We start from the raw sequence: 57103 nt of genomic DNA on the forward strand, positions 1-57103 counted from the left end.
GCTGTTCCTTTGTGCTGGGTGCACGACTGGTGGCGGGCCTGGGGGGGCCGGGTCGCCGGGCGGGTGGGCGCCGGCGCCGACGCGCCGGCCCCCGGGCAGAACGACCTGGTCACTGATCCGGCGGCGGTCCGCCCTCACGCCAGCAGCGACGCGCCGACCGCACCGACCACGAGGGTGAGGATCACGAACCAGGCACTCAGGGGCAGGCGCACCACGCGCCACGCCCGCCGCCCACCCATCCTCTCCGAAAAGCCCACCTCGCCCACTTCGCCCACTTCGCCCGCCAGCTCGGCGGCTGCTCGGAGGGTGGCCGCCACCGGCGCCCCCCGGTACCACTGCTGGGCCAGCGCCTCCCACAGGATCCACTCCTCGTCCTCCGAGCCAGGCTCGTGACCCAGCTGTTTGAGCAGGTCACCCCGGTAGACGTCGAAGGTCACCTTGACCTGCTCGCCGTACAGCCGGGCCGGTCCGAGCGCGCACGCGTAGCCGATCAGCGCCACGGCCGCGCCTCCGGCGTAGCAGAGCAGGAACAGGCCGGCCGGCGCGCCGGTGACGAGCAGGAACAGGCCCGAGGCCGTGGAGAAGAGGCCGGCCAGGAAGGAGACCGTGAGGAAGAACTCCAGGTCGGCACGGATGGCGGCGAGCGTGGCCCGATGGTCGGCGGGCAGCAGCGGGTACAGGCGCGGCCAGACGAGCGCGGCGTCGATCCCGTACCGCCCCTCAGGGTGGAGGACGGCGTTCTTGAGGATGTTGCCGAGCCGCGTCGGCATGACCTCGGCGAGGTCCGGCGGGTAGCCGGAGTAGAGGCGCTGGTAGTCGGGGAGCCGCTCAGGCCGCAGCCGGGCGTGGACGCGCGAGTGCCAGCGGCGGCCCACGCCGGCCGGCAGACGCCAGGGACGGCGGCTCCAGTCCCCCTCGTACCAGCGCAGCAGCAGCGCGTTCAGACCGGACAGCCAGGTCGCGACCAGCACCACGGCCGCCACGAAGGCGACCGAGTACAGCGCCTTGAGCAGCGTGTCCTGCCGGTTCCACGCGGCGAGCCCCGCCTTCGGCCCGACCGTCGAGCCGACCGCGACCGCGCCGCACAACCCGACGAGGACGAGCGCGGGCAGCAGGGCGTTGAGCAGGAACCGGCGTTCGAACAGCCCGGTCGTCTCCTTGAGCGCGGCGCCGAGCACTCAGACCCCGATCCGCAGCGTGTGCGCGGGCACGTCGCGGTTGACGCACGCGGGCAGCCGCCGCCGGTTGAACGACGGCAGCTCGTTGACCCGCCCGCAGCCTGGCTCCGCGCACACCACGTGGGCGAGGCCCGTCCTCGGCCGTCCCAGCCCGCCGCCGGCGCCGCCGCCGTGCGGTGTCATGACGTTGGACGGCGGCGTGTACGACTCCGACGCGAAGTACGCCCCCACCGCCCCGACCGGCAGCACCGCGGTCACCTCCTCGCCGTCGAGCAGCACCAGGGCCCGCGCCCCCACGTCGAGCAGCGTCACCGCCGGGGACGCCCCGTACTCGTGGAAGGTCACGTCCTCGTCGGCCACGATCGCCGGCGGCAAGGACGCCGTGCCGAGCAGCGCGTAGCCGTCGAGCCCCGCGAGGTCGGCCTCGGTCACCGTGGACACGACCCGCCCAGCGGCGTTCCTGACCACGCCGATCAGCCCGCCGGCCAGCGCCGCCCGTGCCTCGGCCACCGGCGAACCCGGCGACAGCACGGCGAAGGCGTCGTCGGCCTGCGCGAACAGCGTGTCGGTCATCGTCTCGGGCACCCTGCCGGCCCCCGCGTCGGACATCGCATTGGATATCGCGTCGGACATCATCATCTCCAGTCGCCCACCAGGATGAAGGGGGCCCAATGGTAGGGATCCTCGTAGATCTTCCGCTCGTAGTCGGCGGGCTCCCCGGCGGCTGTCGCGGCCCACCGGGAGCGGGTCTCGCCCATCTCCAGTCGCAGCGGCCAGGGCCCGTCCTGCGGGACGCGCGGCAGCAGCCGCTCGTAGGCCGCCTGTGCGCCGGCGTAGTCGCGAGCCCTGAACCGCACGTCCGCGATGCTCTCCTCCAGCAGCAGCCGTGCATCGAGCCCGTCCTCGCCGGCGGCGGACGCGGCCCGCTCGCACAGGCCGACGACCTCGGCGGCCGTCATGTCCCGCAGCCGCCGTTGCGCGCGGCGCAGCGCCTCGGCCTTGTCGGTCCCGGACAGCAGCTCGCGGTAGAAGTGCTGCATGAGCAGGCTGGTCGAGACCTCGTCCACGGCCCACAGGCTGACCAGCACCGAGGCCGCCCCCGCGTAGATCAGCGCGCGGGTGAGGCCGATCAGCTCGTCGCCGGGGTGGCGGGCGTTCGCGCCGCTCTCGCAGGCGCTGATCGTCACAAGGTCGGCGGGCAGCGACATCGTCAGGATGCGCTCGGCCGACAGCTCGCCGTCGTCGACACCGTCAGGGGCCAGGAGGACGCCCGACCGCAGCGGCCGTTCCGGGTCGTAGCGGCCGTGGCAGGCCAGGTGGACGACGCGGAACCCGTCCGCGGCGTCCGCGGCGTCCTTCTCCAGCGCCGTCACGGCAGCCTGCGCGCCCATGCGCAGCGTCGCCTCGCCACCGAACAGGCGGGCGATGGCGGCGGCCTGCTCGCGCGCGTGCACGAGCGGCATGTCGGCGCGCGGATCGGCGTAGACCAGGACCCGGCGGCTGTCGGGACGGCGTTTGGCCTGGCAGTAGCGCATGACCGAGGCGCTCGGCGTGTAGCAGACGGGGTTGCGGTCGATCAGCCGGCCGTCGCCCAGACGCAGCGCGTGCAGCGGCAGGTAGTGCAGTACGTTGTGGGGCACGAACCAGATCGTGTCGTCCGGTTGGCAGTGCCGGTCCAGCGGCGCGACCAGCGCGTCCAGCGCGGCGGGCGGGGAGGCGGCGGCCGGGCCGCGGGCCACCAGGTCGCCCACCTGGGCACGGGTGATGTCGATCTGCTCGACGTGCGGCTGCTCCTCGTCGTGGCGGACCACGAACAGCAGGGTGGTCTGGTCGGTGACCAGGTATTCGGCCAGGATCGTGGTCATGGGCGGCCGTCCGGGGCGAGCATCGGCCTGATGTCGTCGAAGGACACGGGATCTCCCCTTCTGAGCTGGGCGTACTCGGCGCCGTGCCGGCCGGTCGCGGCGATCTCGTCCCACACGGCGGTCAGCCTCTTCCGGGCGGCGAGGACGGCCGTGAGCGCGGCCTGCGGGTCGACGGTTCCGGCCGGCAGCGCGCGGCTCCTGACGTCGTCGGCGAGCCGGACGGCCTGCTCGGTGATCGTGTGGACCAGCGCGAGGTCCGGCCGCGCGCCCGTCCGGTCCGCCAGCCAGTGCAGGCGCGCCAGAGGGACAGGGACCAGCGTGCCGTCGAGGAAGCGGTGGGCGTCGAGATCGCGCAGGTGCCACAGGGGCAGCCTCGCGGTCCTCGCCATCCTCCAGTGGTGCCCGGCCGAGACCGCCACGAGCCAGCACGCCAGCGTGAGCAGCGCGGGATCGGGCCGGAGGAAGCCGCCGAGCGCGAAGAGCAGGAAGCCCTTGTCGGTCACCAGCCGGGTGTAGCCGGGAGGGGTGTACCTGCCGCGGGTCACCAGCGGGAGCACCTCCAGCAGGCCGCGCAGCGCGCCGAGCACCGCTTGCCCCGCGGGCGTCAGCGCGACCAGCAGGTATCCGGCGCGGGCCAGGCCGAGCGGTACCGGCCGCCGGGGTGGGGTCGCGGAGGCGGGCGCGGTCACAGGGGCTCCAGCATGCGGCGGATCTCGTCGTACGAGCGCGGCGCGCCCCGGCGTAACTGGGCGTACTCGGCGCCCCGCTCGCCGGTCGCCGCCAGGCTGTCCAGCACGTCACGCAACTCGGCGCGCGCCGTCCTGAGCCGGATGACGGCCTCCTCGCCGGGCGCGCCCGTCCCGACCGCGGTCCGGCAGTCGGCCAGCCTGTGCCGGGCCGCCTCCTCGGCGCGGATCAGCTCGGCGTGCTCGGGGCCGACGTGGACCGGCAGGTTCTCCCCGAGCAGCTCCAGCATGGACCTGGAACGTCCCCGCTCGACCAGCTCGAAGGCCGCGGCCACCCGGCCCGGCGGCCACCCGTCGGCTCCGGCGTCGGCTCCGGCGTCGGCTCCGGGGCCGTCGCCGACCAGCAGGCGCACGATGGCGGCGTACAGGCCCTCGGCCGAGCCGCCCGCCGTCATGCGCAGCCGCGCGTCCAGGACCTGGTCGCGCAGCAGTTCCCGCAGGTCGAGCGCGTCGGTCAGGCTGCGGTAGGCGCGGGCCGGCGCGGGCGCGTACTGGGCCCTGCCGAGTTGCAGCATCACCCAGTACGCGAAGGTCGTCTGCCCGGTGCTCCGCAGCAGTCCGGCGGCCTCGCGCAGGGCGGCCTCGGCGGCGTCGGGACGGCCGGCGCGCCAGAGGCGCATGCCCGTGACGATCAGCTCCTTGGCCCGGCTCTCCGGCCAGAAGCGGGTCCCGAGGAAGAGCAGCTGGGTCGGGCCGTAGGCGTCGTGGATGATCACCGTGCTGGTGGCGAGCATCATTGCGAGGTCCCACTGCCGCTGCGCGTGCATCGCCGTGGGACGTGTGCCCGCCGCCGCGCTCTGCCGGATGTGGGTACGCATGTCGGCACGGCGTACCCGGATGCGGCGGCCGGCGGCGGCCAGCTCGGCGGCCCTGTCCGGCCGGTCCAGTTCGGCGTGGCGGGCCGACGAGGCGAGCATGGCGTGGCGGCGGCTCAGCGGCGTGAGCTCCGGGGCGTCGATCAGGCGTTCGAGCTCGGTGATCGCGTCCTCGGGGCTCATGACCTGCATCGACTGTCCGTCGCTCCGGCCGCCGGTCAGGGTGATGAGGTGATGGGCGCGCAGGTCGTGCAGCCCGTGGCGGGCCCACAGCTGGAACGTCCTGCGCCAGGACGCGAGGGCCTCCTCCCGCCGTCCCAGCACGAAGCGGATCTCCGCCCTGGCCTGCGCCGCGTGCGCCTCGGCCAGGTCGAGCGCCCGCCCGGCAGCGGGCCGCGCGCCGTCCGGGCCGAGTGCCCGCCGCGCCTCCTCCAGCAACCCGGCGGCCGCGTCGATCCACTCCAGCGCGGTCTCCCCCGGCCGGGACGCGGTGGCGTCGAGGCCCATCAGCCGCAGGACGACGTTCTCGGTGCGGACGACCGACTGCTGCGCCTGGTCCAGCAGGGTGTGCACGAACGACAGGTCGGGCCCGCCGCGGCGCAGCACCGAGTCCGACAGCCACGCGCCCACGATCCGCTCACGGTGCTCCCGGGGGGCGTCGATGAGGACGTGAGCGTCGTTGACCCGGGCCGCCCAGTGCGGCGCGGCCGACTCGCGGGCCATCATCCACGACAGCGGCAGTTGCAGCAGGGCCAGCCAGCCGGCCAGCCGGAGCAGCCCGGCGTCGGGATGGAGCAGCCCCGCGGTCCAGAACAGGAAGTAGCCCTTGTCGGCCAGCAGCCGTACCGGCCCGGCCAGCAGGGACACCACGAGCCCGAGTTGCTTGGCGTACGCGAGGGGCGAGACGACCTGGAGCAGGACGACGATCGCGAGTGCTTGCCAGAACTCCCCGCCCGCCAGCCCTGGATGGTCCCGCCACGCCTCGACCAGCCACCCGCCCGCCACCGCCGCGGCGGCGATGCCCAGACCGGTGATGACCAGCTCCCACAGCAGCCGGCTCAGGGCGAGATAGCGGTTGAGCACCCGGTATGCGCGGTACTGCAGCAGGTAGGAGCAGGAGATGACGGCGGCGACCCCGTAGAGCAGCACCGGCTGCCCCGCGCCTGACACCGCCGCGACGGCCGCCGCCGGCAACGGCGCCAGCGAGGTGACCAGGTAACCCAGCCGGACCAGCCGCACCCGCGGCTCAACGGGGATCACCGGTGGACCTCCGCCCGAGGCGGGCCGCCCGGGAGGGGGGATCGCTCCTGCGCGCGGGCCATCAGCGTGGCCAGCCCCATGCACTGCCGCAGGTCGGGTTCCGGCAGGCCGTCGTCGCCGCGCAGGGCCGCGCGCACGGCACGGGCGTCCACGGGACGATCGCCGGCCACGACCCGACCGCCCTCGGCGGCTGCGGCGGCGAGGCCAGCCAGTCTCTGTACGGCGAGCGGCGGGGCGTCCGGCAGCCGGACCCGCGCGTGCTCCCGGCGCGCGTCGGCGGGCCTGCCGAGCGAGACGGCGAGCAGCCGGACCGCCATCAGCCGGGCGACGAGCTCGTGAACCGCCGCGCCGATGCGCCGGTAGCGCAGCGCCGCCGCGCGCCACTGGCCGAGCGCCTCGCCCGGCTCCCCCGCCAGCTCCAGGACGGCCGCCCTCGCCGAGCACAGTTCGGCCCGCGCCACCGCGAGCCCCCGTCGCAGCGCCGGCAGGTGCTGGGGCGGGTAGCGCGGCACGACCTCGATCTCGACCAGATCGAGCGCGTGCGCGGCGAAGTCGGTCCACCGGGTCGCGGCCATCCCGGTCAGGGGCCGCCTCAGCTCAGGGGCGGCGCCCATCGCGGGCGCCTGCCCAGGCACCGTCCATCCCTGTACGGACAGCACCGCCAGCCCGCCCAACGTGCGCGGCAGCGAGAAATCCGGACGGCCCGGACGGCTCAGAAAGGCGTCGTGCAGCCATCCGCCGAGCAGCGTCGCCCGGTCGTTGTCGAACCACAGGAAAGACGCGGCGTGCCGGACCTGCTGGTGGTCCAGGAACGTACGGCTCCGTCCCCCGCACAGGACGACGAACTCGGCGGCGGCCAGCACGGCGGCAGCCGGGGCGAGCCCGGGCGACGGGTGCAGCAGGGCCAGGCAGACGGCCGCGAGGCCCTCGCGAAACGGCGCCCGCGCCAAGCTCACCACGACGGCCCATCGCGGCAGCCCGCGCATCGGGTCACGGTCCTTCACGGACTCCAGCACCACCATCAGCCCGACCGCGACCACGGCCGGCAGCGCCCCGCCGGCGAACCCGGTCAGGAACGGGATGCCCGCCCAGCGTCCGGCGAGCCAGGCGCCGGCCGGGCTCGCCGCGATGGCGACGAAGGACACCGTCCCGAGCGCGTCGCCGCCCCGGGCGGCCAGGCGCAGCCGCCGGTTCGGCAGGGTCCGCATGCGCCGGGCGCCGACGGCGAGCTGGGCCCCTGTCAGCAGCGCGCCGGACCAGCGGGCGGCCACGTCGGCGAAGCCCAGACCGGGGGCGGGCAGCAGCGCCGCACCGGCCAGCGGCGCGAGCGCCACGACCGCCTGGATCCCGTGCCAGAACCACTCGGCGGGCGTGCTCCCCCGGATGACGGCCCCCTGCCTGTCGAGCAGGAGGAGCAGCGAGGTGTACCCCCGCCAGTACTGCGGCCCGATGTGCACCAGCCGGAGCAGGTAGCCCGCGAGGACCGGCAGCGCCACGACCATCGTCACGTGCGAGCCGGGCAGCCACAACGCCTGGCACAGCGCCACCCCGAGCGCGATCTGCGGCATCCCCGCGGCGCCCAGCGCCAACCCGGCGCAGACCACCGCCAGGGTGCCCGCGGCGCCCGTGCCCGACAGGAGGTCGACCGGTTCGTGGATCAGGAAGGTGAGCGGGGTCCACAGCAGGACGGCCGCCGCCACGCGATGCAGCCGCAGCGCGGCCAGGGGCGGCAGCGCGATCTCCAGCAGGACGTTCTGCGGCGAGGCACGCCTGGCGTGCTCCCGCGTCCGGATCACAGAGAGCACGAGGGCGACGCCCACGAGCACGGCCGACAACCAGGGAACGGGCACGGCGGACTCCTAGGTCTCACCCATTCTCAGGAACGATCCAGCGTAATCACGCCGGACCGGCCGCGGCAATCGAACCGGGCGCTCGGCGTGACGGGGCCGGTGTCGAGGGTGACGATCTCGGTACGGGCGCCGTGCTCGCCCAGCACACCCCTGCGAGCCCCCGTTGCGTCGATCGAGTCGGCCGGCTCGACATCTTCCGCGACGAGGACCTCAGCTACGCACCACGGCTCGCCCGAGCGGGAGTCGAGGTCGCGTTCCACCTGCACCAGGGCGTTCCGCACGAGTTCGAGTTCATCGCCCACACCACCGACATCGCCCGCCGCGTCACCGCGGACCGCATCCGCGTCCTGGCCTCACTGTGACCGGGCCGGCCGCCCCGGACCGCCTTCGACAGATGACCACCGCCTTCGCCCCCGCCGCCCTGGCCCGCCCGCTGCACCCCGCTTCCCTGCAGGGATGGCGCGGACGGTTGCTCTTGGAGCGCCCATCACAATGATCTCTGTTGTGCCTTGACCTCTCGCTGTGGCCGAGCGAGAGATCACATCACACCAGAGATCTCTTTTGTCAGGCGTTCTCGGACCGCTTCTCGGCAATCCGATCCAGACGTACGCTGCCCACATGAGTAGCCCACGCGTGCAGGGCAGAGGGCCCTGAATCTTGGCTTCACCGTTGCTGCAATAGTCCTAGCTCTGCCAGTGCTGCTGCGCTTGACGCTCGCGGCGTGGGCCTTCCGCATCGCTCTGCGGAACTGCCGCTCCCAAGAGCAACGCCGAGCCATTGCTCAGTCAGCCATCCCCATCTTCCTGAACAGGAAAGATGAACAGTCACCGCTTCCCACAGCGGATGAGTTGCCCTCTGGTGAGACAGAGGGCGGGGCAGAGACCTAGATCGCGGCGCGGGCGGATGGGGTAGGGAGGACTGTGTCCTCGATCGGGCCACATCCGCCTCATCAGCCCCATGACGGCGCAACCGCCCCATCCGAAGACCCTGCTCGGCCGTTGCAGCCCGCATCAACCGCGGCCTGTCCCGGCAGGTCGCCAAGGTGGCCGCCGCGTCGGCCGGGTCTCCCGGACGACGTCTCTCAGGCCGCCCGCGACAAACGTCCCGGCGGCGAAGAACGTGGGTCACCGACGGCGACGAGCCGGATCCGAAGGGCCACGGCCAAAGGCGCTCAACCCGGCCGGCGGCTGGCAGCTCCTGGAAGGCGTGTCGGGCGTCGGCGACCATCCCCGCCACCGTGGTGGGGCTCATCAGGATCGCTCTGCTCCTGGTGAGCACGGCGGGGATGATCCGGGTCGGCCATCGGAGCCGGGATGACGACATCCTGCGCATGCGTCCCCTATGGGAGAAGGGGCGCCCCAAGGGGCAGGCCGAGAGCGTCGCCGCCGGCATGCTGTCGCGCCATGTGTGGTTCATCATCGGCGCAGTCCTGGCCGCACGCGGCTCGATGATGTCCGCGAGGGCCGCGCTCCTGTCTGCGGAAGCGTTCTGCTACGGCTTCGGCGACTGTCGTTGCTGTGCCCGCGGGAGAAGTCTTTGGGTGGTCGTACGATCGCTGCGGCAGCCTTCGCGGGAAGCGGGAGCCGCGGATGAGAGTCGGAATTTCCGGCGCGCACGGGACCGGGAAGACGACGCTGGTCGAGTCACTGTGTGAGAACCTGCCGGGCCACGTGATGGTCGACGAGCCGTATTACCTTCTTGAGGAGGAGGGGTACGAGTTCGGGTTCCCGCCGTCCCTGGAGGACTACCGGGCCATGCTCGCACGCTCGGTGCGGAGCATGACCTCGCCGCTGCCGGCGGCCGGGGTTGTCTTTGACCGGACGCCGCTGGACTACCTCGCGTACCTGGCCGCGATGGGCGCTGATCCGTCGGGCGAGGCCGGAACCGCAGGGCTTCGGGCCGCCTTTGCGGGTCTTGACCTGCTGGTCGTTACGCCGGTCACGGCGGAGACGGAGCGGGCGTTGCCGGCTGCGGAGATGCTTGGGCTTCGCTCGCGGGTGAACGATGCGCTGCTGGACCTGGTCTATGACGACCCGTTGGGCGCCTGGGAGGACACCCCGGTGCTGGAACTCAGCGGGTCTCTGGACGGCCGTCTGGGCGCGGTCCTTTCCACGCTGGGCCAGGCGGTGCCGTAGCCGGGCTTGAAGGCGCGGGTCGGCCGCCGTGCAGGAAGCTCTCACTGTGGTTCAGGCCGTGTTTCACAACCCTGTCGCGCGCGCCGGATTGTCAGTACACGGACCTACGCTCTTCCCCATGCCGATATCCGCCTTCCCCGCGTCCCTGCCCTATGCCGATGCCGATGCCCGCCTGGGCGGCGCGTTGTCCGCCGTGTTCGAGGGTGCGGGAGCGTCGCCCGGCTACGACGAGGTGCTGTTCTTCGACGGCGACCTCACCCTCGACGGGGATTTCCTGCACGCCATCAACGAACTGCACGGCGGCGACGTCGAGTTGATCGTGGTCACCGGCGACCTGAAGGTCAACGGCCCGATCGCGCTCTATGAGGACCGGCCCGGCCTGTACGTCGGCGGTCACACCGAGGCCGAGACCCTGGAGGGCGGCGAAGCGGAGATCTACATCCACGACGGCGCCTTCACCCACCTGGTCTACGGCTGGTACAACCACGGCTCTTTGCGGACCGGGATCGTCGACACCCCTTGGGTGATCGACTACGACCACGCGATGGACGTGTACGCCCCAGGCGGGCGCTGGGTGGACAACTACGACGATGACGACGACGCCGACTTCGCCGTCGGGGACAGCATCGTCGAGGCGTTCGTGCCCGAGGTCGTCGACGCGGAGGACCGCTGCCTGGACGTCGACGAGTTCCTGAACCGGCTGCGGGCCGGGCTGCCGGTCCTGCGGCCCGGAGCCCGGACGGCGGCCGATGGCGTTTCATAAGGATCTTTGAGGCTTGCGGCGTGGCGGTGATCGACAAAGGATGAGGTTTCCGGCAGTTGGTTCAACGACCAAGAAGAGCCAAGTACCGGAGACCTCGTGGCCGGCGTGGTGGTGACGAGGCGGCATGACCTCACTGACGCGCAGTGGGCGGCGCTGGAGCCGCATCTGCCTGCCGCATCAGGCAGGGGGCGTCCGCCGAAGTGGAGCAGGCGGCTGTTGATCGACGGGATCCGGTGTTCGGTGCGGGACTCGGTCCGGCAGGGTCCTGGGACGGGTGCCGGAGATGCGCGCAACCCCGATTCCGCCCAGCACCGTGATGGACTGGGGATTGTCGCCCCGCTGCCCGACGGTCACCACCTCGGCCGGCACTCCGCGGCCCTGCTCAACGCCAGATGTGTTTCCCGGCGGCGTCCCCGCCGCCGTCAGGATCTGGGCCCAGCTCCCCGCGCGTCGCCGTCGGGCGAACGTCGCGGACGGCGGGAACTGGCCGTGGCCCTGCTCGGTGATCAGCGCGCGGCAGCCGGGTCCGGTTCGGCGTGTGCACGCGACGAGCGGGCCGAGACGACGTCGAGCAGGTCGGCGAGCTGACCGAGCTGTTGTGGATCCAGCCGACCGGTCGCCGGTGTCAGGGCACGCCGGATGTCGTCCTTCACGCGTTCGGTGAGTTCGATCCCGGCCGGGGTCATGTACACCTCGACGACCCGGCCGTCATCGGGGTTCTTGCCGCGCGTCAGCAGCCCCCGGCGCTCGGCGCGGGCGATGAGGGTGGACATCGTGGACTTGTCCAGACCGAGGTAGGCGGCCAGGTCGGTGACGCGGAGGCGGCGGTCGCGAAGGATGCCGAGCACCCGCAGCTGGGTGAGCGACAAATCATGCTCGCCACCGATGCGGGTCAGTACGCCGGCCACCTCGAAGGTGGTCCGGACGAGGGCGTCCATGACGTCGTCGGCGACGGTCATGCCGCCATGCTAGTCCGGCATGGTTGGAAATGCCAACCATGCCGAGGTGTGGACGCCTGGCATCGCGGTCGCCCGAGGGCGCCTCGCGGCTCGATCCCGCATCGGGTGATCGACGGATGCGGCGTCGATCACACGGCCCGGTTGACATGGTTTGCATTTCCAACCATCCTGGAGATAGTTGGAAATACCAACCATCTTCAGGAGGCGTCCATGCATGCTGCCGTCATCCCGGAAGCCGGTGCTCCGCCGGTCTATCAGGACCACCCCGACCCCACGGAACGCCACGACGAGCTCGTCGTCGAGGTCCTCGCGGCCGCTCTGCACCATCTGACCAGAGCCAAGGCGAACGGCTCGCACTACTCCGGCAAGGGCATGTACCCGCTCGTCCCAGGCGTCGACGGCGTCGTACGCGACAAGGAGGGCAACCTCCGCTACGTGGTCCTGGACGACACAACTCTGGGAACGTTCGCCGACCGCACCCTCATCGACCCGCGTCGCAGCGTGATCCTGCCCGACGGCGTCGACCCCGTGCGGATCGCCGCCGCGATGAACCCGGCCATGTCGTCCTGGGTCGCGCTGCGCCGGCGCGTCGACTTCCGAGCCGGTCAGCGTGTCCTCGTCCTCGGCGCCACCGGCAACGCCGGACGAATGGCGGTCCAGATCGCCAAGCTGTTCGGCGCCGCCCACGTCATCGCCGCAGGCCGTGACGCCACCCGCTTGAGAGCGCTGACCGCTTTTGGAGCCGATGAGACGATCACCTTCGACGAGATCAGCCGCGCGGCCGATGTCGACGTGGTCATCGACTACGTGTGGGGCGAGCCCGCAGCCGGCGCCTTGATCCCGATGCTCACCGCCCGCGCCGACCGCGCCGTCCCGCTGACCTGGATCCAGATCGGATCGATCGCCGGCCAGAGTGCGCCGATCCCGTCCGCGGCACTGCGCTCGGCCCGCCTGCAGATCGTCGGCAGCGGCATCGGCTCGGTCCCTGCCCGCGACATCCTCGCCGAGCTGCCCGAACTGGCCTCAGCGGTGACCGCCGGCGCGATCGACGTGCGGGCCCGTGCCGTACCTCTCCCCCAGGTCGCGCAGGCGTGGACCGACGGGACCGAGGACCGCATCGTCCTCGTCCCCCAGCCGCCCCATCAGACGAGGCAGCCATGACATCGTCGAGCAGCGGCTCGACGCGCTGATCACCGACCCTCCGTGCCGATGACGCCGCCGCCGAGGGCGGCGGCGGACGCGGCGGCGAGGATGCGAATCCCCGGGGTGCCGGTGCCGTCGGCGGGGACGTCCATACGCCTCAGTAGCTCATCGCACGCACGCTCAGACTGCCGCAGTCGTGATGGGAGCGGTACTGCTGGTGGCGCTCCCGCTCACCGACTTTCTGGCCTGGGCAGAATCCCCGCGAGGGCTGGGGCAGTCAGCCTTTGGGGCGTGGGTGGTGGCGCTCTGGCTGGCTGTCTCCCCGGTCGTGCCGGCTCTCAAGGTCGGGAACTCGCGGCGGCGTGGTGCTCGTTCTTGGCCGCTGGTCATCGCGGCGTGGGTGGTCATCGTCATCGGCGCAGTCGCCCAATGGGAGGCCGGACGCTCGTGGCCGGAGATCCTCCTCAGACCCGTAACGCTGGCCCTCATGCTCGTGATCACCGGTCCGGATGGGCTCCGTTTCTTGGCCAAGGCCATCCGATGGGTGCTGCGGCCGCCCTTGCGGCGTCGCGTTCCCGGTGACGCTGCTCGTCCTTGTGCTGATGGTGTTCTTGCAGTTGGGCCTGTGGGTCCTCGCCCGGTTCGTGGAGCAGGGGCCTGCTACTGGCAGTCGGAACAGCGAGTGGCGGTAGTGAGCCAGGCTTGGTCTCCCGGTTGTCCGGCAACCCGCGGGCCGGCTGCGATGGGGCGTCGTTGCTCAACCCGGGTTCAGGTCAGGGGCCGGAAGAAGGTTCGGAGCTGTTCTGCCAGGTAGTCCGGTTCCTCGTGGGCCATGAAGTGTCCGCCGCGGTCGGGGCGAGCGAAGTGTCGCAGGTTGGGAAAGGCGCGTTCGGCCAGGCTCCGGGGGAAGCCTGCCATCAGGGGTTCGTGGCTCAGGGTGATCGCGGTCGGCACGGTGATCGGTGGGCGGGGTCCGGTGTGCGGATGGTCGTAGTAGGGACGGAAGGAGGAACCGATGCTGCTGGTGGCCCAGTAGAGGGTGGCCACGGTGAGCAAGTCGTCGGCCTCCCACCGAGCCTGGAGGTCGCCCTCGCAGTCGCTCCAGTCGCGGTACTTGTCGGCGATCCAGGCCAGCAGCCCTGCCGGTGAGTCCGTCAGCGCCGCGGCGATCGTGTCCGGGCGGGTTCGCATGATCGCGCTGTAGCCGCCGTCCCGGGCGTCGTAGGCCTGTTCGGCCTCCAGGTAGATCCGCTCGTCCGGGTTCACGGCCGAAGAGTCGATGCCGGCGGTGAGGCTGCCGGAGGTCATGTGGATCCCGACCACGCTGGCCGGGAACAGGGCGCCGAGCCATTGGGTGACGCTACCGCCGATGTCCCCGCCGAACGCGCCGTAGCGCTGGTAGCCGAGGGTCGTGGTCATCAGGTGCTGCCAGGTCTCGGCGACCCGATGCCCGGTGAAAGGCCCGCGGGGTGCTTCGGAGTACCCGAAACCCGGCAGTGAGGGGACGACCACGTCGAAGTCGGCGGCCAGCCGGTCGGCCACGGCCAGCATCTCCACGAAGCAGCTCGGCCACCCATGGGTGAGCACCAACGGCAACGCGCCGCGTCGCGGAGACTTGACGTGCACAAAATGCACCCGCTGGCCATCGATGTCGGTCAGGTACTGCGAGTACTTGTTCAACCTGGCTTCGACCTGGCGCCAGTCGAAGCCGTCCGCCCAGTGCTCCAGCAAGGCACGCAGGTCCGTGGGGTCGGCCCCCGCGTTCCATCGCGTGCGGTCCGAGACTTTGGTGTACCGGGTACGCGACAGGCGTACTCGCAGGTCAGCAAGCACGTGCTCCGGTACGTCGATCCGAAAGGGTGGCATGCTCCGGCAATCGTCAGGTGGTCGGTGAGCTACTTCTGTCGAGCAACATGATTCTGACAGTGCTTCGCGACACGAGCCATCAGCTCACCGGCGGCGACCAGCAGGACCCGTTCACCGAGCCGCCCTGGTGGCGTCACCGCCGGCTCGGAGATGAGGGCTGTCTTCAGGAACTGTTGTGGGGCGACGCTGTCCCGCTCGCCGAGAACCTTCAGCAGACCGTTCCAGGCCACGACGGTGACGGATCAGGTCGCTGACATTTTCGCCGCGATGTCGGTTTCCATCCAGTGAACGCACACGTTTCCGGTCAGCCGAGCCACTCACCGACCTTGAGCCCTAGCAGGTCGGCCGCCTTCGACCCGCTAGACAAGATCGCTAGTGCTGCAACCGGAAACGATCACCAGGTCGGGTGGGCTTCAGTCTGCGGATCGGAGAGGTCGTCCGCCCCAGCGGATGCCCTTCTCGCTACGGATGTCCTTTCGAACCCGGCCTACGACCTGTGGCCGGCGACAAGGTCGCCTCATCGCCGGCCCTGACCGCTGCTTCAGCCCTTGATCCATCTGGTCACGGTGTCGAGACAGCCCGGCGCCGTACTCGTGCCACCGTTCGTCTGGATCCGGTGGTCGGCGCCGCCGAAGATCGCCAGGTGCGGGCAGCGCAGGCGCAGCGTGTCCGGGCGGGCCTCCACCAGGTGCCGGCGAAGGGGCGGGAAGTACGTGCCGTTGCGACGCCCCGGACCCGACGACCATCACCACCCCGAGAGCCTGACGGCCCGCAGTGGGGCCGGCGGGGTGACTGTTCGACGGTGGGTTCCCGTCCACCCTGGTGAGCCTGTCGCCGGGTGCCCGCGGCGCCGGACGCCGTCCGAATGAGTAGGCGTTACTCATGCCGGACGGCGTCCGGCGGCGGAGACTGGTTCTGGAACGACTCCAGAAGATCAACAGCTGTCGGGCAGGAGAATCCATGGACACGCATTGGGGCACGATGCGCCGCCACTACACGCGGGCCGCCGCGCGGGCGCAGGCGATGACCGCGCTGAGCACGGCCGGGTACGAGGTCTGGAGCGACCCGGCCGGCGACGAGTACTTCGTCCTGGGCGGCAACGACCAGGTGAACGTGACGATCGTGATCGTCCCCGAGGGGGACGACGAGTGCTTCCTCGCCGTCATCGCCAACAGCTCCAACGGCACGGCCGAGAGCGCACGCAACAAGGTCCGCAGCCTCATCCCGGACCTGGCGGCTCCCGCACCGATGCCCCACCTGCCGTAGGTCCGGTCGTCCGACAGAAGGGAGCACGGTCATGGTTCAGGTGGCCCCGACATTCGGCCCGTGGTCGAGCAACGCCAACAGCGTCGTCAGCACCTGGGTGCCCAACGGCGACACGCCGCTGGGCTACCGCATCTGGACGAACCCGTTCGACCTGCGGGTCACGATCGACGTCGACCTCGCCGTGTTCACGGCCGATCCCTCGGTCGGCGGGTGGGGTGGCCGGTACACCTGGACGAACCTGCCCAGCGACCGTCAGATGACGTTCATCGTGGCGTGCGTGTACCCGGGAGGAGTGATCGCGGCCAACAGCTTCCAGGCGCGTACCCTGCCCTCGGCGACCGCTCCGGTGGAGCCGCCACCGCCGCCCGCCGGCCATTTCCGCGCGGTCGGGAACATCGGCGGGGCCGTCGAACTGACGTGGGACCGCGTCAACGCGGCGGCCGTGCGGGAGCTGTTCGTGGTCCGGCTGGGGCCGGAAGTGAGGTTGTTCAGCTCGCCTGGGGCCTCGGACCCGGGACGGTTCACCGACCACGTGGGCGGGCCGGGCGACTACACGTACATGCTGCGGACCATCGCCCCGCACGGGGCCTTCACGGACGTACGGGCGACGGCGACGGTCGTCCCGGCGCCGGCTCCGATGCCGCACCTGCCGGGCTGGTCGGAACGGCGCGGGATCGCCATGAGCCACGGTGTCCCGTTACCGGCGATGACCGCCGTCTCATGGGGGCCGAACCGCATCGACGCGGCATGGAGCTCGTTCGCGGACTTCAAGAAGATCGCCAGGGTGGCCTGGACCGGGGCGGCGTTCGAGTCCCAGCCGGGGCCGGCGGGACCGGGCGACGGGAGCGGTGACTCCTCCGCCATCGGCTCGATGGCCCTCAGCTCGCTGGGCCCGGGGCATCTGGACTTCCTTTACGCGCACCCGGGGACGGGCCCCTGGCATCGCTGGTGGAACGGGCAGTCGTGGACGGCGCCCGAGAACCTGGGCTGGGGGACGATCAACGGGCTCTGCGCCGTGGGGTGGCCCGCGTCGGACCAGTTGCACGTGTTCTACACCACCGCGAGCGGAGGCAGCCGCCTCCTGCACCGCCGCTGGAGCGGTGGCGCCTGGTCCGGCGAGGAGGACTGGGGCGGGACCGTGCAGGGGCGGCCCACGGCCGCGTCCTGGGGCGAAGGACGGCTGGACGTCTTCTACCGATCCCCCGCGAACCATCTCATGCACCAGTGGCTGGACGCCGGAGCTCGGGGCGCGGAGGAGGACCTGGGCGACTCTCTCACCTGCGATCCGGCAGCGGTCGCCGACCGGTTCGGGTCGCTCCACGTGTTCTACAACTCCGGAGGGCGCCTGGTCGATCGGCGCTGGAACACCAGCGGCCACGGCTGGGACCGTCCTGCCGAACCGCTGGACCACACCGCCACCGGACCCCTCGACGAGAAGCGCGCTCCAGCCGTCGCGTCCTGGGGGCCGGGCCTGGTCGACGTGTTCTTCGTCCGCTTCGACCAGGGGGCGGTCCCGTACGTCTATCACATGTCCTATCACTGACCGGTGACCCGGAGCACGCGCGTCGGTTGTCAGGGATCGTGCGCGTGCACCGGCTCGCGGGCGGCCAGGATCTGCTGATCACCGGTCAGGTGACGGATCGCGCCACCAAGGCCATGGCCTGCCGCATGGCGTCCCGTACTTCGTCGGGTCCGCCGCCGCGTTGCAGGGCGGTCAGCGCGGCCGCGCCGACCGCGCCCACCATGGCGCCGACCAGCGCGGAGGCCGTGGTCGTGTCGAGGTCGTCGGGGAAGGCCCGCCGCAACGCCGGGGCCAGTTCGGCCTGCGCGGTGAGGTACCGCTGCAGCAGCCGGGCCTGCAGCGACGGCTCCGACGCCGCCAGCCGGGCCCGCAATGCCGCGAGCCCGCTGGGCAGGTCGTGATCCCAGGCGTTGAAGATCATCTGATCCATCGCCCGCACCAGCACCTCAGGCAGCCGCTCACCGGCGCGGCGCTCCGCGATGACCTCCAGCGCCAGGTCGACGCGCACGTCGGCATTGGCCAGGAGCACGTCCTCCTTGGTCTGGAAGTGGAGGAAGAACGTGCGGGGGGACACCTCCGCGGCGTCGGCGATCTCGGCCACGGTCACCTGGTCGTAGCCCCTGTCCTCGAACAGGCGTATCGCCGCTTCGGTCAATGCCTGCCGGGTGCGTTGCTTCTTGCGCTCCCGCAGACCTGCTTTCTCCACCATGTCGGTCATTTTACTTCATCTGCTGTAGCTATGCATACACTGAATCAATACAGTGACTGCACTCAATGGAGGATGACAACATGGGAAGCCTGGACGGACGCGTGGTCCTCATCACCGGAGCAGGGCGCGGCATCGGCCGAGAGGAGGCGTTGTTCTTCGCCGCCGAGGGCGCCAAGGTCGTCGTCAACGACCCGGGCGTCGCCATCGACGGTACGGGCGGCGACGGCGACGTGGCCGCGAAGGTCGTCGAGGAGATCATCGCCGGCGGCGGAGCCGCCGTGGCCAACACCGACAGCGTCGCCGACTGGGACGGCGCCCGCCGCATGGTGGAGACGGCCCTCGACTCGTTCGGGGACCTGCACGTAGTGGTCAACAACGCGACCATCGAACGGAACATGGGCCTGACCGACCTGCCGGAGAAGGACTTCGACGACGTCGTGGCCGTCAAGCTCAAGGGCACCTTCGCAGTGACCCGCTGGGCGGCCCGCCACTGGCGCGACCGGTACGAGGCCGGGGTCCGCGCCGACCGCGCCGTGATCAACACCTCCTCCGGCTCCGGCTTGCTCAACCCTCTGCCCGCGCAAGCGTCTTACGCGGCAGGCAACGCCGGGGTCGCGGCGCTGACCATGGTTGCCGCCCTCGAGCTCGGCCGGTACGGCGTGCGGGTCAACTGCATCTCGCCCTCGATGGCCCGTACCCGCCTCACTCTCGCCGTCCCCGCCATGAACGAGGAGCCACCGGCGGGCCGGTTCGACCCGCTGCACCCGGCCGCCTGCGCGCCTGTCGCCGCCTACCTGGCCGGTGCGGCCTGCCCGTTCACCGGCCAGGTCCTGTCGGTACGAGGCGGAACCGTCGCGGTCAACCACGGCTGGTCCCTCGGCGGCCACATCCACAAGGACGGGCTGTGGAGCGTGCAGGAGCTGACCGACAAGGTGAAGGAGCTCCCGACGGACGACCCCTTCGACAAGCTCGCCCAAGTCCTGACCAGCGCACTCGGCGACATCGGACGCGACCGCCTCCAGGAAATGATCAACACCCTCCTGGACGAAGGGGGCCGGTCCGGTACGGCCACCGCATGACACGACGGCGCACAGCCTGGCCTTCGGCCCCGGCCCACCGCGACCCCGATGTCTGCGGATTCCACGCCTGACACGACGCGGGTGGTCGAGCGCGTGCTCGGGTGACTCATGCTCCGCCGTGGCGGCGGGCCGTTCCGGCCTCGCCCCGCGAGCCGGACCGTGCTGAGCCAGGCCGCGCCGCTCCCGACCACGTGATCGGCGACGGCGGCGTGCCAGACGGCGCTGCTCTCGTGGCCCTCCGTCTCGGCCTCGGGAGCCGCCACGCAGACGACGGGCAGAGGGGTGTCGTTGATCCGCGTCCAGCCGTCGTCGGCGAGACGGCGCGCGAGCAGCTGTCCGAGCCGTACGTCCCGTTCGAGCTGCGCGGCATGAGTGCGCCTGCCCGCGACGGCGAGGGCCAGGAAGACCTTCAGGCCGGCGAAGCGGCGTGACCACTGCACGCTGGTGGTGTAGGGGTCGGGAGCGTCCTCGGTCTCGGCGGGCATGTAGGAGGTCGTCGCGTGGAAGCTCTGCGAGAGGGCTGCCGCGTGCGGCGTGAGGAACATGCCCGCGCCCATGGGCGCCGACAACCATTCGTGCGCGTCCACGGTGACGCTGTCGGCCAGTTCCGCCCCTCCCAGCAGCGGACGCAGCGGGTCGAGCGCGCCTCCGGCCGTCGTGCCCGCCGGCGCCCGCTTCGGGGCCGCGGACGTAGTTGGTGCGCACGTCGTCGAACTCGGCGAACCTCTGACGGAAGCCGCCTCTGGCCAGCTCGGGCGGCAACGGCTCACGGTGCCCGGCAAACGGGTTCCGGTAGCCGGTCACCGGTCTGTCTCCTGACCGGGATCGGTGTGCGCATCGTCCTGCACGGCGAGGACCCCTGCCGCGAAGCTCTTGAACGTGTCGTTGTCGACCAGCGCGATGCCCTGTTTGCGGTCCACGAGCACGAGCAGGGTGTCGCCCGGCTGAAGCGACTTTTCCTACCATACGCACGTGCGGCATCCGCCCCGTCCGCACGCCCGGTGTTCTGCCGGATTCGCGGCGCGATGGTCGTGCCGGAAGGCCGAGCTCAGCCATGCGACCCCGCACCAGAGCCCGACGGGTGCAGTGGGAACTCGGGCGGTGGAGGACCTGCCGGCACACAGCAGAAAGGACATCCCATCAAGCAAGGGCAGAAGGTACTGGCGGGCCACTACGCCCTGATGATCGCGGGTGAGCTCGGGCTGAGCATCCAGGCGCCCGCCGGAGCCCGCCCGGAGCCAACACCACCTGCAAGGGTCCACGCTCGACCATGACCTACGTCAACATCGACCCGCCCCTGCCTCATGACGGGCCCGGGCCGACGAACTGCCCACCGCCGTCGGGGCCCGCTACGCAGCGTGCCTGGCCACCGCGGCGGCGCCCGTGCCGGCCAGGACGAAGAGTGCGGCCAGGGCGAGCCAGCCCGCCGTACGGTGTTCGACGGCGGTGGTGACGAGGATCGGCGAGACCATGGCGGCCAGCGCGTAGCCGGTCTGGCTGAGCCCCTGGTAGGCGCCCGCGCTGCGCGGGTCGGCCAGTTCGAAGGCCATGCCCCAGCCGCCCGCCTCGCCCAGGATCTCCCCCATGGTGTGGGCGAAGGCGGCCAGCACGAACAGGACGCAGGCGACGATCACGTTCCCGAAGGCGGCCAGGGCGTACAGGCCGCAGGCGAGAGCGAGCAGCCACGAGGCGCGCCTGACCGTGAGCCCGGCCTGGCGCACGTCGTCGGTGCCACGTGAGGCGCGCACCTGGAGCGCGGCGACGACCACGGTGTTGAGGACGAGCAGTACGGAGACGATGGCGGTGGGCGCGTCGGTGGTGGCGACCCAGAGCGGCACGCCGACGGTCAGCAGGCCGAACTGCATGGCCACCACGGCGTTGCACACCACGCTCGCGACATACGTACGGTCCCTGAGCGGCGAAGGCCCGCCGGACGCGGCGCGCTGCCTGACGGCGGTCATCCTGGCGGCCAGCTCCGGCACCTGACGCCCGAGCCCGGCCAGCGGCACGGTCGCCGCCAGCAGCAGGACCCCGGCGGCGACCATCGCCACCCGGTAGGCCACCGCGGTGCCGATCAGCAGCGCCGCCGCGGCGGCGCCCGTACCCAGGCCGATGAAGACGTTCGTGACCACCCGCATCCGGGCCCGGATCTCGACCCGCTCCGGGCCGGGGTACCACCGGGCCAGCATCGCCTGCTTGGAGGAGGACCCCACCGAACGCATGATCACCGCCATGCAGGCGATCAGGGTGAACACGACGGCGTCGGAGACGAACGTGTAGGCGAGCAGCGCGACCCCATTGAGCCCCGTCGCCACCGTCTGGACGCGGTGCGCGCCGAACCGGTCGGCCAGCCACCCTCCCGCGTACGAGGCCAGCACCCCGGTGCCGCCCGCGATACCCAGCCCGAGACCCACCGTCTGCACGCCGAGCCCGATGACGAGCGTGAAGTACAGCGTGCTGACGGTGTAGAAGACACCGCTGGAGAGCGCGAACGCCATCGTGCTGAGGGTCAGCGAGCGGGCGACGCGGTCGCTGGGGAAGAACGTCTGGATCACGGGGGCCTTTATCCCGCGATAGGGCCTTTGTCGCCAATTGATGTAGCGTATGGCTTCATGGCGGGGCTGATCGAATACGAGCTCGCGGGGATGGACGTCGCCGACGTCCGCTTCGCCATCTCGCCGCTCAACGAGCTCACGCTGTCGTTGCGCACGTTCCGCGACCCCGGCCGCTACCCGGTGCACCTGCCCTGGCTGCGCCGCACCGAGCAGGTCCGCTCCACGCTGGACGTGCCCCTGCTGCATGCGCTCACCAACGACGACATGTGGACGCCGGACTACCTGTCGCCCCGCCCCCACGCGCCGCTCACCCGCATCGACGACGAGTTCGCCGCCCTGGCCCGCGTGCCCGCCGGCCGCGTGCTCGACGACCTGCGCTCCGTCCACCCCCGGCTCCCCGAGCCGTTGCGCGGCGACCCGTCGGCCCGCATCCTGGACGCGCTGCGCGACTACTGGCGCACCTGCTTCGCGCCGTGGTGGCCCAGGATGCGGGCGGTCCTGCAGGCCGACGTGGTCCACCGGGGCCAGGTCATCTCGGCCCACGGCCTGGCAGCGATGTTCGCCGACCTCAACGAACGCGTCCAGCTGAAGGACGGGGTCGTACGCATGCGGCTGATCAGCGACGCCCGCTACCGGCGCTCGACCAGCGGCGAGGGCCTCACCCTGGTCCCGACCCTCTTCAGCCGGGCCCCCACGACCCCCATCTCGCCGTCGGAGCCCCCGTTGGTCATGTACGGCACCCGGGGCGCCGGCACGCTCTGGCAGTCCGAGCCCCGTCCCTCCCCGGCGGTGCTCACCGACCTTCTGGGCGCCACCCGGGCAGGGCTGCTCACCACGCTCGAAGCCCCCGCCTCCTCGACCGAGCTCGCCGGCCGCCTGGGCGTCACCCCCTCGGCCGTCAACCAGCACCTTCGCACCCTCCGGGCCGCCGGCCTGCTCGCCAGCGCCCGCCACGGCCGCTCGGTCCTCTACCTGCGCTCCGAACTGGGCGACGCCCTGGTCACCGGCTCGGGACTCTCCCGTGAAGGGGAATGAGCAGGGCGTACTCAGGCGCCTCCGTCATCCTGCGGAGGGCCGAGCTCGCTCCGGCTCTGCACCAGGGACTCGAAGAGGCCGCCACGCTCCGGGCCCGTAACGGCCAGGGTAGCAAGTTACAAGTTTTGACATCTGTTACCAACCCCGCTTAGCGTTCCTCGCATGGAGCAGAGAACCTTGGGCGCCGACGTCCGTGTGGGTGCGGTCGGGCTCGGTTGTGCAGGCATGTCCGGCGCGTACGGACGCAGCGCCGACGAGCAGAGCATCGCGACGCTTCGCAACGCGCTCGACGCCGGGATCACGTTCATCGACACGGCCGACCACTACGGGATGGGGCACAACGAGACGCTCATCGGGCAGGCGCTGCGACCCGCCGATCGCGACCGCGCCGTGGTGAGCGTGAAGTTCGGCGCGTTGTTCGGTGTGGACGGCAGCGTGCGCGGCATCAACGGCCGACCGGACGCGATCCCGAACTTCCTGGGCTACTCGCTGCAGCGGCTGGGCACCGACCACGTGGACATCTATCGCCCGGCCAGGCTGGACCCCGCTGTCCCGATCGAGGAGACCGTCGGCGCCGTCGCCGAGATGGTGCAGAAGGGCTACGTGCGCGGCATCGGGCTGTCCGAGGTCGGCGCCGAGACGATCCGCCGCGCCCACGCCGTGCACCCGATCACCGACGTCCAGATCGAGTACTCACTGTTCAGTCGCGGCGTCGAAGATGAGATCCTGCCCACCTGCCGCGAGCTGGGCATCGGCGTCACCGCCTACGGGGTGCTCGCCCAAGGAATGCTGACCGGGACGTGGCGGCCGTCGGCCGGCGACGCACGGCATCGCGGGCACCTGCCCCGCTTCGCCGCCGGCAACATCGAGACCAACCTCGCGTTGGTCGAGCGGCTGCGGGAGATCGCCACCTCCCGCAGCGTCACGGTCGCACAGCTCGCGATCGCGTGGGTGCTGGCGCAGGGGCGCGTGCACCAGGACATCGTCGCGCTGGTCGGGGCCGGCCGACCGCACCGCATCACCGAGGCGGTGGGCGCCGCCGGGCTGCGGCTGACCGAGGACGACCTGGACGCGATCGAGCAGGCCGTCCCCCGAGGGGCGGCCGCGGGAGAACGCTACGCCCCCGCCCTGCTCGCGCTGCTGGACAGCGAGCGAACGGGCGGCGGACGCTGATGCCTGCCCGAACCCCGCTGGACGCGAACGCCATCCTGGCGGCCACCGAGGAGATCCTGCGCCGCCACGGACCGGACAAGGCAACGGTCGTCGACGTCGCCCGGGCACTCGGGGTCAGCCACGCCGCCGTCTACAAGCACTTCGCCTCCAAGCAGGCGCTGCGCGAGGCCGTGACCCGGCGCTGGCTCGACCGCAACCGCGACGCCCTCGCCGTCATCGCCGCCGACCGCGCGGTCCCGCCGGTGCGGCGACTGCGTACCTGGCTGCACGCCGTCCTGGCCGTGAAGCAGGCCAAGATTCGCGAGGACCCGGAGCTGTTCGCCGCCTATGGAATCCTCGCGGCCGCGCACAGCAGCGTCGCCACCGACCACGTCGCCGACCTCTTGGGCCAGCTGACGGCCATCATCGCTGACGGCGCCGCCGACGGCAGCCTCCGCACCGACGACGCGGCGGCCACCGCCCACGTGGTCTTCAACGCCACTGCCAAGTTCAACCACCTCGCCCACGCGGCCGAATGGCAGAACCCCGGCGTCGGCGCCGAACTCGACGAGGTGTGCAGCCTGCTGCTGGAGGGTCTGCACGCCCCCACATCGCCGTAGCCGAACCGGGTCGACCACACGCCGCGACTCGTCAGCGGCGCGGTCGGCCCTGCCCATCGCCACCCAGGCGGCAACGAACAAGGAGTACGAACGACCATGGTTCAAGCAATCGGAGTGACGCGGCCAGGTGGACCGGACGCTCTCGGCGAGTTCGACCTGGCGGCCGAACCGATCGGTCCCGGTCAGGTCAGGATCCGGGTGAGCAGTGCCACGGTGAACCCGGCCGACGCGATGATCCGTTCTCGTCCGCGGCAGGATGAGGCGGACGCGGTGCGGGTGCCGGGCATGGAGGTGGCCGGCGTGATCACCGAGATCGGCCCCGCCGTCGACCGCCCGTTCACGATCGGGGACGCCGTCATGGCCATCGTGGTGCCCTCAGGTGCGCACGGCGGCTACCGGGCAGACCTCGTCATGTCGGCACGCTCGGTCGCGAAGATCCCGGCCGGGCTCTCGGACGTTCAGGCCGCCACCATCCCGATGAACGGGCTCACCGCCCGGCTCGCACTCGACACGCTGGCGCTCCCGGCCGGCGCGACGGTCGCCGTCACCGGCGCAGCCGGCACCGTCGGCGGGTACTTCGTCCAGCTCGCCAAGCAGGCCGGGCTGGTCGTCGTCGCCGACGCCGCCCAGCAGGACGAGACCTTCGTCCGCGAGTGCGGAGCCGACGAAGTTGTGCCGCGGGGGGACGACTTCGCCGCAATGGTCCGGCGCCACCACCCGGGCGGCGTCGACGGGCTCGTCGACGCCGCCGTGCTGGAGGCCGTCGTGCTCCCCGCCGTCAAGGACGGCGGCACCGTCGTCACCGTCCGCGGTTACCAGGGCGACGGGACCGGCCGGGTCCGCGTCGTCCCGATCTTCGTCCGCGACTACGTCGAGGCCACGGCCGAGCTCGACCGGCTCGCCGAACTCGCCGGTGAAGGACGGCTCACCGTCCGCGTGGCCGGCGAACTGCCGGCCTCCCGAGCCGCCGACGCGCATCGCTCGCTCGAACGGCGCGGCGTTCGCGGGCGGTTCGTCCTGCGGTTCGGCTGACCGGGCTCAGAAAGGTGGCCGGCAGGCATGCCGTTCTCGACCAGAAGATCTGTGGGCTGAATCACCGGAACCTCCGAGAGTCACGGGCGCTCCTTCCTGACGACAAAAGGGGAGGTTTCTGATGAACAAGAAACTGCTTGCCGCCGCCGTAGCCGGGCTGCTGGTGTTCGGCGGCGCACCGGAGGCCCACGCCGCAAGGACAGCCGAGCCGTACGTCTCCATCGACGACACGCACGTGCTGAAGGTCGGTGACCCCAACGCCGAGAAGGTGGTGGTGCTGGTCTCGGGCTGGTACGGCGCGGCCAACGGGTTCCGCGAGCTGGCCAGGGACCTGGTGGCCGGTACGCCGGGCACACAGGTGTGGGCGGTCGACCGCAGGGAGGCAGAGCTGGCCGACCTCACCGGATTCCGTACCGAGGACCCCGCCACGTACTACCTTGACCGGGGCTATGCGCGCCCGAGGGAGACCAGGCAGACAGGGCTCCGCCAGACGCTGGACGACCTGCGCGAAGTGGTGCTGAAGGCCTCCGATCACGGCAGACGGCAGGTCGTGCTCGGCGGACACTCGTGGGGCGCGACGACCGCCCTGGCCTACGCCGCGTGGGACTTCCGCGGCAGGCCCGGCTACAAGGACCTGGACGGGCTGGTGCTGATCGACGGCGGGGTGCACGGTGCGTTCACAGGAGAGGGCGGCGAAATACACAACTCGCCGGAGGAGATCAAGGCCCGCCTGGCCGAGCTGGACAAGGGCGAGCCGTTCGAGACCGGCCTGTCACTGGGCACCGGGCTGGGCGCCAAGCCGGAGTCGGCGGCCATCTGGTACCAGCTCGTCGCCTGGTACGCCCACCGCGCCCCGCACGAGCCGTCGGCGCTGGCCGGCAGGCTCCCCGAGAGGTTGCGCCCGCCGCGCCCGGTGACGAACGCGGGCCTGCTCGGCTGGCTGGTCCAGGCGGCCCCGGGCACGTCTCCCGCGCTGGCCGTGGTGTCCGGGAGGCTGGGCGAGGACGGCGACTGGATCGACGACGGGATGACCCCGCTCAACCGGGTCGCCGAGGCGATGGCAGGGCCTAAGCCGGCCACGTTCGAGTGGTACTGGCCCAAGCGGCTCAGCATCGACCTGGACGCCGTCGACCCCTATGCCGACACCGAGTCGGCCAAGCTGCTCGGCCTGCGGCTGTGGCACACCCGCGAGGTGAACGTGCCGCTGTACGCCTTCGAGACCGGGCTCGACAAGGGCACCCAGCTGACCGCGGCCCGCTGGGTGGTCGAGCACTCCCGGATCCCCCGCGCCACCTACGCGGGCGACAGGAGGATGAACCACCTGGACCCGCTGTTCGCCGCGCCCGACCGCAACGAGCTGACCCGGACGCTGGTCCCGTTCCTGCGCGATCTCTGATGGACCACGTGTCAACGGGACAGGACGTCGTCCTCGGATCGGACTGCAAAGATCAGCCGAGCGTGAACGTCCTGGCGCGGATACGGAGCCGGCTGGGAGGGTGGACCTCATGATGGAGGACTTGCGGGACGCCGAGCGCCGGCTCCAGGCCGCGCAGCTCGCCGGAGATGTCGAGGCGCTGGATCGGCTGCTGGATGATCGGCTGATCTTTACCTTCGGTGCGAACGTTGCGACCAAGGCGGACGACCTGGAGCTGCACCGCACTCGGACGCAGGTCGTGACGAGGGTGGCCGAGGAGGAGTTGACCGTCCTCGCCGATGGGCGCACCGGGGTGACGTGGTTTCTCGGCACCGTCGAAGGGACCGTCTCCGGTACGCCGTTCAAGGCCAGGATGCGCTACACCCGTACGTGGCTGTACGAGGAGACGCACGGCTGGCGAATCATCGCCGTGCACGCCGGCACGACCGATTGACACAGCCGACACGTTGTCCGACGACCGGCCAGCCGGATGGTCGCCGGCGAGGTTCGCCCGCCCCCGCGGGCGGGCCGACGCTGGAAACCAGGCTGTCCCGGCAAGATCAAGCACCGATCCGGATCGCGGGAACTGCTCTGCAGTTCCGACACCGGGAGCTCCTGGACCACCTCGCCCGATCTGCCCCTGAGCCTCTGGACCACCGGGGCTTGCCGCGGCGGTAGCCGCCGTCATCGAATCGGCCAGGCGCTGCTTGAACGGGCATGTGGGGCCCGGGGTGCAGCTTTGTGGTCATGGCGTGGTATCCGTCCCAGTCGCGGTGGGATGGCCGGTGCCGGGGAGCCCCGCCCGGAGGTCCGGCCCCACTGTCGCTCGAGGACCGGCTGACGGCTATGCGTCGCGCATCCGCAGGAGCAGACCGCCGCCCAGGAGCGCCGCGGTGGCCCATGCGGCGAGTACGCTCAGGCCGGCCCATGGGCTGAGGGGCAGGCCGGCGAGGTTGGTGGTGGCCTGGACGGCGAGCCCGGCGTTCATCGGGGAGATCTGCCAGAGAAGCCGCTGCCAGTCATCGTCGGCGATCATGAGGATGAGGGCGGGGAAGAGGTGGAGCAGGCCGAGCACGACCCCGATGGCGGTGGCGGAGTCCCGTACGGCGGTGGCCACCCCCAGGCTGAACAGGGCGATCAGCGCCAGGTAGAGGACCGAGCCGACGGCGGCGCGCAGCATGGGACCGCTGGTGAGGACGAGCATGTCGGCGGGGAAGCCGTTGTCGAGCAGGACAGGCCGCGCAGCCAGCGCGGAGGCGAGCACGGCGACGCTCCCGGCGATCAGGGTCAAGCCGACCAGAATGATCGCCTTCGCGGCCAGGACGCCGGTCCGGCGCGGCATGGCGGTCAGGGTGAGGCGGATCATGCCGGTGCCGTATTCGCCGGTGATCGCCAGCACGGCCAGGATGGCGACGGCCGCCTGGCTCACCTGGACCCCGAAAAGGCCGATCTTGGCGGGGTCGTAGCCGCAGCCTTCCGCGGCACAGGACACGACGGCGCAGGCCGCGACGCTGACGGCGACGGTCAGCACCACGATCGCGAGCAGCAGCCAGCCGGCGCCGGCCAGGGTACGGAGTTTCGTCCACTCCGCATGCAGATGCTCTCTCATGCACTCCTCCCGCGACGCCAGGACACGTCCCGATGGGGATGTCTCATGCGTCCCTCCGGCGGAGTTGGAGGACGGCCAGGCCGAGGGCGAGCGCGGTGTAGCCGGCCGGCACGGCCAGGCCGGCCCACGGCGGCAGCGGGTAGAACCCGGCGATGGGCGCGTAGTGGCCGAGCACGTGCGCGTACTGCGGGATGCTCTGCTGGATGGCGAAGCCGGCCGCCGGGGTGAGGCGCAGCAGCCATTGCGCCGCGCTGTCGGGCAGGACCGAGGTGGTGGCGAGGACGTGCGGGACCACGATCACCGCGATCGCGGTGATGACCGCCGCGACGCTGCGCCGCAGCAGCGCGCCGAGGGCGAGGGAGAGCACGGCGGCCAGCGCGAACAGCGCCGCCATGCCGACCACGATGCGCACCTGGGTGAGCAGGGACACCGGGAGGACGGCGTTGCCGTGGTCGCGCAGAATCCGCCCGCCGACCGTGAACGTGATCGCGGTGGCAGGCAGGGCGGCGGCGAAGGTGGCCAGGCCGAGCGCCAGCGCCTTGGCCGCCAGCATCCGGCCGCGGCATGGGCCGGCCAGCAGGGTGATGCGGATCAGGCCGTGCCGGTACTCGGCGGTGATGAACATGACCGCCACCACGATCACCAGGATCAGGCCGGTCAGCACGCTGCTGAGGGGACGTTCGGGGGTCGGGCCCTCGATGGTCGGCGCGATGTCGCCGACACCGGTTACGGAGAAGGTGCCGCCGGACTGGCTGGCGCGGCCCGGGTGGTGCTGCGACCCGTCGGGCGCGATGGTGACGCCGATGTCGTCGTTGCGCCACGCGCCGGGCGTGTTGCCCTGGAGCTTGACCTGGTCGAACTCGCCGGTGGCTTCGGTGAAGCGGGCCGCCGCGACGGACCCGCCGAGATCTCCCTGCGTGACCGTCAGATCCCCGGGGGAGGTCGCGAACAGCCCGACCTGTACGGTCTGCGGGAGTCCGGCCAGGGTTGCGGTGCCGATCTGGGTCCAGTTCGTGCCGTCGGCGGATTCGTACCCGGTGAGGGTGTCGCCGGAGCGGGTCAGCCGGAGCCGGCGCGGCGATTGCCGGGAGACGCCGCCCGCCCGGCCGGCCACGTCGTGGGTGAAGTTGTGCTGCATCCGCACCCCGTGCTCGCCGGTCATCATCACCGCCGCGTAGGCAGAGCCCTGCTTGGTGCTCTCCTTGATCATGACGCCGGCCTTCGCCCACGGCACGAGGCCGGGAACCACGTTGCGCTGCCCCGGGGTGACGTCGGGCTTACGGATCTGGCCGGTCATGGAGGTGAGGCGGACGGTGATGCTGCCGTCTCCGGCCAGCGGCCGGTGCACGAAAGAGAACTTGTCGTCCACCGCTTCGCCGCCCGGACCCACCAGCGGCGGCGGGCAGGCGACCTCGACCGGACCAGAGCCGCAGGAGGCGTGGCTGCTGGAGGCAGACAGCAGCCCGAGCAGCACGGTGACCAGCGCCGCCGCGGTCATGGCGACCACCCAGCCACGTACCGTCCTGAATTTGATCCACTCCGAGCGCAGCAAACGCCCGAAGCCCCCGCGCCCGGCGGGGGGTTGAGAGTGAGTGCTCATCGTGCCGTTCCCCGGTATTCGACCGCATCGGCGGTGAGGTCCATGTAGGCCTGCTCCAGCGTCACCCGGTGCGTCGCCACCTCGGAGAACGGCACCCCGCCGGCGTTGAGTACCGCCACGATGTGCTCCGACGGCAGCCCTGAGACGGCGATCGTGTCGCGATCGGTCACGGCCATCGTGGCGCCGGCGTGGCCCAGCACCGACATCGCCTCCGCGCGCGCCGCCGTACGCAGGGTGACCCGGCCGCGGGAGGCGGTCGTGATGAGGTCGGCCACGCTGGTGTCGGCGATGACGCGGCCCTTGCCCACCACCACGAGATGGTCGGCGGTGTCCTCCAGTTCGCTCATCAGATGGCTGGACACCAGCACGGCCCGCCCCTCGCCGGCCAGCGACCGCAGGAAGCCGCGCATCCACACGATGCCCTCGGGATCAAGGCCGTTGACCGGCTCGTCCAGCATGAGCACCGGCGGGTCCCCGAGCAGCGCGGCCGCGATACCGAGCCGCTGGCGCATGCCCAGCGAGAAGCCGCCCGCCTTGCGCCGGGCGGCGGACTGCATCCCGACCTGTTGGAGCAACTCCTCGACCCGCCTGCCGTCCAGGCCCTGGGAGTGGGCCAGCCACAACAGGTGGTTGCGCGCGGTGCGGCCAGGATGCAGCGCGCCGGCGTCCAGCAGCGCGCCGACGTGGGTGAGCGGGTTGCGCAGGCTGGTGTACGGCCGTCCGCCGATCAGCGCTTGGCCCTCTTCGGCCGCGTCCAGGCCGAGGATCACCCGCATCGTGGTGGACTTGCCCGCCCCGTTCGGCCCTACGAACCCGGTGACCCGGCCGGGCAGCACGGTGAACGACATGCCGTCCAGGGCCAGGGTCGGGCCGAACCGTTTGCGCAGCCCGCTCACTTCGATGGTTGCTCGCATGCGATCGGTTGTACGGACCCGGCCCTAACACGGGCCGAACAGAGGCTGTCACACCACTGTCAGGTCCGGCGCGGCATCCTGGAACCCATGCGAATGCGGTGACGACCGGCGCGCACCGTACGGCTGCGCTTCACCGTCTTGTACGGTGCCATGTTCCTGCTGTCCGCCGTCGGACTGCTGGCCATCACCAACCTCGTGGGCCTCGGAGGGCACGGGTCAGCCAGTCCGCACACCCTGGAACCCCGCCGGTCGAGCCGACCACGCTCACCGCGGCCACCCGCCGGATCACGGCCGACAGCCTGCACGAGCTGCTGGAAGGGCTGGAGAGCTCGTTCGCCGCGCAACGCCGGTTCGTCGCCAACGCCTCTCACGAACTCCGCACTCGGCCTCCGGGGCGGATCGGACCACCTACAGAAAATGGCCGACTGGATCGCTCGGCCGAGGCTGCTCCAGCAGGATCACCATGACTCCGCGCAGCCGCCACATCCGGCATGCGGCGTGGCCGAGTGTGGACAGCCGACTCACCTGCGATGCGGCCGCGGGCGTCAGCCCTTGAGGAGAGGGCAGCGCGGTGCCCGACTGCAGCGGCCGGTCGGTCTCGTCCCGGACGAGCCAGACCCTCGTGCTCACCGGCCGGTCCTGCTTCACGTCCTGCGGCATGCGGCCATAGTGGCGCAGACCTTCCCGTGACCAGGCGGCCGCAAAGATGATCTGGTCGTTCGGCCGCTCGCCGGCCTCGACGATGTCGGCCGCCTCCCGGTACTGCACCTCGTGTCCGTCGGGAAGCCGTGACTGCACCTGCGGGAGCAGGACGAGCGGCACACATGCCACGGCCACGAGGAGCCGTGCCCGGCTGAGTCCGAGCCGCAGCGCGAACGCGGGCGCGGCCACCAGGACGTAGCGGGAGGCGTACACCGGTGTGGCCAGGTAGGAGGCCGCGTACAGAATCGTCGTCGGAGCGGCGCCCCACACCACCAGCCCCAGCCTCAGCGAGCGGCCGCCGTCCACCCACTCGCCGGCCGCCATCCGGCGCCACAGCCCCGCCAGCCCGCCCGCCACGATCAACCAGCCGGACAGAAGCGCCGGCAGATGGCCGGGATCCGCGGCCGGCTGCCAGGCGGAGGCCGTGCTGCGTAACAGCACGAAGCCCTCCCAGCCGGGCCGGGTCAGCCAGCCGACCTGCTCGAGCTGCCCGGCCGACAGCCAGGCCAGCAGCAGAGTGGGGGGCGAGCCGACGGCCATCCACAACAGGCAGCGTCTCGTCAGCACCACATGGCCGGGTAACACCAGCACCGCGAACAGATGTGCGCACGGCAGTAACGCGACGCTCACGGCGTAGGTCGACCAGCGGCCGTCCCCGCGTTCGGCCCGGTGGAGCGCCCAGAAGGAGAAGACCGCAGCGGCGACCGCCAGCGCGTACGGCCTGCTTTCCTGACCGAACCGGAGATCGACGGAAGCAGGAGCAGGGTCAGCCCCGCAACCGCGCCTGCCCTCGCTCCCCCGATCCGCCGCCCGAGATCCGTCAGCATTCCGGTCGCAACCGCCATGCCCAGCGCCGAGGGCAGCCGCACCCACCAGTCGGCCGTGCCCAGCCGGGTCATTCGGTCGGGCGTGTGCGCCGATTCAGGCGCAGCTGCGACTGCTCAAAAGCGGGGCGCGGCTGTCGGCTTGCCTTGGCCGCCGGCTCCATGTCCAGCCGGCTGCTGCGGGCCGCTGACCCGCGGGGGTAGCAGCACGGCGATGAGTACGGCGCCGAGCGCCACGCAGACCGCGCCCGCCATGAGCCCGCCTGAGTAGCCCATCATGGCCAGCGCGGCCACCCCGATGGCGCCGCCGATCTGCTGGACGGAGGTGAACAGGGCCGAGCCGAGACCGGCGTCCTCCTCGGTGGTGCCCTCGACCGCGGCCACCGCCATGACGGGCAGGCTCAGCCCGTTGCCCACACTCAGTATGAGCATGCCGGGCAGGACGTGGGCGACGTAGGAGTCGCCCGCCGCCACGCCGGACAGCACCAGCAGGCCGACGATGTTGACCAGGAACGCCGGCAGGAGCGCCCAGCGCGTCCCGATCCTGAGCGAGATGCGGGAGGACAGCCACATGCCCGCCAGGATGCCGGCGCCGTAGGGCAGATAGGCGATGCCGGCCAGGAGCGGGCTGTAGCCCAGAACGGTCTGCACTTGGATCATCAGCAGGAACGACATCGCGTACATCGCCATCGAGAACAGCAGGGTCGCGCCGTTGGCCACCGCCCGCGTCCGCGAGGCCAGGAACGATGCGGGCACCAGCGGTGCCGCCGCCCGCGACTCGGCCACCAGGAACGCCGCCGCCAAGGCCGCGGACAGCACGACGGCGCCGATGACGATCGGGGCGCTCCAGCCGGTCTCTCCGGCGCGCAGCAGCCCGTACACCAGCGACACCGCGGCGCCGGTGACCAGGACCGCGCCGGGAACGTCGAGGCGGCGCCGACCAGGCGCGCGGGACTCGGGGACCAGTCGGGGGAGCAACGCCAGGGCCACGGCGACGATGGGCAGGTTGATCAGGAAGATCCCACGCCAGGACACCAGATCGGTCAGCGCCCCGGACAGCACCAGGCCCGAGGTCCCGCCCAGGGCCGCGATACCGCCCCAGATGCTCAGCGCCCTGGCCCGCTCCTCCGGCCCCGGATACAGCAACGTGATCATCGACATCGCCGCCGGGCTGGCCATGGCAGCACCGCCGCCCTGCACAAATCGCCCGATCACCAGCTGCCATGGCTCCTGCGCCAGCCCGCAGGCCAGGCTGGCCACCCCGAACAGCGCCACCCCGATGAGGAAGACGCGGCGACGGCCCAGCAGATCAGCCAGCCGGCCGCACAGCAGCAGCAGCCCGCCGAAGGCCAGGAAGTAGGCATTGACGACCCAGGGCAAGCCGGACGCGCTGAAGCCCAGCTCATCGCGGATGCTGGGCAGGGCCACGTTCACGACGGTGTCATCGAGCACGAGCATGAACTGGACAAGACACAACACAATCATCGGCACCCGACGACGCTATGATCCGCCGCATTTGGCCACAATCCGCGATGAGGCCAGACTGTGTCGTATGGAGGACATGAGCGCGATCATCGTCGGCCACTTCCCGCTCGCCTCGGGGGAGTGGATCCCCCCGCACAGCCACACCCACCACCAGCTCGCCTGGACCCGGCGCGGCGTCCTGAGCGTAAAAGTGGGCGAGGTGTACTGGGTCCTGCCTCCCACCAGAGCGCTGTGGCTGCCCGCGGGTGTCACCCATGCCACCGGTGCGACCCGCGACGCGGTGTTGTGCAGCCTGTACCTGGCGCCGGAGCGCTGTCCGCTGGACTGGCACGAGCCCACTGCGGTCGGCGTCGACGGCCTGCTGGCCGAGCTGATCGGGTACCTGGACCGCACCGACCTCCCCGACGACGCGCGGCTGCGGGCCGAGGCGGTGCTGCCCGACCTCCTGCGCCCGCTGCCCACCCGGCCCATCGACGTGCCACAGCCCACCGACGAGCGCGTCCGGGTGGTGGCGGCCGCCCTGCTGGCCAACCCGGCCGACCCGCGCAGCCTGGAGGCTCACGCCCGTGCGGCCGGCGTCAGCAGGCGGACGTTGACGCGGCTGTTCGCACGCGACACGGGCATGAGCTTCGACCAATGGCGCACGCAGGTACGGCTACGCGCCGCCCTGCCGCTGCTGGCCGAGGGGCGGCCGGTGTCCCGGGTGGCGCACGACGTTGGATACGCCACGGCGAGCGCGTTCCTGGCAGCCTTCCGCCGCACGGTCGGCACCACACCCCGGCGCTACCTGCTCAGTCGTTGAGGCCCTGCGCTCGGGCCCGTGTCACCAGGGGCAAACACGGACCCGAGTGTCGTCCTCCCGGCGCATTCTTCGCGATCTGTGACCGCATGCTTACTGCATGGCCCCAGCCACTTGACCACTTCCGCCGCGACCTCGTGCACATTGAGCGACCAGCTCCGCTTACCGGTCTCGGGACCGACGGTGATAGACATCCGGCGTGGAAAAGAATCTGGAATTCCCTGACCTGCTGCGACTGATCCATGAACGGTCGACCGCCTTCCGCGCCGCGGTCGCCGCCGCGCCCAGTCTCGACGCACCGGTGCCGACCTGCCCCGAGTGGGACCTGTTTGACCTGGTGAAGCACCTAGGAGGAGGAGACCGTTTCTGGGCCGCCATCGTCGGCGCGGGGCCTGCCGACGCTCCCCCGGCCGAGGCCGCCGCCGCGCGCGCCGCTCTGGAAGTGCCGCGGGAGCGCGAGGCCCTGCTGGCCTGGCTGGATGAGTCGACGCGACTTCTGCTGGGCGCGCTGCGGGAGGCGGGCCCGGACGCCGGCTGCTGGGCATGGTGGAGTGCCCGGCAGACGCCACGGAGCTCCGGCGGAGTCGCCCGGCACCGGGTTCAGGAGAGCGCGGTGCACACCTACGACGCCCAGCTCGCCGCGGGCGCCCCGCAGCCAGTGCCGGCCGAGGTCGCCCTCGACGGCGTCGAGGAGTTCCTGTTCACCTGCGTCGCGACGTCCAGCGCCTGGCCGCACAAGCCCACAGCCTTCGACTTCCACGCCGCCGAGGGCCGCTCCTGGCGCCTCACGGTCGACGGCGACGGCGCACGTTCTGCCCGCATCCCCGCGCCCACTGCCGCGACCGGCGAGGACCCGGACGCAGCCGGCGCCGCCATCCATGGCACGGCCAGTGAGCTGGTCCTCTACTTGTACGACCGCGTCCCGGCCGACTCCTTGCACGTCGACGGAGACGCAGGGCTGCTCGACCTGCTCCGCGCCTGGGAGCCGGAGGAGTAGGCCCGGCGCTCGGGTCCGTGCCCAGGGGCGTCCCGTTCACCAGCGGCGGCCCGCCGCCGCGGCCGGGTCGGCGGCCGAGTTCGCGCTGAAGCGGGAGTGGCATCGCCACGGCGAGCCGTGATCCGCCGGCACCGCCACCGCCACCGCCTGCGGTGCGCGGCCTCACCCCTCGGACGGCACCGGCGCGCGCCCCGTCAGGACCCGCAAGCCCTCCAGCAGGTCCGCCGGAGCCGGCGCGCCGTCGGGGTCGACCAGCCACTGCGCCGCCAGGCCGCCCATCAGGGTCTGGATCACAGCTCCCACCTTCTCGGAGTCGGAGCCGAACAGCTCCGCCAGCCCCAGCCTGGCCTGCCGTCCCGCCTCCGCGAACGACTCGCGCAACTCGGGGGTGCGCGCCATGTGCGCGACCAGCTCGAACTGGATCACCCAGAGCGGCCTGGCTCGGGTGAAGGACTCGATGACCTTGGCCCAGGTCGTCTCGAAGTCTCCCGGTCCGGCCAGCGCCCGGCCCAGGTCGTCGGCCCATTCCCGCATCGCCTCCACCACCGCCTCGTTGAGCAGCGCGTCCTTCGTGCCGTAGTGGTAGCCGATCGCCGCCAGGCTGACCCCGGCCGCGGTGGCGATGTCACGTGCGGTCGTGTGGAAGTAGCCCTTCTCGTAGAGGCAGAGCTTGGCGCCTCGCAGAAGATCCTCGCGATTACCCATGACGCCATCTTACACATCCGTCTTGCACATCCGTCTAACACGTGCGTACTATTCGGGACATGAAGAACATCCTGATCTCCGGCGCCAGCATGGCGGGCACGACCCTGGCCTACTGGCTTCGCGAGCACGGCTTCACCCCGACCGTCGTCGAGCGCGCCACCGAGGTCCGCGAAGGTGGCTACAAGGTCGACATCCGGGGCGCCGCCCTCGACGTCGTCGAGAGGATGGGCCTGCTGGAGCAGATCCGCGCCCTGCGCACCGACGTCCGCACCGGCTCGGTTGTCGACGGCGAGGGCCGCCAGGTGGCCGGCATGGACGGCGACAGCTTCGGCGGCCGCGTCCACCAGGACGCCGAACTGCACCGCGGCGACCTCGCCCGGCTCCTCCACGAGGCGACTGACGGCGTCGAGTACGTCTTCGGCGACTCCATCGCCGCCATCGACGGCACCCGGGTCACCTTCGCCGGCGGGCTCGTCCGCGACTTCGACCTCGTCATCGGCGCCGATGGACTGCACTCCAACACCCGCGCCCTGGTCTTCGGGCCCGAGGAGCGCTTCGTCCACGACATGGGCTACAACGTCTCGATCTTCAGCGTGCCCAACCACCTCGGGCTCGACCGCGAGGAGCTCACCTACGTCGGCCCGGGTCGCACGGCGCTGCTCTACAGCACCCGCCAGGACACCGGCGCGAAGGCCATGTTCCTGTGGGCCGCCGCCCGCAAGACAGGCGACCGCGGCGAGCAGCAGCAGGCGCTGGCCGAGGCCTACCGCGGATCAGGCTGGGAGGTGCCGCGCCTGCTGGAGGCCATGACCGGCGCGCCCGACTTCTACTTCGACTCCATGAGCCAGGTGCGCATGGACACCTGGCACGCCGGCCCGGTCGCGCTGGTCGGCGACGCGGCCTACTGCGCCTCGCCCGCCTCCGGCCAAGGCACCAGCCTCGCGCTGGTCGGCGCGTACGTGCTGGCGGCCGAGCTCAAGCGGGCCGGTGGCGACCACACCGTCGCCTTCCCCGCGTACGAGGCGCGGATGCGCTCCTTCGTCGAGGCCAACCAGGCCCTGGGCACCGCCAACATCAAGCGGATGGTCCTGTCGAGCCGTTCCCAGGTGCGCCTGTCGATGCTGATGCTGCGCCTGGTCGGCCTGCTGCCCGGCAAGGACCGGATCATGGCCAAGGTCGTCGCGCCCATCCACCGCGCCGCCACCGCCATCGACCTGCCCGCCTGATGACACCTCGCGGACGCCCGCGGGACACACAGGTGGACGAGCGGGTGGTGCGCATCACCGTGACAAGGACCATGCTGTTCGCCGCCGGCCGACCAAGACTCACATGGCCGTCGAGATGCCGGCACGGCTGCAGACCGGCCACGGAGATCACCAAGACCGGCGACATCCGAGCCACCCCTCGTCGACAACCTGGACAGCCAGGCACGAGGACATCGGCAAGCCGGCCCGCGAGCAGTACGCCGCGCGCAACGGGACGGCGCCGACGGGGCCGGGCCCACCACCACGCCACCTCGACCGAGCTGTTCTACATCCTGGACGGCAGGGCGCGCGTCCTGGCAGGCGCGGAGATCGTGACCTTGGAGGCGGGCGACGTGGCGTCCGTCCTCCCGTTGACGGCCCATGCCTTCGCCGCGGCCACCGGCTGCACAGCCGACCTTCTCGTCATCGTCGCCCCTGGCATTCAGCGCCGCCAGGCGTCCTGACCCGATCAGCATTGAAGGAGATTTCTTGATGTCCGCAAAGGTGCCATCTCGTACCACTGTCGGTGCCGTTCTCGCTTTCGTCGGCGCCCTGTTCATCGGCTATGTCGGGGTGAGTTATCTGCTGGCTCCTCAATCCATGGCGCCCAACTTCGGCCTGCCAAGCTGGCCGCATGGCGAGGGTGCGGGATTCCTTGCCGTCAAGGGAGTCCGGGATCTGGCGTCCGGCCTGGTGATTCTCGCGGTCCTGATGACCGGCAACCGCCGGGTCCTGGGGTGGGTGATGCTGGCCGCGGCGCTCACACCGATCGGCGACATGTTCATCGTGCTGCTCTCCGGTGGAGACCCCGTAACCGCCTTCGGCGTGCACGGCACCACCGCCGCGGCGGTCGTCCTCGCCGGCGGCCTGTTGCTCAGCGGTTCCCGAACCGGGTCACCGCAACCCGTCGCCTGACGGGCCGGCCCCACCCGCGTGGCGTTCCCCGCGTTTGGCGCGGGCTGCGGGGTGGCGTCATGCGACGATCTTGGCGACCAGGCGGACGAGGGTGTCGCGAGCGTTGTCCGCGCCGTCCTGTCCCATGATCATGTGAACGAGCTGCGGCGTGGCGTACCACCATCCGGCCAGGGCGATCACGGCGTGGAGCAGTTCGCTGGGCGCGAAGTCCGCGTTCAGGGCGCCCGCCTTCTGGGCGGCGGCGAGCGCTGCCAGCTTGGAGGCGTAGTGGGCGCCGCGCTGCTCCCCCGCCGCGATGGGGCCGGCGGCGCGGTGCAGCCCCTCCCAGTGCAGCAGGCGGATGAACTGCGGATGCTCACGGTGGTAGTCGTACACGCGGCCGGCGTACTCCGGCAGGTCGCCGGCCAGGGCCTCGTCCAGCGGCACGGCCTCGGCGAGCTGTTTCAGCGCCCAGGTCAGCACGGCGGCGAACAGTTGCTCCTTGTTGCCGAAGTACTGGTAGATGCGCTCCTTGTTGACGCCCGCGGCGGCGGCCACCCGATCCAGCCGGGCCGCCTCCGGGCCGTGGTCGGCGAACTCCCGCACCGCCGCGTCCAGCAGGAGCTGCCGCGTCCTCTCCGTGTTCCAGGCCATGGCCGAATCATAGCCGAAAATCCAACTGGACAGTTGGAGTCTGAGGTGCCATTATCCAACCAGTGAGTTGGAAATGCACTTCGAAAGGCTTGATCATGACTCCCGCTCCCTCCGTTCACCAGCGCGCCGCGATCACCTGGCTGTCGGTCTATTCGATGATCATGCTGGTCCAGATGGCGATGGGACCCGTCCTCGCACCGCTGCCGCTTCCGCTGCGGACCCTGGTGCTCACCGGAATCGTGGTCCCCGCCGTGGTGTACGCCGTCGTCCCCGGCCTCCTGCGCGTCCACACCCGCTTTCACCGGCGCCCCCGCTGACGTCCCGTACTCGCGTGCGCGACGGTGAGGCCCTGGCATGGACGGCGAGCGAGCGCAGATCGTCGAGCGGGGCGTGCTGACCGCCACGGATGAGGCGTGGGACGGCGATGCGCCAGGCGGAGGTGATCGGCGCGCTCAGCCCTGTGAGAACAGCGTGACCAGATCGTTCCGCACGCCGTCGTCCAGGGTGTGGCCGAAGGCCCGGGACAGTTTGTCGACGAGGTTACGGGCACGCGCCTCGCGTTGCCGGAGCACGGCGCCGACATCGGCGAGAGGCGGCCCTGGGACCTCCGTCGTCTCGTCCAGCGGGACGATCTCGTAGGAGTTGCCGATCGAGCCGTTTCCGAGCGGGAACCAGAACAGCTGGATGATCGAGCTGTCGCCGGCCGGTTCCTCGCCCCCGGAGCTGCCGAACGTGATGGCGGCGCCGTCGTACCACCAGTCGGTGTCGGCGGGAATGGGCACCGTCATCACGTTCGGGGTGGTGAGCGTGCTCCCGCCTCCCGGAGGGGCGACGATGACACCGCCCTCCACGACGAACCACTGCCCGAGCAGGTTGATCCGCCCCTGCGCCCAGGACGGCTTGGTGTTCGGCCAGGTGATCTGCATGACGGCGAATCCGTCGGTGGTGGCCTTCACGTGGGTGGCCGTCGTGGTGGGGGCCGCGAGGGCCACGACGGGGCCGAGCATGGTGACCTGCCCGCCCGCCGCGTCGAGCCCGCCGGTCAGTGTGGCCACGCCGCTGACGGTGAGCGGCCCGCTGACGTTCGCCGCACTCATGCCCGCCCCGGCCAGCACCGTCTGCCCGCTGACGCCGAGCGCGCCGGTGGAGGTGAGGCTGCTCGCCGTGACATCACCGGCGAGGAGCGTGCCGGTGGTCGTCGTACCGGAGAGGGTGGCCGCACCGGTGATCGTCGCGCTCCCCGCCGTGAGGGACGTGGCGACGAGATCGGGATCCTGTACGGCGACCGTCGTCGACATCGCCGCCGTCAGGGGCGCCCCGGTCGGCCCGACCACGTCGACGACGACCGTGAAGACCGTGTCGCAGAACAGCCGGCGCGAGGTCCAACTGCTGTTCCGCAACTCCTCGACGGTCCCCTGGCCCGCCGCGCTGGAGTAGTAGACGGTGAACGCCTTCTGCGTGTCGACGACCGAACAGTTCCAGATGAGGGTCACCGAGTCGCCGTAGCCGACCTGCGACACCGGCACCAGCGAGCCGTCCTGTTCCGTCGTGGCGGTCAGCCCGTTGAAGTAGAACCCGTACGGGAAGGTCGTGACCTGGATGTCGGTGGAGGCGTCGTTCCAGGGAGGCTGCGCCCCCGTCTCCTCCAGGATCGAGATCGTGGTCGTGCCCGCCTCCGGCACGGTCTTCATCTCGTAGAGCTGGAGGTAGACCGACCCGCCCGGAGCGATCGGCACGGTCGCGCCGGCGGCCGGCACCAGCCGGTAGTTCGCGGCGACCTCTCCCACGAACGGGCCCAGGACCATCCAGTTCGCGGTGTCGGAGATCATGTTCTGGACCCCGTCCATGCTGGGCGTGATGTCGGTGCCCGCCGAGCCGAGCCACAGCGTGATGACGATGGCGGCGACGTTCACCGTTTCGCTCGTCTGGTTGGAGATGACGAACTCCAGCGACGCCTGGTGCCGCGGGTCGTCGGGGTCGCTGACCACCAGCGGCGCCGGATTCGTCTGCAGGGCGTAGGTCAGCAGCGTCGAGGGGTCGTCCTCGGCGTTGATCCAGACGTTGGGCTTGGGGATCGGTGGCATGAAGGTCTCCTTGCTGTCGGTTCACCGGCCGGGACGCGGCCGTCGGTGCTCCTGGTCGCCCAGCGCCGCGGACAGTTGCAGGAGCCCGCGGCGCAACACCGGCGCGACGGTCGGCAGCCGGGCCGTGGTGTCGTTCGGGCCGGTCGCGTAGCCGGTCCAGGTGCCGGCGTCGTTCTCGGTCCACGACCAGGTGCCGGTCTTCTCCTTGGGGACCGGCATGAGGACGGTGGTCACCCCGGCCGCGGAGATCGTCCGGTCGGTCAGTCCCCCGTTGACGCGGAAGGTCACGTCCATGGCGGCCAGGGCGTCGGTCACGAACCGCGGCGGCAGGGCCAGGCGGGCCGTCGGCAGCAGGCCCGTGGTGGCGTGGACGGCGGCCCGCGGGTCGACCAGCATCGACACGTACGCCGCTGTCGTGCTGTCGAAGGGCAGGTAGACGTAGTTGCCGTCCACGCCGATCGGGGTGAGGTACGACGAGGGCGTCCGCACGGCCTGCTGGACGACGTTGAAGTGCGTGTAGTCGTCGCCGGTGAAGTAGCCGATCAGCCCGTCGCCGAGGCGGGCGAGGTCGCCCAGCTCGATCGGGAACTCGTAGCCGGTGACGACGGGCGGCGCGGGGTCGAAGGTGTACTGCCAGCTCGGGTCGGCGTAGGGCGGGCCGTCCAGCTCGAACCGCAGCCGGGCGCGGACCATCGCGATGGGCCGTCCCATCAGTACGGCGAGATCGTGGTCGAACACGGCCCCCATCGGCGCCGTCGTCCACAGGGTCTCGTCCACGGCCCCCAGGAAGGCGGTGAACGTCGCGGGCTCCTGCCGCTTCAGCGCCAGCAGGAACGGCCCGAAGTGCGGGATGGCGCGGGCGATCTGGTGGAGGGTCGTGTAGGGGCTGCCGGGCAGCGCCACCCAGTCGACCTCAGGCTGGTCCGACAGGTCGTAGCCGACGGACATCTCGCCCAGCGCCGTGCCTGTCGCGTCGTAGGCGATCAGTGAGGCGTCCAGGTGGTTGGGCAGCACCCAGCCGCACACCGGATCAGCCTCGGGGCCGTGCCTCGTCCTGTCGTCCGTCGCCGGCGACAGGGTGAAGTCCAGGCGCGCCGGCTGGAGCAGGGCGGGCGGCAGCTGGACGTAGCTGGCCGAGTCGTCGGTCACGCACTGGTGGCCGAAGATCTCGGTCACGTACGCCATGCCCTGCTGTGCGATCAGGTCGGCGGTGACCTGCGCGGTGAGTTCGGTGGGGCTGACGTAGGCGGTCTGCAGGGGTGAGCCGTTCCAGGCCAGCATGGACTGCGGCGCGAAGCCCACCCCTGTCGCGGTGAGGGTGAAGGCCGCCGACCCGGCCACGGCCGACGGCGGGTCGAGCGTGCCGATCGCCGGGCCGGCCGAGACGGTGAGGACCGCCTGCGGCGAGGTCACGCCGTCCGACTCGACGGTGACGTCGAAGGCGCCCGGCTCCATGACGAAGGTGGCGGGCACCGAGCAGACGATCTCGTCTTCGCCGTTGACCGTGGCGGTGAGCGGGGTGCCGTCCCATCGGACGACGCTGTCGGTTCCGAAGCCCGACCCGTTGACGGTGACGGGGATCCGCGCGGAGGGCGCCATGCCGGCCTGGATCAGGTCCGGCGACAACCCGGTGATGACCGGCCCCGAAGCGTCGGCGGGCGACGGGGCCTCCGCCGGCCCGTCCGTGATCGTGAACAGCACCTGCTCGGAGGTGTACACGGGCAGCAGGTCGTCCGGGCGGTAGACGATCTCCGTACCCTTCGGCAGGCCCCCGATCGGCCACAGGGCCTGGCCCCATTCGTCGACCAGCACCAGGTTGTCGAAGGCGAACTGACCGGCGCGCCAGGGCTGGAAGAGGCTCGCCGGGACGCCGTCCGACGGGATCAGCGGCAGGTACGGCGGATACTCGTCGGCGCCGCCGATGAGGACCGGCAGCGGCGGATCCGTGGCCGGCGCGGCGCTCCCCGGCCCCAGGAACACCCCGGGCATCCCCAGCCGGATCTGCTCGTTGAAGCCGTCGAGCGACTGCGACAGCAGGTCCCAGCTGTCCTGGGTCCGGACGAAGCCGAGCAGCGCCTCGAACTCCTCGGCCTCCTGCGGGTCGAGCGTGGGATCGTCGCGCAGGAACGCCTGGATGCGCGACTCCATGGTGAGCGAGGCGGTCGAACTGAGCTGGATGAGGCCGGACAGCGTCCTCGGCTGCTCGACGCTCTGCGGTGTGCCGTTCCACACGTAGGCGCCGTCCTGGAGGGTCCAGTTGGGCGCGTCCGGGGTGCCGTACGCGATCGGGTGGTAGGTGGCCTCCCACATCAGCAGCAGCGGGTGCCACGGGTTCCGGGTCCAGGTCAGCACCCCGCCCTCGGGGTAGACGCCGGTGTAGCTCGCCGGGTCCCCCATGGCGGCCAGCACCTCGGCCGGGGTGCTGCCGGGGATGACCGCGCTGATCGCCGTCGCGTTGGCCGGGTCGGTGAGGAAGAACTCGGTCACGAGGCTCGCCACCAGGTCGTCCGTCCAGGGGGCGCCGCTCACCCCGGACAGGCCGGGCTGCGCGATGGTCAGGCCCTGGGTCGACGCCGAGACGGTCGTGCCGCCGCAGGCGAAGGCCGTGACGAGCTGCGAGGGGAAACGGCACGGCGCTGGGCCGCCGGTGCCGACGATGCCGGCGGCGCCGGCGCCGCTGATCAGCACCACCGGGTTGTTGGGCAGGTGGAAGGGGGCGGCGGACGTCCGCTTCAGCACCCGGCAGGCGGGCAGGTCCCGCAGGGCGGAGAATGCGGCGATCGCCTGCTGGAGCGCCTCCGGGGTGGCGCCGTCCGGCACGAGGGCGGCCAGCGCCTGCACCGTCCGCAGCTGGGCCGCCGTCCGCTGTCCGACGCTCCCCGGTACGGCGGGGTCGATCAGCGATGCCAGAGCCGTCTGGTCCTGGAGTCCCGGGACGCTGGTCTTGCCGGTGTAGAGCCAGGGCTGGCTGACGTACTTCCACCAGGCCGTGTAGAGCAGGGTCTGGAGCGCGGCCAGCTCGCGCAGCGCGGCGTCGAGCGCTTTCTGGTCGGCGCGCAGGTTCGCCAGCCACTCCGACTCCCGGGCCCTCTCCCCGGGTGAGAGGGTCTCGGTGCTGCCGGGCTCGTCGACGATCGTCCAGTCGTAGCCGCCGTTGAACCGCTGGAAGAAACCGGCCTGGAGCCTTTCGGCGAGGATCGCGGCGCCGTCCGGTTCGTCGAGCACGTCGAGCAGCCCGAGCTGGAACGCCTCCAGCAGGTCGGCGTCGACCGAGGTGTCGGCCAGCGCCTGGGCCTGCGTGGCCACCAGGGCGGTCAGCGCCTCCACCGACGTGTTGCCCACGCTGACGGCGATCGGCGTGGTCCCGCCGGGCGTTCCTCCTGGCGGGAGTTGTCCGGTCTGCCAGGTGACGTCGCAGACGGATCCGGTCAGGAAGGTCGTCCGGGTGGTCAGGGTGGGGTCCGTGCCGGGCTGCAACGTCCAGCCCAGCGCGTCGAGCCGCGCGGCGAAGTCCTTTGCGTCCACGCCCGCCAGCGGGTCGTCCCCCGCGTCGGAGAACCAGCCGAGCACCTGGTAGCTCAGCGTGTCGTCCGGCCCGTCGGCCAGCACGTCCACGAAGGAGAAGACGTTGTTGTTGTGGGGCTGGTAGAAGGCGAAGGCGGGATTGCCCGGCGCGACCGCCGTCAGGTGCAGGCTGTCACCGCTCTCCGTCCAGGTGCCCAGCTCGACGTTGCGGCCGATACGGACGGCCTCCGGCAGGTTCTGCTGCTCGCTGACGTAGAACGAGGCCAGGCCGGCGACCGTCCCCGAGGGCGGCGGCGTCTTCCAGACGAAGTCGCTCTCGATGATCCACGCCGTCGCCTGCCGGCTCGTCGCCGCGCCGTTCATGCGGACGACCAGCCAGCGGTTGGGTACGGGCGGATAGGTGGTGAGTCCGGTGACCGGGTCGTGCGCGCCCCGGGTGAGCGCGTCCGGCATGCGCCATTTGAGGTAGACGCCGTCGTAGAAGTCCGTCGTCGGCACGCCGGACTCCGTGAGGCCGGTCCGGGTGAAGTAGAGGTCGTTGCCGCCGATGACCGGCTGGCCGCTCACGCACTCCTGGAGGGCGCCGTACTGCATCTGTGTCCGCATGAACGCCTTGCAGGACGTGGGATCGCGATCCAGGCGTACGTCGTCGTTGACCACGAGGGCCTCGACCGTCAGGGGCACGAGAAGGGGTACGGCGTCGCTCATGAGTTCCTCGGCGTCGGGAAGTCCTGCGATTTCGGAGCCTGCACGACCTGGAGCCCGTAGGCCCCCGAGCCGAAGCCGGTGGTGACCGTCAGGGTGAAGCCGGCCGTCCCCGCGACGACGGTGGCGGGTTCGAGCAGGCCGATGACGGGCTGGGGCGTGATGACGCCGAACGGCAGGGCGTTGGAGGCGACGCCGCCGGACACCACGGTGACGGCCGGTTGCCCACCCGCCGTCAGCAGGTCTGCCGGCACGGTGGCCGTGACCTGCTCGCCGTCGTGCCACGTCGTGACCAGGGCGGTGCCGTCCCAGTGGACGGCCGCGTCGGTGCCGAAGTTGACGCCGTCTACCGTCAGGGTCAGCCCGGCGCCTCCGGCGAGGGCGACGGCGGGGCTGAGCAGGCCCAGGGTGGGGTCGGGCCCCGTGACGGTGAAGACGGCCGGTGGGGACGGCTGCCCGTCCGCGCCGGCCGTGACCGACGCGATGCCCTCGGTGGCGACGAGGTCCTTCGGCACGGCCGCCGCCAGGAGCGTGCCGTCGGCGACGATCCGGGTGACGAGTGGCGAGCCGTTCCACTGCACGGTGGTGCCGGAGGTGAAGCCCGAGCCCTGGACGGTCAGGGTGAAGCCCGATGAGCCGGCCGGTCGCAGGGATGGTTCCAGGCCGTCGATCGCCGGGCCGGTGCCGGCCACGGTGAAGGTGGCCGGGTTCGAGGTCGCGTCGCCCGAGGTGACGGTCACGGTGGCGGTACCGGGAGAGGCGAGGTCCGGTGCGGGGACGGCGGCCGTCACCTCCATGACGCTGACCACCTGGGTGGTGAGCGCGTCGCCGTTCCACCGCACGACGGCGTCGGCGCCGAAGCCGCGCCCCAGCACCGTCAGCTTGAGCGGGCCGCTCCCCGCGCCGGTCAGGGCGGGCTCCAGCTCGTCCACCGCCAGCGCGGCGTCGATGGTGAAGGTCACGGGCGCCGAGGTGGCGCCGCCGGTCGTGGCCGTCACGGCGGCGGTCCCGGCGGTGGCCACCAGGGTGGCGTCCACGGTGGCCCGCAGCTGACCGCCGCTGACGGTCGTGGCCAGCGGGGCGCCGTTCCACTGCACGACGGCGTCGGCGGCGAAGGGCAGGACCCCGGCCGCGGTTTCGAGCCGCGCGGCGAGGTCCGCGGTCTGGATCACGCCGCCGACCGCGCCGTCGGCCGGTGCCCGCAGCACCGGCGCCAGGGGCACCGGTGCGGCGTTGGTGATCTGCGCCCCGGTCGCGGCGGGCAGGGTGAGGCAGCGCGGGTAGATCTCCTCGTCCTCGGCGCCGAAACGCAGCCCCTTGTACGGCTCGCTCAGCCGGACCACGTCGGGCACCCCCTGGAACAACGACAGGCGGACCGCCGGTGACAGGCAGTCGTCGCGGATCACCGGCAGCGGCGCCCCGCCCATGCTCGGGCTGACCACGAGGGACGGCCAGCCGGCGACGAGCTGGGAGCGGATCAGCATGCCGGTCACGCCGGGGCCGTCGCCCTCGGCCTGGACCGCGCCTCCCGACAATCGCACCCGGTGCCGCGCCACGGCCTGCCGCAGGTACGGCCAGGAGGACGACAGGAGGGCCACGTCCGCCGAGCCGTGCACGGCCAGGCTGAGCGCGCCCGCGACAGCGGTGTCGATCCAGCCCTGGTCGACGTAGAAGAAGCGGACCGACTCCGCCGGCAACATGCGCGGATCGGGCACCAGGTGCGAGAACGGCACCGGGCGCAGCAGGCTGAGTTCGGCGAGCCATTTGGCGATCGACTCCAGGACCTCGTGGAGGTTGTCCGTCACCGCGTCGGCGGCGCCCGGCAGGGCCAGCACGTCCCGCGGGTGGAGGGCCCTGCGGCGGCCCGCCGGCACCGGCCGCCGCCGTACGGGCCCCGAGGGCCGGTCGCCGTCGTGCACCGACTCCAGCACCCGCGTCCACGTACGTCCCAGGCCGTCGCCGATCAGGGACGAGAACCGCGGGCGGGTCGCCTTGGGCGCGGCCAGCGGGGTCAGGTCGTCGTACCGGGAGAAGTGGCCGAAGGTCAGGCGTTGCGAGAGCCTGCCCAGCGCCGCATGGGCCGCCCGGCGGTAGCCGTTGACCGTCTGGGCGAACGCGCTGTCGGCCAGGGCCAGCTGGCGGCCGATGTTCCACGCCGCCGCGTAGCTGAGGTCGAACAGCCCCTCGTCCGCCAGGTAGATCATCAGGGCGTCGGCGCTGGTGGCGTCGCGCGGCTCGACCGCCGGGTCGCCCACCGGCGGCAGCTCCTGCGTGACGAACGGGGTGAAGGGCCCCCGGTACCAGGCGTAGCTCGTCTCACCGGTCCCGGCGACGAAGGTCAGGGGCGCGTAGCCGAGTCCCAGCCGTTCGTACACGACCGGGTCGACGCCCAGGACGAAGGGGGCAGGCAGGGACAGGGAGGGGGTGGCCGCCTGGCTGTCGATGAGTCCCCGCGTCAGCTGGGTGAAGCTCTCGCCGGTCTGCGGCTGGGAGACGAACGTCCAGCCGGTCAGCGACACCAGCCGGACGTCCTTCGGCCCGCTGCCGTCCTGCCGCTGCGGGACGGGGGTGCCGCCGGGGCCGAGGTAGGCGGCGTACCCCTCCAGGGAGACCAGGTGGGCGTGGTGACGCAATGGCGCGGGGGCGCCCTGCCGGGTGTCGGCGACCGCCAGCCGGTTCGCCACCAGCACCGACGACATCACCTCGCCTTCGGCGGCCGACGGCACCGCCCGGCAGTGCGCCAGATAGGGCAGGTCGCCGGTCTGGGGGGCGGCCGCGGTGAAGGCGTCTCCGGTGACGGTGATGGTCTGGCACTGCGAGGCCAGGGTGGTGTCCGACAACCAGCCCTGGGGGAACGCGGGTTTGAGCACGTCCGGGTCCTCGGCCGTCAGCTCCCCCACCGTGCAGGTCGACACCGGGTTGTTCGTGCCCTCCTGGAGGCGGATCTCCCCCTCGGCGAAGACCAGCAGCGCCATCCACGGCGTGTCGCCGGCCGCGTCGCCCGGGACGAGGCTGCGCTCCCACGGCAGGCAGGGATCGGTGAGCACGACGAAGGGAAGCGTCTGACCGTAGACGCCGCAGGACCCGGCCGGCGGATGGACGGTCCGGACGACGCCCCGGTCGATGACGAACTCCGGCGCCTGGACGACGAACTCCTGCTGGATGTCGTACGTGGGCGTCGAGCCGTCGCCGGAGACGACGTGCTTCACCTCGACGTGGTAGGTGTCGGCCGGCAACGACGGCACGTAGCCGTCGAAGAACTGGATCGTGCCGGGCTCGCTGACGGTCGGCATGAGGCTTGCTTTCTCCAGACCTGGTCGCATGAGTGGCATCAGCCGACCAGCAGAGGCTCGGCGGCGAACAGGCGGCCGGCCTTGCCGGCGAAGGACGTCATCGGGTCGTCGGGCGTGTCAGGGCCGTAGCCGAGGATGTCGAGGCCGGTCAGGATGGAGGCGCGCGCGGTGCGTACCGGGTCCGAGGCGATGCCGGAGGCGGCGTCGGCGATCCGGCTGATCGTGTTCCCGCCGTTCGCCGGGGTGGGGCCCGCCGGTTGCGCCGAGCCGCTGAGCGGCAGCTGCGCGTCCGGGAGGGCGAGGTCGACCGAGGCCAGGGCGAGCCCGACGTCGACCGGTCCCGCGGTGGCGCCCGTCCGCGGCGGCCGCACGACGATCGCCAGACCCGTGATCTGGTCCGGTACGAGCTGGGCGCCGCCTGCCGGCACGCCCCCGTTCTGGGGCGGCGCCCCCCACAGCGAGGCGGGTACGGCCGCGCGGAGCGGCGCGACGTCGAAGGCGGCGGATCTGTCGTCGCCCGCCTGGTCGGTCAGGGTGACGGTCAGGGCGGAGGAGACGCCGGTCCATCCCAGCGGGTAGACGTCGAACGTGTCGCCGCTGAAGGCGTGGGCGGAGCCGACCCCGGCCGTGGTCACCGGGACGGGGGTGGTCACGGTGAAGCCGAACGTGCCACCGCGTACCGGCCATGACGTGTCGTCGCCCGAGCCGGGCCCCGAGGCGCCCGTCGGGATCATGCCGGAGGTGGGCGTGGCCGACAGGATGTTGGGCCCGGCCTGGTCGCGGGTGTCGGGGAGCATCGCCTCGACGTCGCTCCAGCCCTTGATCCGCCGGCCGTCCTGCCTGGCGGAGCCGAAGGGGACGGTGAAGGAGATGACGGTCCAGTCGACGGTGACCGTGCCGCCGGTCGGCGGTCCCCAGAACTCCAGGTCGCAGCCCAGCTCCACCGAGACGGTCGCCGAGGTGACCAGCAGGTTCATCTTGTACGAGGCGCCGATCGTGATCCCGATGCCGGCGTCGAACCAGAACGGCTTCCACCGTACGACGATGTCGGCGTGGGCGTCGAACCACGCCTTGAGGCTGCCGGACTGGTAGGTGGCGTCGAGCCGGCCGCCGACCATCATGGCGGCCGGGGTCAGGGCGAGGTAGGCGTCGCCGCTGATGGAGATGGTCGAGTCCATCGCCCAGTGGAAGCCCACCGGCGGTACGGCGGGATAGTGGGCGGGCCGCTGGAATCCGGGGTTGTAGCCCCCGAGTGTCACCACGAAGTCGCCGGCGTGGGGGTTGTCGCCGTACCAGATGAAGAAGGCGAAGCCGCCGGTCAGGACGCAGGCGGGGTCGAGCAGGAAGGAGCTGCGGGCCAGCACGGCCTGGGCCGAGAACACACCTTCGCCGGGCGCGAACCGGACGTCGAGGTCCAGCTCGACACTGGCGTAGCATGGCTCGCCCGCCGTCCCCGTCGGCTGCGGGAACGACGCCCGCGCGTCGCCCACCAGCGAGATGACCAGCTCCTGCCCGGTCTCGACGAAGAGCATGGCCTGGGAGTTGACGAGTTCGTAGCTGGTGAAGGTGATTCCCGCGCCGAACCACAGCGCCCCGGCCTCGTCGCTCACCCACGGCGGCTGCGGCTTCCTGATGACGTCGAGCACCGTGGCGGGCGTCGGGTTGGGGCCGAAGAGCCCGGGCTTGGCGGCGGTCGAACCCGGCAGTACCTGGACGAAGGGAAAGACCTGGACCTCGTCGATGGCCGGCAGGCGCAGGGCGGAGTTGTAGCCGAAGCCGAGCGCCGCGCCCGTGACGAAGAACGCGGGCGGGCCGCCGATGGCGTAGCTCAGGTCGCCGAAGACGAACATCGACGAGAAGCCCGACGCGTTGCCGTAGTAGCCGAAGGCCTCCAGGGTCAGCCCGCTCGCCGAGACGATGAGCCCGCCTTCGATGTCGACGGCGTCGCTGCCCGGCGGCTCCATGTTGATCAGGGTGCCGGCGATCTCCAGCGGCGGCGTGCTGTAGGCCACCCCGAGGCCCTGGAGGCAGAACTGCGGGGCGAAGCTGGTCAGGGGCGAGCCGACGCCGAGCCCGTCGAGGTTGAGCGTCAGCGGGCCGAAGGCCAGCGTGGCGTCCAGTTCGAACCACAGGGCCTGCTGGCTCGACTGGTACAGGACGCCGATGCGGTTGATCGACACGGGCCCGAAGCTGCGCTGGACGGCGAACCAGGTGGTCCCGTCCGCCGCCGGAGCCGGCGCGTACGCCTGGGGCCGGCTCGGACCGCCCATGGCGACGTCGATCGGCAGCGCGTCGTCGCCGATCCGCAGGACGGCCGAGATCAGCAGGGTCCCCGCCACGCCCTGGGCCGGGAGGAGCGGGTAGTCCCCGCCGAGATCCTGGATCAGGTTGTTGACCGCGCTCGGGTCGGCGATCGGGGCGCTGGCGGCCAGGACCTTGAGGGCGCCGATCGAGACGTTCTCGACGCGGGCGAGTTCGTCGCCGACCAGCGGCAGGTCCGACAGGCTGAAACTCCGGCCGCCGGCCAGGCAGAAGGTCCAGACGCGGGTCCGGCCGGTCTTGAGCGTGACGAACGCGGCCTCGCCGTAGGTTCGCGACTGCGCTCCGAAGGCCATGCTGTCGTCGGTGAAGTGGTAGACCAGCGTGGCCCCCGTGAGCCCCAGGTCGAGGTCGGGCGGGACGGCCGGCATGGACGTCCAGCCGAAGGCGGCGGCGACGTCGGCGAACCCGAGCGGTTCCCCCTGGTCGATCCAGGAGGCGGTCATCCTGCTGCCGGCGGCGCCGAGGTCGATCTCGACGTCGAAGAACTCCTCGCCGATCTGCAGCGCGCCCACCAGCTGGTACGTCTTCTGCCCGCCGGTCGAGGAGATGACCGCGGTGACGGTGACGTTCAGCGGCCCGGTGTCGAGGCCGAGGCTGAACAGCCCCTGCGCCGTGCCGTAGATCTGCCAGTCGGAGCCGTCGCCGCCCTTGGCGAAGCTCATGCCGAAGTCGTCGAACTGGATGCCCTGCAGGCAGTCCGGCAGGTCGACGGTGTTGCCCGAGATCCCGTCCACCAGGTCCTTCAGCGTGACCGTGCCGGTGAAACCGGCCACGATCCCGAGATCGCCGGCCGTGTCGGCGGTCAGCTCGAAGTCGAACACGCCCTGGAAGACGTCCGGGAAGATCTGCGCGGTGGCGCCGAAGCCGGCCAGCACCATCGGGGAGGCGTCGAACGGCGACATGACCGAGCAGTTGAGCGTCATGTTCTCCAGCGTGAAGTCCCCCAGCGTCCAGGACGACGTCGTGCCGATCCCGCCGGTGATGTCCAGGACCGCGGGCGTCTCGACGTTGAAGGTCGCGCCGAGGCCGGTCAGCCCGACGGAGGAGAAGACCTCCGTCAGCGCCGAGGGGATCGACTGCGTGAAGTCGACGTTGCCGATCAGCTTGATGATCTCGTCGGGCGTGATGGGCTTGCCCGTCGCCGTCATGGTGAGGCAGAGGTTCGGCGATCCCTCGATCAGCGCGGCCTGGAAGGTGCTGAACGGCTGCCCGCCGACGTTGAGCGTCGAGGCGAAGGAGAGCCAGTAGGCCAGGAACCCGTTCTCGTCGGGCTCGCTGGTCACCAGGACCGTCGGCAGCGACAGGTCGAAGGACGTGTCCGCGGTGATGGGCGCGTCGATGGTGCCGGTCAGCGCCACGGCCGGCAGGTCGGTCGTGGGGTCGATCGTGCCGCACAGGACGACCGTGCCGGTGGGTTCGAGGCTGTCGATCAGCCCCGGCAGGAGGGCGGCGGGGCCGTCGAGCCCGAGGTACGCGGCCACGTTCAGTCCCTTGGCGAGGGTGAGGGCGGGCGCCCCCGGCTGCCAGGCGTAGGTGGTCTGGGCGGCCGTGGTCACCAGGAACGCTGGCTGGGTCAGGGTCATGCTGGTGAACGGCTGAGTCTCCAGCGCCTGGAAGCTGGTGCCGAAGGTCCAGTCCGCGGGCAGGGTGGCGACGATCAGGGCGTCGACCGTGCCGCCGGTCTCCAGGGTGAAGACCACCAGCGCCGGAACCGAGGTCACCCCCAGGAAGGCGGCCGTGCCCGAGAGGCTGAGCTGGTCTCCCTCGGGCGCCGGGACCTGGCCGGTGAAGGCGACGGACAGGCCGGACGTCACGTTCAGGCTGGTCCGGATCGTGGCGTCGAAGCCGGCCGCCGGGGTCAGCCCGGCCGCCGTCAGGGTGGATTCCGCGACGGTGACGGCGCCGTTCCCGTCGGCCTGGGACTGGAGGACGGTCTGCAGGTCCTGGAGACTCATTCGGCGGCCGCTAAATGTCGATCATCAGAGGCAGATGGTCACTGGTGCTGAACGGCAGACCGGCGTAGTCCCAGCTCTGGAAGATCTGCTCCAGGAATGCGGCGCCACCGGTGTTCGGCTGAATTCCTCCGGCTCCCAGGAGTGCCGGTGGGCATCTGGTGAGCATTTTGGAGGGAAAGTGGCTGGGAAAGGGCAGCCCTCCCGTCAGTTCCGCCGTGACTCCCTGCGGCGCCGGCGGAAACAGGTTGTACGGCGTTCCGGTGTAGGTGTTGACGACGGTCAGGTTGGCGGCGGCGCCCGCGCCTCCATAAGCCGTCAGGATGTTGTCGATGGCTCCGGTGTCGCTGATCCCCAAGTACGAGCTGCCCATGTAACCGAAGCGCGGATAGACATTGTGCTGCGGATCCGCCGCCACCCCCGAGTCGTTGTACGGCATCGCCGCGTTGGCCGGGAGCAGGTGCGTCATGCAGTACGGTTTGCGGCTCGGGACGGGGTTGCCCGCGTGCGCCACCCGCGCGTCGAGTTCCAGCGTGTAGATGCCGCCCGAGCCGGTGAGAAGGGCCGTGAAGGCGTCGGCGGCGGGCTCGAACGTGTCCACGTTGAAGTCGCCGAGCAGGACGTTGACCTCGCCCGCGTTGACGGCGGCGATCTCGGGGACGAGCGCCATCCGCTTGACCCCGGCCCGCGCCGTGTCCGGGGAGGTGTGGACGGCGAAGAGGTTGATGGTGCGATTGCCGGCCACGTCGAGGAAGCGGGTGTAGAACGGCGCCCGGCAGCCGTCATTGGGGAACTGCAGGCGGTTGGGCGGCATCGGGGGCGGCGTCGGCGAGGGGATCGGCCGGACGGTGCCGGCGGTGTAGTACTGCCATTCGCCGGCCAGCTGGTTCTCGGCGATCGGCTGAGGGGTCCCCGGGAACGTGGTCGTCCGTCCCAGGGTCGCCGTCCTGGCGAGCCAGGGGGCGGGGTAGGGGGTCAGCTTCTGGGAGGTTGCCAGGGTGACCGGCTGGCTCTGCCCGACGACGGTGCCCGGCGGGCCGTAGAGCTCGTAGAAGAGGTTCGGGCCGGTGAACTGGAGCATGTTGGCGTTGTAGAGGACGGCCACGGCCTCCTGCCGGCCGAGCCCGCCGATGTTGATCGGCGGGACGAGGCACCAGTCGGTCCCGTTGCCGAGGGTGGCGTCCGCGCGGATCTGGCCCAGCAACCGCAGGACGGCCTTTCCCGCGTTGCTGCTCGGGTTCAGCGCGATGCCTTCGGCGTCGACGTCGGTGATACGCGAGAAGACCTCGACGACGACGATGAGGTCGGGGATGGGGCCGCCGGTGGGGCCGCGCATGACTTTGGTGACGATATAGCTTTGCCGGGCGGCGGACTCGTTCGTCGTGGTGACGGTCGTCGGGTCGGAGATCTTGGGCAGGGAGAAATTGCTGAGGTTCCAATAAAGGATGCGGATCACGACGGCACCTTCCCGCCCATCGGCCGTGGCGAGCCCTGGCGGTCACAGTACTTCGTGATGCGTCGGCGGCGGCGTACGCCATTCCCGGGCGGGCGGGTCAAATGCTCACCACCCGCTTTTACCCGCCCGCGGAATTGCGACCGTGAACCCAGCGGTTCCCGGCGCCCACAGGCGGCCTACCCCGTGCCGGAGCGCCCGCGTCCGGAGGGGCCCGCTAACATCGGGGTCCCCCGGTCCCGCCTCGCGGATGCCCCACTGCGACGGACGCCCGGCCGACCCGCCACGGAGCCCGCGTGCCCACGATCGACCCCCGACGTCTCCTCATCCTCCGCGCCTTCGTGCTGTCCGACTCTGTCACCGCGACCGCGGCGGCGCTGCACCTGACGCCGTCCGCGGTGTCGCAGCAGCTCGCGGCGCTCGAGCGCGAGGTCGGTCACGCGCTCGTCATACGCTCGGGGCGCAAGCTGGTGCTCACTCCGGCCGGGCGCATCCTCGCCGGGCACGCCGAGGAGATCAGCTCACGGCTGAAGATCGCCGAGGCTGACCTGGCCGCGCACGCGGGCGGTGTCCTCGGGCAGCTCCGGATCGGCGCCTTCCCCACGGCGATCAGCTGGTTGGTGGCACCCGCCATCGTCGAGCTGCGCCGTCAGGCCCCGGGTGTCGACGTCACCGTCGTCGACGCGGAGGCGCACATGAGCCACCGGATGCTGATGCGGGGCGACATCGACGTGACCGTCAGCATGGAGTACGAGTCCGACCCCGAGCGCGACTCCCCCGACATCGTGAAGTTCCCGCTCTACATCGAGCGGTTCAAGGTCGTCCTCCCCCAGACGCACCCGCTGGCCGGCGAGGAGGGCATCGGGCTCACCCAGCTCACCGACGAGGGCTGGATCATGCCCTCGCCCGGTAACCCGTGCCGCACGATGGTGCTGCAGGCGTGCGCGGAGCTCGGCTTCCACCCGCCGATCACCCACGTCTCGGACGACTACCGCGCCGCGCTGGCGCTGGTCGCGGCCGAGTCGGGGATCTGCCTGGTGCCGGAGTCCGCGCTCTCCGCCCGCGACGCCGAGTGGGTGACGATCCTGCCGACGCGCGGCATCGCGCCGCTGCGCAAGGTGATCATGACGACGCGGCGCGACAACCAGGGCCACCCCGTCGTACGCGCGGGGCTGGAGGCGATGCGGGCCGCCGTGTCCGAGCCGGACTCGGAGGTCTACGGCCCGCTCGCGCGCTCCGACACCTTCAGCGTCGAGTGACGGCTCCGGCCGGCGGCGCGTTCTCGCGGAGGAAGGCGTCGACGTGCCGGTGGTACTCCTCCGGCTTGTCGCGGCGCACGCAGTGATGGGCGCCCTCGATCACGACGACGTCGAAGCCGGGCGCGACGGCCGTGAGGCGCTCACGGGAATGCTTGTCCACGATGACGTCGCCGGTGCCGGTGACGAGCAGCGCCGGCACGCCGGCCGGGCCGACCGTGATCTGCCGCGCGGTCGGCGTCCAGATCCGGCGCTTCTCGTGGACCCGCTGCTGCATGTAGTCGATGTCGACGGCCTTCATCGCCTCGGCGAGCGGGCGCAGCTCCTGCTCCGCCCAGTGGGGCTTGAGCTCGCGCTGCATGTCCACGAGTTCCTCGACCGACGCCGTGTCGGCGTAGTCGAAGGGGTCCTTGGTGGTCTGCTCGACGCTGAGCCACGGGTTGGGACCGGCCTCCGGGACCCACCACGGCGGGTCCTCCAGCACCACGCCGGCCACGAGGTGCGGGGCGTCGGCGGCGACGAAGGCGGCGATCCGCGCGCCCATGGAGTGTCCGACGACGAGCGTCCTGCGCCCGGTCTCGTCGAGCATGTCCTTGAGGATGTCGATCGCGTCCTGCACCATCACGTCGGTGGACGGAACGCCCTCGTGCTCGGGCAGGCGGCCGGGCGACTTCCCGTGGCCCCGCGCGTCCGGCGCGACGATGTGGTAGTCGCCGCCCCAGCGGTCGACGGCGTCACCGTAGCAGGCGCCGGACTCCACGGCGCCGTGGAGGATGAGAATGGCAGGCGCATCTGCTGCGTCCCGCCCATACTCTCGGACGAACAGGTCTGTTCCCACGTGTCCTCATTCACTGCTCTGTCGCGCCGGCCCCCGGCCGGCTCACGACGGGGTTGTCGTTCGGTGGATCATGGTCTTGATCGTGGCACGCCTCTTCGGCGTCGCGCAACGCTCCCGCAGGTCAGATCAGCAGCTCGCCTCCGGCGTCGCCTCGACCAGCGCGCGCGTGCAGGGATGCCGCGGGGAGCGGAAGATCTCGTCGGACGAGCCGGTCTCGACGATACGGCCGCGCTGCATGACGGCGACGCGGTCGCTGTAGAGCCGGATCACCGCCAGGTCGTGGC

48 protein-coding genes and 1 pseudogene (1 of these 49 cut by a window edge) are annotated in these 57103 nt (G+C 71.4%); 22 read left to right on the forward strand and 27 right to left on the reverse strand.

Translation table 11 applies throughout. The features are described from left to right. Positions 1–134 precede the first annotated feature (134 nt). From ABZ444_RS38325 to ABZ444_RS38350, 6 genes are all read right to left on the reverse strand, one after another. Positions 135–1178, reverse strand: a complete 1044-nt coding sequence (locus ABZ444_RS38325) for a hypothetical protein (RefSeq protein ID WP_358008156.1) — start codon at positions 1176–1178, stop codon at positions 135–137. After that, the gene (locus ABZ444_RS38330) at positions 1179–1751 is read right to left on the reverse strand and encodes a hypothetical protein (protein ID WP_358008159.1); all 573 of its coding nucleotides are present in this window, start codon (positions 1749–1751) and stop codon (positions 1179–1181) included. A gap of 62 nt (positions 1752–1813) precedes the next feature. Further along, on the reverse strand, positions 1814–3043 hold the full coding sequence (locus ABZ444_RS38335) for a CHAT domain-containing protein (protein ID WP_358008162.1): 1230 nt from the start codon (positions 3041–3043) through the stop codon (positions 1814–1816). Further along, entirely contained in the window at positions 3040–3732 is a 693-nt protein-coding gene (locus tag ABZ444_RS38340; protein ID WP_358008165.1) for a hypothetical protein, read from the reverse strand. The genes ABZ444_RS38335 and ABZ444_RS38340 overlap by 4 nt, the downstream gene beginning before the upstream one ends. Beyond that, the gene (locus tag ABZ444_RS38345; protein ID WP_358008168.1) at positions 3729–5864 is read right to left on the reverse strand and encodes a hypothetical protein; all 2136 of its coding nucleotides are present in this window, start codon (positions 5862–5864) and stop codon (positions 3729–3731) included. Before ABZ444_RS38345 ends, ABZ444_RS38340 begins: the two co-directional genes overlap by 4 nt. Next, positions 5861–7714, reverse strand: a complete 1854-nt coding sequence (locus tag ABZ444_RS38350) for a hypothetical protein (RefSeq protein WP_358008171.1) — start codon at positions 7712–7714, stop codon at positions 5861–5863. The genes ABZ444_RS38345 and ABZ444_RS38350 overlap by 4 nt, the downstream gene beginning before the upstream one ends. A 131-nt stretch (positions 7715–7845) precedes the next feature. Between ABZ444_RS38350 and ABZ444_RS38355 the strand changes: the two genes are divergently transcribed. The 4 genes from ABZ444_RS38355 (at position 7846) to ABZ444_RS38370 (ending at position 11200) form a co-directional block, all read left to right on the forward strand. Beyond that, complete coding sequence (locus tag ABZ444_RS38355) at positions 7846–8076, forward strand: alpha/beta hydrolase fold domain-containing protein (RefSeq protein ID WP_358008174.1); 231 nt, start codon at positions 7846–7848, stop codon at positions 8074–8076. A gap of 1227 nt (positions 8077–9303) precedes the next feature. Continuing rightward, positions 9304–9849, forward strand: a complete 546-nt coding sequence (locus ABZ444_RS38360; RefSeq protein WP_358008177.1) for an AAA family ATPase — start codon at positions 9304–9306, stop codon at positions 9847–9849. Between the two features lie 118 nt (positions 9850–9967). Continuing rightward, positions 9968–10612 carry a hypothetical protein gene (locus tag ABZ444_RS38365; RefSeq protein WP_358008179.1) on the forward strand — a complete coding sequence of 215 codons (645 nt, stop codon included), beginning with the start codon at positions 9968–9970 and terminating at the stop codon, positions 10610–10612. 111 nt (positions 10613–10723) lie between these two features. Further along, entirely contained in the window at positions 10724–11200 is a 477-nt protein-coding gene (locus tag ABZ444_RS38370) for a transposase (RefSeq protein ID WP_358008319.1), read from the forward strand. Here ABZ444_RS38370 and ABZ444_RS38375 read toward each other — a convergent pair. After that, the gene (locus ABZ444_RS38375; RefSeq protein ID WP_358008182.1) at positions 11119–11571 is read right to left on the reverse strand and encodes a MarR family transcriptional regulator; all 453 of its coding nucleotides are present in this window, start codon (positions 11569–11571) and stop codon (positions 11119–11121) included. The two genes, ABZ444_RS38370 and ABZ444_RS38375, sit on opposite strands and share 82 nt — an antisense overlap. Positions 11572–11781: 210 nt before the next feature. On the opposite strand from ABZ444_RS38375, the gene ABZ444_RS38380 reads away from it, so the two are divergent. Next, on the forward strand, positions 11782–12732 hold the full coding sequence (locus tag ABZ444_RS38380; RefSeq protein WP_358008185.1) for a zinc-binding alcohol dehydrogenase family protein: 951 nt from the start codon (positions 11782–11784) through the stop codon (positions 12730–12732). Between the two features lie 750 nt (positions 12733–13482). Here the strand turns inward: ABZ444_RS38380 and ABZ444_RS38385 are convergent. The 3 genes from ABZ444_RS38385 to ABZ444_RS38395 all read right to left on the reverse strand — a co-directional run bounded on the left by ABZ444_RS38385 (position 13483) and on the right by ABZ444_RS38395 (position 15265). Next, positions 13483–14580: an epoxide hydrolase family protein gene (locus tag ABZ444_RS38385; protein WP_358008188.1), complete on the reverse strand. Its 1098-nt coding sequence runs from the start codon at positions 14578–14580 to the stop codon at positions 13483–13485. Between the two features lie 29 nt (positions 14581–14609). After that, a complete protein-coding gene (locus tag ABZ444_RS38390; RefSeq protein WP_358008191.1) occupies positions 14610–14810 on the reverse strand; it encodes a hypothetical protein in 201 nt (66 codons plus the stop codon). A gap of 311 nt (positions 14811–15121) precedes the next feature. Then, positions 15122–15265: a hypothetical protein gene (locus ABZ444_RS38395; RefSeq protein WP_358008194.1), complete on the reverse strand. Its 144-nt coding sequence runs from the start codon at positions 15263–15265 to the stop codon at positions 15122–15124. Between the two features lie 275 nt (positions 15266–15540). Here ABZ444_RS38395 and ABZ444_RS38400 point away from each other — a divergent pair, with 275 nt between their 5' ends. Both ABZ444_RS38400 and ABZ444_RS38405 read left to right on the forward strand, forming a co-directional pair. Continuing rightward, the gene (locus tag ABZ444_RS38400; protein WP_358008196.1) at positions 15541–15846 is read left to right on the forward strand and encodes a hypothetical protein; all 306 of its coding nucleotides are present in this window, start codon (positions 15541–15543) and stop codon (positions 15844–15846) included. A 31-nt stretch (positions 15847–15877) separates the two neighbouring features. Beyond that, the gene (locus ABZ444_RS38405; RefSeq protein WP_358008199.1) at positions 15878–17389 is read left to right on the forward strand and encodes a hypothetical protein; all 1512 of its coding nucleotides are present in this window, start codon (positions 15878–15880) and stop codon (positions 17387–17389) included. 85 nt (positions 17390–17474) lie between these two features. Here ABZ444_RS38405 and ABZ444_RS38410 read toward each other — a convergent pair whose 3' ends face one another. Further along, entirely contained in the window at positions 17475–18077 is a 603-nt protein-coding gene (locus ABZ444_RS38410) for a helix-turn-helix domain-containing protein (RefSeq protein WP_358008202.1), read from the reverse strand. Positions 18078–18157: 80 nt separating this feature from the next. On the opposite strand from ABZ444_RS38410, the gene ABZ444_RS38415 reads away from it, so the two are divergent. Then, the gene (locus ABZ444_RS38415) at positions 18158–19156 is read left to right on the forward strand and encodes an SDR family NAD(P)-dependent oxidoreductase (RefSeq protein ID WP_358008205.1); all 999 of its coding nucleotides are present in this window, start codon (positions 18158–18160) and stop codon (positions 19154–19156) included. A gap of 191 nt (positions 19157–19347) precedes the next feature. After that, positions 19348–19587: a hypothetical protein gene (locus ABZ444_RS38420; RefSeq protein ID WP_358008327.1), complete on the forward strand. Its 240-nt coding sequence runs from the start codon at positions 19348–19350 to the stop codon at positions 19585–19587. Here ABZ444_RS38420 and ABZ444_RS38425 read toward each other — a convergent pair. Together ABZ444_RS38425 and ABZ444_RS38430 are read right to left on the reverse strand one after the other, a co-directional pair. Continuing rightward, positions 19480–19926, reverse strand: a pseudogene (locus tag ABZ444_RS38425) (pyridoxal-dependent decarboxylase); the annotation flags it as partial. The gene ABZ444_RS38420 and the pseudogene ABZ444_RS38425 overlap by 108 nt on opposite strands. A gap of 579 nt (positions 19927–20505) precedes the next feature. Continuing rightward, entirely contained in the window at positions 20506–21711 is a 1206-nt protein-coding gene (locus ABZ444_RS38430) for an MFS transporter (RefSeq protein WP_358008208.1), read from the reverse strand. A gap of 57 nt (positions 21712–21768) precedes the next feature. On the opposite strand from ABZ444_RS38430, the gene ABZ444_RS38435 reads away from it, so the two are divergent. The 6 genes from ABZ444_RS38435 (at position 21769) to ABZ444_RS38460 (ending at position 27418) form a co-directional block, all read left to right on the forward strand. Next, entirely contained in the window at positions 21769–22746 is a 978-nt protein-coding gene (locus ABZ444_RS38435; protein ID WP_358008211.1) for a DUF5937 family protein, read from the forward strand. 162 nt (positions 22747–22908) lie between these two features. Beyond that, entirely contained in the window at positions 22909–23919 is a 1011-nt protein-coding gene (locus tag ABZ444_RS38440; RefSeq protein WP_358008214.1) for an aldo/keto reductase, read from the forward strand. Beyond that, positions 23919–24518, forward strand: a complete 600-nt coding sequence (locus tag ABZ444_RS38445; RefSeq protein WP_358008216.1) for a TetR family transcriptional regulator — start codon at positions 23919–23921, stop codon at positions 24516–24518. Before ABZ444_RS38440 ends, ABZ444_RS38445 begins: the two co-directional genes overlap by 1 nt. A 96-nt stretch (positions 24519–24614) precedes the next feature. Further along, on the forward strand, positions 24615–25550 hold the full coding sequence (locus ABZ444_RS38450) for an NADP-dependent oxidoreductase (protein WP_358008219.1): 936 nt from the start codon (positions 24615–24617) through the stop codon (positions 25548–25550). 121 nt (positions 25551–25671) lie between these two features. Next, positions 25672–26946 carry an alpha/beta fold hydrolase gene (locus ABZ444_RS38455; protein ID WP_358008222.1) on the forward strand — a complete coding sequence of 425 codons (1275 nt, stop codon included), beginning with the start codon at positions 25672–25674 and terminating at the stop codon, positions 26944–26946. A 109-nt stretch (positions 26947–27055) separates the two neighbouring features. Next, on the forward strand, positions 27056–27418 hold the full coding sequence (locus tag ABZ444_RS38460; RefSeq protein ID WP_358008225.1) for a nuclear transport factor 2 family protein: 363 nt from the start codon (positions 27056–27058) through the stop codon (positions 27416–27418). A gap of 390 nt (positions 27419–27808) precedes the next feature. Here the strand turns inward: ABZ444_RS38460 and ABZ444_RS38465 are convergent, their stop codons facing one another. The 5 genes from ABZ444_RS38465 to ABZ444_RS38485 all read right to left on the reverse strand — a co-directional run bounded on the left by ABZ444_RS38465 (position 27809) and on the right by ABZ444_RS38485 (position 34098). After that, on the reverse strand, positions 27809–28573 hold the full coding sequence (locus ABZ444_RS38465; RefSeq protein WP_358008228.1) for an ABC transporter permease: 765 nt from the start codon (positions 28571–28573) through the stop codon (positions 27809–27811). 43 nt (positions 28574–28616) lie between these two features. Then, the gene (locus ABZ444_RS38470) at positions 28617–30071 is read right to left on the reverse strand and encodes a hypothetical protein (RefSeq protein ID WP_358008231.1); all 1455 of its coding nucleotides are present in this window, start codon (positions 30069–30071) and stop codon (positions 28617–28619) included. Positions 30072–30169: 98 nt separating this feature from the next. Further along, a complete protein-coding gene (locus ABZ444_RS38475) occupies positions 30170–31087 on the reverse strand; it encodes an ATP-binding cassette domain-containing protein (RefSeq protein ID WP_358008234.1) in 918 nt (305 codons plus the stop codon). 408 nt (positions 31088–31495) lie between these two features. Then, positions 31496–32419, reverse strand: coding sequence for a hypothetical protein (locus ABZ444_RS38480; RefSeq protein ID WP_358008237.1), 924 nt, complete (start codon positions 32417–32419; stop codon positions 31496–31498). 311 nt (positions 32420–32730) lie between these two features. Then, positions 32731–34098, reverse strand: coding sequence for an MFS transporter (locus ABZ444_RS38485; protein WP_358008322.1), 1368 nt, complete (start codon positions 34096–34098; stop codon positions 32731–32733). A gap of 76 nt (positions 34099–34174) precedes the next feature. Here ABZ444_RS38485 and ABZ444_RS38490 point away from each other — a divergent pair, with 76 nt between their 5' ends. Together ABZ444_RS38490 and ABZ444_RS38495 are read left to right on the forward strand one after the other, a co-directional pair. Next, positions 34175–34900 (forward strand): helix-turn-helix transcriptional regulator, encoded by a 726-nt coding sequence (locus tag ABZ444_RS38490; protein WP_358008240.1) that lies wholly within the window; start codon positions 34175–34177, stop codon positions 34898–34900. 196 nt (positions 34901–35096) lie between these two features. Then, a complete protein-coding gene (locus ABZ444_RS38495) occupies positions 35097–35894 on the forward strand; it encodes a maleylpyruvate isomerase family mycothiol-dependent enzyme (RefSeq protein WP_358008243.1) in 798 nt (265 codons plus the stop codon). 162 nt (positions 35895–36056) lie between these two features. On the opposite strand, the gene ABZ444_RS38500 is transcribed toward ABZ444_RS38495, so the two are convergent. Beyond that, positions 36057–36599, reverse strand: a complete 543-nt coding sequence (locus tag ABZ444_RS38500; RefSeq protein ID WP_358008246.1) for a TetR/AcrR family transcriptional regulator — start codon at positions 36597–36599, stop codon at positions 36057–36059. 59 nt (positions 36600–36658) lie between these two features. Here ABZ444_RS38500 and ABZ444_RS38505 point away from each other — a divergent pair, with 59 nt between their 5' ends. The 3 genes from ABZ444_RS38505 (at position 36659) to ABZ444_RS38515 (ending at position 38758) form a co-directional block, all read left to right on the forward strand. Continuing rightward, a complete protein-coding gene (locus ABZ444_RS38505; protein ID WP_358008249.1) occupies positions 36659–37825 on the forward strand; it encodes an FAD-dependent monooxygenase in 1167 nt (388 codons plus the stop codon). A gap of 71 nt (positions 37826–37896) precedes the next feature. Further along, positions 37897–38307: a cupin domain-containing protein gene (locus ABZ444_RS38510; protein WP_358008325.1), complete on the forward strand. Its 411-nt coding sequence runs from the start codon at positions 37897–37899 to the stop codon at positions 38305–38307. Between the two features lie 28 nt (positions 38308–38335). After that, complete coding sequence (locus ABZ444_RS38515; RefSeq protein WP_358008252.1) at positions 38336–38758, forward strand: DUF4267 domain-containing protein; 423 nt, start codon at positions 38336–38338, stop codon at positions 38756–38758. Between the two features lie 57 nt (positions 38759–38815). On the opposite strand, the gene ABZ444_RS38520 is transcribed toward ABZ444_RS38515, so the two are convergent. After that, on the reverse strand, positions 38816–39391 hold the full coding sequence (locus tag ABZ444_RS38520) for a TetR family transcriptional regulator (RefSeq protein WP_358008255.1): 576 nt from the start codon (positions 39389–39391) through the stop codon (positions 38816–38818). Between the two features lie 95 nt (positions 39392–39486). On the opposite strand from ABZ444_RS38520, the gene ABZ444_RS38525 reads away from it, so the two are divergent. Next, positions 39487–39708, forward strand: a complete 222-nt coding sequence (locus ABZ444_RS38525; RefSeq protein ID WP_358008258.1) for a hypothetical protein — start codon at positions 39487–39489, stop codon at positions 39706–39708. 135 nt (positions 39709–39843) lie between these two features. On the opposite strand, the gene ABZ444_RS38530 is transcribed toward ABZ444_RS38525, so the two are convergent. The 5 genes from ABZ444_RS38530 to ABZ444_RS38550 are packed head-to-tail and all read right to left on the reverse strand — an operon-like array spanning position 39844 to position 54728. Then, the gene (locus tag ABZ444_RS38530; protein ID WP_358008260.1) at positions 39844–41475 is read right to left on the reverse strand and encodes a hypothetical protein; all 1632 of its coding nucleotides are present in this window, start codon (positions 41473–41475) and stop codon (positions 39844–39846) included. 21 nt (positions 41476–41496) lie between these two features. Beyond that, positions 41497–45708 carry an IPT/TIG domain-containing protein gene (locus ABZ444_RS38535; protein ID WP_358008263.1) on the reverse strand — a complete coding sequence of 1404 codons (4212 nt, stop codon included), beginning with the start codon at positions 45706–45708 and terminating at the stop codon, positions 41497–41499. Beyond that, complete coding sequence (locus ABZ444_RS38540) at positions 45705–48998, reverse strand: IPT/TIG domain-containing protein (RefSeq protein ID WP_358008266.1); 3294 nt, start codon at positions 48996–48998, stop codon at positions 45705–45707. Before ABZ444_RS38540 ends, ABZ444_RS38535 begins: the two co-directional genes overlap by 4 nt. Before the next feature lie 38 nt (positions 48999–49036). Next, on the reverse strand, positions 49037–53275 hold the full coding sequence (locus tag ABZ444_RS38545; RefSeq protein ID WP_358008269.1) for a DUF6603 domain-containing protein: 4239 nt from the start codon (positions 53273–53275) through the stop codon (positions 49037–49039). Between the two features lie 10 nt (positions 53276–53285). Continuing rightward, on the reverse strand, positions 53286–54728 hold the full coding sequence (locus ABZ444_RS38550) for a hypothetical protein (RefSeq protein WP_358008272.1): 1443 nt from the start codon (positions 54726–54728) through the stop codon (positions 53286–53288). Between the two features lie 293 nt (positions 54729–55021). Between ABZ444_RS38550 and ABZ444_RS38555 the strand changes: the two genes are divergently transcribed. After that, a complete protein-coding gene (locus tag ABZ444_RS38555; RefSeq protein WP_358008274.1) occupies positions 55022–55984 on the forward strand; it encodes a LysR family transcriptional regulator in 963 nt (320 codons plus the stop codon). Here the strand turns inward: ABZ444_RS38555 and ABZ444_RS38560 are convergent. Then, entirely contained in the window at positions 55971–56819 is an 849-nt protein-coding gene (locus ABZ444_RS38560; RefSeq protein ID WP_358008277.1) for an alpha/beta fold hydrolase, read from the reverse strand. The genes ABZ444_RS38555 and ABZ444_RS38560 overlap by 14 nt on opposite strands. A 126-nt stretch (positions 56820–56945) precedes the next feature. Further along, a protein-coding gene (locus ABZ444_RS38565; protein WP_358008280.1) for an ATP-binding cassette domain-containing protein crosses the window boundary here: on the reverse strand, positions 56946–57103 show its 3' end. 625 nt of this gene lie beyond the right edge of the window; 158 of the gene's 783 nt are visible here — the last part of the coding sequence; its start codon lies off the right edge, out of view — the gene reads right to left on this strand; its stop codon occupies positions 56946–56948.

The sequence above is a fragment of the Nonomuraea sp. NPDC005730 genome (genome assembly GCF_040630865.1).
Taxonomy (GTDB): domain Bacteria; phylum Actinomycetota; class Actinomycetes; order Streptosporangiales; family Streptosporangiaceae; genus Nonomuraea.

What these genes read in the sequence shown, in the direction of transcription:
- ABZ444_RS38485 (WP_358008322.1), bottom strand. Translation starts at nt 34,098, where the DNA reads ATGATTGTGTTGTGTCTTGTCCAGTTCATGCTCGTGCTCGATGACACC.
- ABZ444_RS38385 (WP_358008188.1), bottom strand. Translation starts at nt 14,580, where the DNA reads ATGCCACCCTTTCGGATCGACGTACCGGAGCACGTGCTTGCTGACCTG.
- ABZ444_RS38490 (WP_358008240.1), top strand. Translation starts at nt 34,175, where the DNA reads ATGAGCGCGATCATCGTCGGCCACTTCCCGCTCGCCTCGGGGGAGTGG.
- ABZ444_RS38380 (WP_358008185.1), top strand. Translation starts at nt 11,782, where the DNA reads ATGCATGCTGCCGTCATCCCGGAAGCCGGTGCTCCGCCGGTCTATCAG.
- ABZ444_RS38400 (WP_358008196.1), top strand. Translation starts at nt 15,541, where the DNA reads ATGGACACGCATTGGGGCACGATGCGCCGCCACTACACGCGGGCCGCC.
- ABZ444_RS38415 (WP_358008205.1), top strand. Translation starts at nt 18,158, where the DNA reads ATGGGAAGCCTGGACGGACGCGTGGTCCTCATCACCGGAGCAGGGCGC.
- ABZ444_RS38410 (WP_358008202.1), bottom strand. Translation starts at nt 18,077, where the DNA reads ATGGTGGAGAAAGCAGGTCTGCGGGAGCGCAAGAAGCAACGCACCCGG.
- ABZ444_RS38545 (WP_358008269.1), bottom strand. Translation starts at nt 53,275, where the DNA reads ATGAGTCTCCAGGACCTGCAGACCGTCCTCCAGTCCCAGGCCGACGGG.
- ABZ444_RS38505 (WP_358008249.1), top strand. Translation starts at nt 36,659, where the DNA reads ATGAAGAACATCCTGATCTCCGGCGCCAGCATGGCGGGCACGACCCTG.
- ABZ444_RS38510 (WP_358008325.1), top strand. Translation starts at nt 37,897, where the DNA reads ATGCTGTTCGCCGCCGGCCGACCAAGACTCACATGGCCGTCGAGATGC.
- ABZ444_RS38460 (WP_358008225.1), top strand. Translation starts at nt 27,056, where the DNA reads ATGATGGAGGACTTGCGGGACGCCGAGCGCCGGCTCCAGGCCGCGCAG.
- ABZ444_RS38455 (WP_358008222.1), top strand. Translation starts at nt 25,672, where the DNA reads ATGAACAAGAAACTGCTTGCCGCCGCCGTAGCCGGGCTGCTGGTGTTC.
- ABZ444_RS38365 (WP_358008179.1), top strand. Translation starts at nt 9,968, where the DNA reads ATGCCGATATCCGCCTTCCCCGCGTCCCTGCCCTATGCCGATGCCGAT.
- ABZ444_RS38470 (WP_358008231.1), bottom strand. Translation starts at nt 30,071, where the DNA reads ATGACCGCGGCGGCGCTGGTCACCGTGCTGCTCGGGCTGCTGTCTGCC.
- ABZ444_RS38375 (WP_358008182.1), bottom strand. Translation starts at nt 11,571, where the DNA reads ATGACCGTCGCCGACGACGTCATGGACGCCCTCGTCCGGACCACCTTC.
- ABZ444_RS38520 (WP_358008255.1), bottom strand. Translation starts at nt 39,391, where the DNA reads ATGGCCTGGAACACGGAGAGGACGCGGCAGCTCCTGCTGGACGCGGCG.
- ABZ444_RS38405 (WP_358008199.1), top strand. Translation starts at nt 15,878, where the DNA reads ATGGTTCAGGTGGCCCCGACATTCGGCCCGTGGTCGAGCAACGCCAAC.
- ABZ444_RS38330 (WP_358008159.1), bottom strand. Translation starts at nt 1,751, where the DNA reads ATGACCGACACGCTGTTCGCGCAGGCCGACGACGCCTTCGCCGTGCTG.
- ABZ444_RS38445 (WP_358008216.1), top strand. Translation starts at nt 23,919, where the DNA reads ATGCCTGCCCGAACCCCGCTGGACGCGAACGCCATCCTGGCGGCCACC.
- ABZ444_RS38540 (WP_358008266.1), bottom strand. Translation starts at nt 48,998, where the DNA reads ATGCCGACCGTCAGCGAGCCCGGCACGATCCAGTTCTTCGACGGCTAC.
- ABZ444_RS38475 (WP_358008234.1), bottom strand. Translation starts at nt 31,087, where the DNA reads ATGCGAGCAACCATCGAAGTGAGCGGGCTGCGCAAACGGTTCGGCCCG.
- ABZ444_RS38335 (WP_358008162.1), bottom strand. Translation starts at nt 3,043, where the DNA reads ATGACCACGATCCTGGCCGAATACCTGGTCACCGACCAGACCACCCTG.
- ABZ444_RS38440 (WP_358008214.1), top strand. Translation starts at nt 22,909, where the DNA reads ATGGAGCAGAGAACCTTGGGCGCCGACGTCCGTGTGGGTGCGGTCGGG.
- ABZ444_RS38530 (WP_358008260.1), bottom strand. Translation starts at nt 41,475, where the DNA reads ATGCCACCGATCCCCAAGCCCAACGTCTGGATCAACGCCGAGGACGAC.
- ABZ444_RS38515 (WP_358008252.1), top strand. Translation starts at nt 38,336, where the DNA reads ATGTCCGCAAAGGTGCCATCTCGTACCACTGTCGGTGCCGTTCTCGCT.
- ABZ444_RS38435 (WP_358008211.1), top strand. Translation starts at nt 21,769, where the DNA reads ATGGCGGGGCTGATCGAATACGAGCTCGCGGGGATGGACGTCGCCGAC.
- ABZ444_RS38500 (WP_358008246.1), bottom strand. Translation starts at nt 36,599, where the DNA reads ATGGGTAATCGCGAGGATCTTCTGCGAGGCGCCAAGCTCTGCCTCTAC.
- ABZ444_RS38525 (WP_358008258.1), top strand. Translation starts at nt 39,487, where the DNA reads ATGACTCCCGCTCCCTCCGTTCACCAGCGCGCCGCGATCACCTGGCTG.
- ABZ444_RS38360 (WP_358008177.1), top strand. Translation starts at nt 9,304, where the DNA reads ATGAGAGTCGGAATTTCCGGCGCGCACGGGACCGGGAAGACGACGCTG.
- ABZ444_RS38450 (WP_358008219.1), top strand. Translation starts at nt 24,615, where the DNA reads ATGGTTCAAGCAATCGGAGTGACGCGGCCAGGTGGACCGGACGCTCTC.
- ABZ444_RS38465 (WP_358008228.1), bottom strand. Translation starts at nt 28,573, where the DNA reads ATGAGAGAGCATCTGCATGCGGAGTGGACGAAACTCCGTACCCTGGCC.
- ABZ444_RS38535 (WP_358008263.1), bottom strand. Translation starts at nt 45,708, where the DNA reads ATGAGCGACGCCGTACCCCTTCTCGTGCCCCTGACGGTCGAGGCCCTC.